Source organism: Halanaerobacter jeridensis, assembly GCF_016908315.1.
Lineage (GTDB): Bacteria > Bacillota > Halanaerobiia > Halobacteroidales > Halobacteroidaceae > Halanaerobacter > Halanaerobacter jeridensis.
Genome location: NZ_JAFBDQ010000007.1, coordinates 57,672 through 115,342 on the forward strand (window position 1 = coordinate 57,672; position 57,671 = coordinate 115,342).

The following is a 57,671-nucleotide window of genomic DNA, read 5'->3' on the forward strand; positions in this document are numbered from 1 at the left end:
CAAAGAAATTTAAAGAATTAGTTGCTGACGTTGATGATGTAGAAGCAGGAATTTGTGCTCCAGCAGTTGATTTATATCCATTAAATGAAGTTTTAGCTGATACTGATATTAAATTAGGGTCAGAAAATATGTATCATAAAGAAAGTGGAGCTTATACTGGTGAACTATCTCCACAAATGATTAAATCTGTTGGTTGTGAGTATGCAATTATCGGTCACTCTGAAAGAAGAGAAATTTTTGGAGAAGATGATGCACTACTTAATTTAAAGTTAAAAGCTGCTTTTGAGAATGATATTAAGCCGATCTTATGTATTGGTGAAAAGTTAGAAGAAAGAGAAGCAGATGAGCACTTTGCTAGAGTTAAGTTTCAATTAGAAGCTGACCTATCTGGAATTGAAGCAGAAGATGCTAAAGATATGGTACTTGCTTATGAACCATTATGGGCAATTGGAACTGGCGAAAGTGCTACTCCAGAACAAGCTGAAGAAATGGTAAAATATATTCGAGATACAGTTGCTGAAATGTATGACCAAGATACTGCTGATGCTATTCGTATTCAGTATGGCGGTAGCGTTAAGCCTTGGAATGTAGAAGAAATTATGGAGCAGCCAAATATTGATGGTGCTCTAGTAGGTAGCGCTAGTTTAGAAGCTGAATCTTTCTCTAAAATAGTTAAGTTTAAATAGGACAGTAAATATTCCAGTAAAAAGAGAGGTGTTAGAGATGAATGTACCTAAGCCCTTAGCTTTAATCATACTAGACGGATTTGGATGTAATTCTCGTGAAGAAATGAATGGTGTTAAAGCAGCTGATACTCCTAATTTTGATAAATTATGGGCTGAATATCCTCATACAGAAGTTAGAGCCGCAGGTGAAGCAGTAGGTTTACCTGAAGGCCAAATGGGTAATTCAGAAGTAGGTCATATGAATTTAGGCTCAGGAAGAATTGTTTATCAAGACTTTACTCGCATTAATTTAGCTGTAGAAAATGATGAATTAATTGAAAGAGATGCTATAGCTGAAGCAGTAGAGAATGTGAAAGAAAATGATTCTGCTTTACACCTATTAGGGTTAGTTTCTGATGGAGGAGTACACAGTCATATTAAGCACTTGTTTGGATTTTTAGAAATGGCAGAACGAAAGAACCTTGATGAGGTTTATGTTCATGCTATTTTAGATGGTCGAGATACGCCACCACAAAGTGCTGAAAAATATATTAAAGAATTAGAAGAAAAGATGGATGAATTAGGTGTAGGAGAAATAGCTACTATTGGCGGTCGTTACTATTATATGGACCGTGATAATAATTGGGAGCGAACTGAAAAAGCATATAATACTATGTGCTTTGGTGAAGGAAATGAATCTGAAGCTGCATTAGATGCAATTACAAATTCTTATGATGATGATGCTACTGATGAATTTGTAGAACCAACTGTTATTACTAAAGATGGTAATCCGGTTGCAAATGTAGCTACTGATGATTCAGTAATCTTCTTTAACTTCAGATCTGATAGAGCTCGTCAATTAACTAGAGCTTTAAATGATATTGAATTCAATGGTTTCGATAGACAGGAAGGATACCCAGAACCTGAAGTTGTCTGTATGACAGAATATGATGAGACTATTGATGCTCCTGTGGCTTTTCCACCGACTGACTTAGAAAATGTTCTAAGTAAGGTTTTAGCTGATAATACTAAGACTCAGCTTAGAATTGCAGAAACAGAAAAATACGCTCATGTAACTTTCTTCTTTAATGGTGGAAAAGAAAAGGCCTATTCAGGTGAGGATCGAGAAATTATTCCTTCCCCTGATGTAGCAACTTATGATATGAAACCAGAAATGAGCGCTTATGAAGTGAAGGATGAAGTAGTTAATAGAATTGAAAGTGATAAGTATGATGTTATAGTCTTAAACTATGCTAATCCAGATATGGTAGGACATACTGGAGACTTTGATGCTGTAGTAGAAGCTTTAGAAGCAGTGGATGAGTGCTTAGGAGAGACTATTGAAGCTATTCAAGAACAAGGTGGAGCAGCGTTAGTAACTGCTGACCACGGTAATAGTGAGCAGATGAAAGATTATGAGACAGGTGAACCATTTACTGCTCATACATCTAATTTAGTACCGTTGATTTATGTGAATGACGAAGATAAAGATGCGGAATTAATTGAAAATGGTAAGTTAGCTGATTTTGCGCCAACTATTTTAGACTTGTTGGGCATTGAAGCTCCAGAAGAGATGACTGGAGATAACTTGATTAAATAAAACAAAAATAATTTAGGAGGGGTTTATAAAAATGGAAGCTATTATTGAAGATGTAATTGCGAGAGAGATTCTTGATTCAAGAGGTAATCCAACTGTTGAGGTAGACGTTTATGCTGGAGGTTATAGAGGAAGAGCAGCAGTACCATCTGGTGCATCTACTGGTGAATATGAAGCAATTGAACTAAGAGATGGAGATGAAGATCGTTATCGAGGTAAAGGTGTATTAGATGCTGTAGACCACATTAACGAAGACATTGCTCCAGAACTTATTGGTATGGATGCTAGTCGTCAGGTAGCTATTGATAGAATTATGATCGAATTAGACGGTAGCGAAGATAAAGGTAACTTTGGAGCTAATGCTCTATTAGGTGTTTCTATGGCAGTAGCTAAAGCAGCTGCTAAAACTTGCGGTCTGCCATTATATCAATACTTAGGTGGAACAAATGCTAAAGAACTTCCTACTCCAATGATGAATATCTTAAATGGTGGAGAGCACGCTGATTCTGCTGTAGATATCCAAGAATTCATGGTAATGCCAGTTGGATTCGACAATTATAGTCGAGCACTACAAGCTGGTTCTGAGATTTTCCATGCTCTACAAGATATTCTTGCAGAAAGAGGAGATGTAACTGCAGTAGGTAATGAAGGTGGATTTGCTCCTCGAGATATCGACGGAACAGAAGAAGCTTTAGAATTAATTGTAGATGCAATTGAAGATGCTGGTTATACTCCAGGTAAAGATATTAAGCTAGCTCTTGATGCTGCTGCAACTGAATTCTATGAAGATGGAAAGTATAACTTCAAGCGTGAAGGTGCAGTAAGAACTAGTGAAGAAATGGTTGACTTCTATGCTGACTTAGTAGAAGAATATCCAATTATCTCTATTGAAGATGGATTAGACGAAGATGATTGGGAAGGTTGGGTTAAGTTAACTGAAGAATTAGGAGATGAAGTTCAAATCGTTGGTGACGATTTATATGTAACTAATACTAAGCGTCTAGCTAAAGGTATTGAAATGGGAGCAAGTAACTCTATCCTAATTAAGTTAAATCAGATTGGTACAGTAACAGAAACTATGGATGCAATTGAATTAGCTAAAAGAAATAATATGACTGCAGTTGTATCTCATAGATCTGGTGAAACTTCTGATGATACTATTTCTGACTTAGTTGTTGCTACAAATGCTGGCCAGATCAAGACAGGATCTGCTTCTAGATCTGATCGTATGGCTAAGTATAATCAATTAATCAGAATTGAAGAAGACTTAGCTATGGACGGACAGTATAACGGATTAGACAATTTCTATAACTTATAATTTAAATTCTTGAATATATTTATTTAGTCGGGTGCAGAGTAATCTGTATCCGGCTTTTTTTAATTAAAATTGATATATCTTGTGATATAATGTAAAATAAATTTAAAAGTGATTATAAAATCTGATATAATTAGATTAGAATAAGTAAATATAATTAAAAAATTAATTAGAGGAGAGGTTAGAATGAATTATAATAGTCGATGGCTGATTAAATTGGTAGTATTATTAAGTTTAAGTTTGCTTACTCAAGTTTTAGGTCTTTCTTATATTGCTTCTATTTTATTAAATATGTTCTTATTTGCTTCTGCTTTATTAGTAGGGACAGTTGGAGGAGTTTTGATTGGAGGTTTAACTCCTGTGATTGCTATTAGTATAGGATTGTTACCTAGTGGATTATTACCTTTACTTCCATTTGTTATTGGAGGTAATATAGCGTTAGTAGTAATTTATAATTATTTAGGTCAAAAAGGGAAGTTATTAGCGATGGGGATAGCGTCATTTATTAGATTTACTATTTTATCTTCTGGAGTTAGATATTTATCAAACTTGCCTAAAGAAATTTCTAATATGATGCAGGTATCACAATTAGCTACTGCTTTAGCTGGTGGATTGTTATCTTTACTATTAATAGTTTTAATTGTTAAAATAGATAATGACTACTTAAGATTAATTCCTAATCAACAAACTTAACCTACCTGAATTAAAGATTAAGCAGAACTTGTTAAAGAATATATTTTAACCTTGATTAATAGCTGTAATATTAATTATACTTTTATTAGAAAGTTGAAGTGGGGGGTGAGCAAATGCAATTACAACAGAATTTAGCTCCACAGCAGAAACAAGAACAAGTTCAAAAACAGAAATTAGTTATGACCCCGAAATTGAGACAATCGATTGGGTTATTACAATTATCTACTTTAGATTTACAAGATTATATAAATGATAAGCTAATGGATAACCCATTATTAGAATTAGAAGAAGAATATAGTTCTACAGATAATGAGAGCTATAATTCTCAGAATGATGATTATAATTATGAAAATTTTGTAGCTGAAAAATTGAGTTTAAATGATTTTTTACTGCAGCAGTTACATTTAATAACTGCTAATAAGCGAGAAGAAAAAATTGGAGAACAGATCATTGGTAGTTTGGATGAGTATGGTTTTTTTAATGATCTAGAGGTAGTAAGCCAAGACTTAGGTGTAGAAAAAGAGGAAGTAAAAAAAGTTTTGGAAAAAATAAAAGAGATAGCTCCAACTGGAATTGCTACTTCAGGATTTAAAGAAGCATTGATAGCTGAACTAAAGAAATATAGTGATAATTATAGTGCAGAAAAGATCGAGTTAGCTGAAAAAATAATTCAAGATCATTTAGAAGATTTGAAAAATAATAAAATTAAAAAAATAGCTAAGTCACTTAAAGTTAAGCCATTAGTAATTCAAGAATTAGGAGATTTAATTAATGTTTTAAATCCTATTCCAAGATCAAAATATAATGATGAAGCTGCTAGTAATTATTTACAGCCTGATATTATCGTAGAAGAACATGCTAATAACTACGATATAGTTATGACTGAAGAAAGTTTCCCTACTCTTAGGATTAATGCTAAATATAAAAGATTATTAAAAGAGCGCGAAACTAAAGAAATACAAGATTACTTAGCAGAAAAATTAGATTCTGCTTTATGGTTGATTAAAAGTATTGAACAGCGAAGAAGAACAATTTATAGTATAGTAGAAGAAATTATAGAACAGCAGGCTGAATTTTTTCAGTCAGGGATTAAAAAAATACAGCCTTTATCAATGGCGGAAGTTGCAGAGGAAATAGACAAGCATGAATCAACAGTCAGTCGAGCCACTGATAATAAAAATATACAAACTGATTATGGGATATTCCCTTTGAAATTCTTCTTTAGTGAAGGAATTAAATGTGGAAATCGGGAAGTTTCAGTCACTAGTATTAAGGAGTATTTAAAAGATATCATTAAAAATGAAGATAAAAAGCAACCTTTAAGTGATAGTAAATTAGCTAAGAAATTAAAAGAATGTGGTATATCAATATCTCGTCGTACAGTTGCTAAATACAGAAAAGAATTAAAAATCCCTTCTTCTAGAAAGAGAAAGAGATATAATTAACCCTTTGTAGTATTCTATCTACACTTCGGTGTTAAAAATGTATATTTTAGACTACATTTAAATTATAAGTGGATATAACTTAAATTATTATTTTAAAAGTAGAAAAAAATCAAAAAAGATTTCAATCATTAAATTCAATTTTAAGATCCCTTAATTATAAGGGATAAAGAGGATGATTGAGTCAAATAAGTAGTTATAATGGCCCCTTAAAAGTAGGGGTTATAATTATTTTTTGGGGATATAAAGTACTTTGGTATGATACTTGCATTATTATATAAGTGAAAATAATAACAAATTATTTTAGTAATACACATTTTGCTATGATACATGATGAATGAGTTTTTATCAAGGGGAGGAGATGGAAAATGGAAAGAGCAGTCTATCCTGGGACTTTTGATCCAATCACTAATGGTCATTTAGATATAATAGAGAGGGCAGGGAAATTTGTAGATGAGTTGATAATTGCTGTCTGTGTAAATACCAATAAAAAGCCTTTATTTAAAATTCAAAAACGGGCTGCAATGGTTAAAGAAAATGTAGATTTAGATAATGTAAAGGTAAAAATCTGTCGCGGTCTATTAACTGATTTTTTAAAAGAAGAAAATGCCAAATTGATTATTAGGGGTTTACGTGCTATATCTGATTTTGAAGATGAGTTTCAAATGGCCTTAATGAATAAAAAGTTAGACCCTGAGATAGAAACTCTTATGCTAGTTTCTAAACCAAAATATAATTATTTAAGCTCTAGTTTGATGAAAGAAATATCAGAGTTTGATGGTTGTGTCAAAGGTTTAGTTCCTGAAAATGTGAGACAAGAATTACAAGATAAACAAATTAATCCAAGGGGGAATTCAAATGGAGAGAGGAAGTACAATTAAAGAATTAGAGGTAGGTCAGCAGGCTAGTTTTTCTAAAACTATCACTGAAGCTGATGTGGTGAATTATGCTGGTACGACAGGAGATTTTAACCCGGCTCATGTAAACGAAGAGTTTGCTAAAGACACAATGTTTAAAGGTAGAATTGCTCATGGGATGTTGGGAGCAGGTTTGATTTCTGCTGTCTTAGGTACTAAATTACCAGGACCAGGAGCAATCTATATTTCTCAAGATTTAAGTTTTAGGGCTCCAGTTAATTTTGGAGATACAGTTACAGCTACAGTAGAAGTTGTAGATAAAAATGAAGAGAAGAATCGGGTAGTAATGAAAACAGTTTGTACTAATCAAGATGATAAAGAGATTATTGTTGGAGAAGCTGTTTTGATGCCACCTAAAGAATAAATAGATTATTACTAAAAAGGAGGATTAGAAATGGATTTTGAATTAACAGATCAACAAAAGATGATTAAGAAAGTGGTTAGTGATTTTGCAGAGAAAGAAGTAGAACCAATTGCTGCTGAGATTGATGAGACTTGTGAATTTCCTTACGAGAATGTAGAGAAGATGGGTGAAGCTCATATGTTAGGGATTCCAGTACCTCAAGAATATGGTGGCGCTGGAGCTGATACATTAAGTTATGCGATTACAGTTGAAGAACTATCAAAAGCATGTGGAACTCATGGTATCATTTGTTCCGCTCATACGTCCTTAGCTTGTGATCCATTAGTGAAATATGGCACAAAAGAACAGAAAGAAAAGTATTTAAAGCCATTAGCTAAAGGAGAATTACTGGGGGCTTATGCTTTAACTGAACCTAATGCTGGTACAGATGCTGCTAGTCAAAAGACAACTGCTAAATTAGATGGTGATGAATATGTGTTAAATGGGAACAAAATATTTATTACTAATGCAGGTGCAGCTGATGTATTTATTGTATTTGCAATGACTGATAAAAGTAAAGGAACAAGAGGAATTAGTGGTTTCATAGTGGAAGCTGATACACCTGGATTTACTCTAGGTAAAAAAGAGGATAAGATGGGAATTAATGCTTCAGATACGAGAGAACTTATTTTTGATGACTGCCGGGTACCGAAAGAAAATTTACTAGGTGAAGAAGGTAAAGGCTTTAAGATTGCAATGGGTACTTTAGATGGTGGAAGAATTGGAGTTGCTGCCCAAGCTTTAGGAATTGCCCAAAGAGCTTTAGATGAAACTGTACAATATGTTAAAGAAAGAGAACAGTTTAATCGAGCAATTAGTAAGTTCCAAAATACTCAATTTAAAATAGCTGAAATGGAAACCAAAATTCAAGCGGCTAGAAGTTTGGTTTATCAAGCAGCTTTTGCTAAAGACCAAGGTGGAAGCTTTTCTAAAGAGGCAGCAATGGCTAAGTATTATGCTTCTGATGTAGCAATGGAAGTAACTAGAGAAGCTATTCAACTGCATGGTGGATATGGATATATGAAAGAATATCCAATCGAGAGATTATTTAGAGATGCTAAGATTACAGAGATTTATGAAGGAACTACTGAAGTACAAAAGATGGTTATTGGTGGGTCATTATTAAGATAAAAGATCTAAAGGGGGTAAATGAAATGGATATTGTAGTATGTGTTAAACAAGTTCCGGATACAAATGAAGTTAAGATAGATCCAGAAGAAGGTACATTAATTCGAGAAGGTGTACCAAGTATTATAAATCCAGAAGATAAGAATGGTATTGAAGAGGCTTTAAAATTAAAAGAAGAATTTGGAGGAACAGTTACAGTACTTAGTATGGGTCCTCCGCAAGCAGAAAAGGCTCTTAAGGAAGCATTAGCTATGGGAGCAGATGAGGCTATTTTGTTAAGTGATAAGGCTTTTGCAGGGTCTGATACTTTGGCAACTTCTTATATTTTAAGTTGTGCGATTGAACAATTAGATGATTTTGATATGATCTTTTGCGGTCGACAAGCGATTGATGGTGATACGGCGCAGGTTGGATCACAGATTGCAGAAAATTTAGGGATTCCCCAAGTTACTTATGTAGAAGATGTTAAAGTGGAAGACAATACAGTAGAGGTTAAACGGCGTTTAGAAGATGGATATAGTGTTCTTGAAACTTCTTTGCCAGTATTATTAACAGTGCTTGGAGAAGTTAATGAACCACGCTATCCTTCAATTAAAGGTATTGTAGATGCTCATAGTGGGGAAACAGAAGTTAAGAAATGGGGAGCTAATAAATTAGGTGATGTAGACCAGAGTAAATTTGGTTTAAGTGGCTCACCAACTCAAGTTCATGATACTTTTGTACCAACACATGAGAAAAAAGCTGAAATTTTATCTGGAACTCCAGAAGAAAAAGCGCATAAATTAATCGATAAATTAAAAGAAGAGAAAGTAGTTAGTAAATAACAAGTCTGAACATTTGAAATAACTGGAGGAGGTAGGCAAATGTTAAAAATTGATAAGGAAACATGTACGGGTTGTGGGATTTGTGTTGATGAATGTCCTTATGACGCGCTAAGATTAAAAGATAATGTGGCTGTAGTTGATATGGATAAATGTACTTTATGTGGAGTTTGTGTAGATGTCTGTCCAGTGGATGCAATTGAAATTGAGGCGGCTTCTTCACACGGGAAGATGAATTTAGATGAATATGAAGGAGTTTGGGTTTTAGCAGAACAACGAGAAAATAAATTATTAGATGTATCAGCAGAATTAGTCAGTGAGGCTAGAAAATTAGCTGATAAATTGGATGAAGATGTTTCAGCAGTGTTAGTAGGAGAAGATGTTAAGGATGAAGCTGAAGAATTGATTGCTTATGGTGCAGATCATGTTTATGTTATTGAAGATGAAGAGTTAAAAGATTATCGGACTGAGTCTTATGCTCATGTCATTTCTGAATTGATTGAGCATTATAAACCAGAAATTGTATTATTAGGTGCTACTCATAATGGTCGTGATTTAGGACCTAGATTATCTACTAGATTACAAACTGGTTTAACAGCTGACTGTACTCAGTTAGATATAGATGATGAAGAAGGTATTTTGCTGCAGACAAGACCGGCTTTTGGTGGTAATTTAATGGCGACTATTATTTGTTCTAATCATCGACCACAGATGTCTACAGTGCGACCAGGAGTAATGGAAAAAGCAGAACCTGATTATGATAGAGTGGGAGATGTAACTGAAGTTCAAGCTGATTTAGGAGAAGAAACAGAATCAGAAGTAAAAAGAAAAATAGTAGAAATTAGTTCTCATTTGCATGATGCTGATATTTTTACTAAAATTAAAGACATTGTAAAAGAGGCTAGTGCTAGTGTTAACTTAGAAGATGCTGATATAATTGTTTCTGGTGGTCGTGGAGTAGGTAGCCCTGAAGGCTTTGCAGTGATTGAAGAATTAGCAGAGGTTTTAGGAGGCGAAGTTGGTGCTTCAAGAGCAGTAGTAGATGAAGGCTGGATTGACCAAGAACACCAAGTAGGTCAGACTGGTAAGAATGTGCAACCGCGATTGTATATAGCTTGTGGAATTTCTGGAGCTATTCAGCACCGGGCAGGAATGGAAACTTCTGATTATATTATAGCGATCAATACAGATGAAGAAGCAGATATATTCAATATTTGTGACTATGGTATTGTAGGAGACCTACATGAAATAGTTCCATTATTGACTGAAGGATTTTCTCAAGAATAGTAAATGATTATAAGCTTGGCTGGAGTTATTTCAGCCAAGCTTGATCTACACTATGTAGTTTTAACACTACACGATGTAGATGATAATATACAAAAGTGTAAAAAATCTAATTTAAAGTAGTATTAAGTTGAATTAAAAAATTGGGAAAATAGTTTTTTAAATCGAATAATCCCTGCTATAATAGGGAATAAGAAAAAAATATTAATTATTTTGTCAGAATATTTGTCTTTTGGCATGAAAGTTGCATTATTATTTTAGTGGAAGATAGCTATCCTATAATAACTTTTCTATAATCTAGCTATCCACACTTATATAACCTACATAATTTTATAACCTTCATAAAGTTTCATAATTCTTTCTTTTACATTCATGCATTATATTATAATTTCCAATAATTTGTGATAAGCCTATAATAAAACTAATTTTCCCAACACAATTAAACTATATCAACATAAGAACATAAGTTTCTGGAATTTGTTGGATGAGGAGGGGTAAGTAAATCGAGAAAAAATTTCAGAATATTTTTAATATTAAAAAAACAATACTCTAACAGGGGGTTAGAATATGGCAAAAGATAAAGTTTTTGAACTAGAAGAAGCACTAGAACTGATTGAAGATGAGATGACTATTGCTACGGGAGGTTTCGTTGGTTTTGGCCATCCTGAGCAGTTGACTGCAGGATTAGAAGATAAATTTTTAGAAACAGGTGCACCGCAAGATCTAACTTTAGTTTATGCAGCAGGACAAGGTGATGGGCAGGATCGGGGTTTGAATCATTTGGCTCATGAAGATCTACTTAAACGTGTTGTTGGTGGACATTGGGGTTTAGCTCCTAAATTAGGTAAGTTAGCAAATGAAAATAAGATTGAAGCTTATAATCTGCCGCAGGGTGTTATTAGTCATATGTTTAGAGATACTGCAGCAGATAGACCAGGAACTATTACTAATGTTGGATTGAAAACTCTAGCTGACCCAAGAGTGCAGGGTGGAAAATTAAATGATGTTACGGATGAAGATATAGTTGATTTAATGGAAATTGACGGAGAAGAATACTTAAAGTATAATACTTTCCCAATTGATATTGCTTTAATTAGAGGTACTACTGCTGATGAAAAAGGAAATATTTCTATGGAAAAGGAAGCTATGCCGTTAGAAACTCTTCCTTTAGCTCAAGCAGTTAAGAACTCAGGTGGAAAAGTAATTGTGCAAGTAGAAAGAGTAGCTGAAGCGGGAAGTCTGGACCCTAAATCAGTTACAGTACCAGGAATTTTAGTTGATGCAGTAGTCGTTAATGATGACCCAGAACAACATATGCAGTCCTTTGCTGAACAATATAATCCAGCTTATACTGGAGAAACTAGAGTACCATTAGGTTCTTTAGAACCGTTAGAATTAAATGAACGGAAAGTAATTGCTCGACGAGCAGCAATGGAATTAGTACCGGATGCTATTGTTAATCTAGGAATCGGAATGCCCGAAGGAGTTGCTTCTGTAGCTTCAGAAGAAGATGCTAGTGATGAAATGAATTTAACTGTAGAGGCTGGTCCAATCGGCGGAATTCCAGCTGGCGGTTTGAGTTTTGGAGCATCTACTAATCCGGAAGCAATAGTTGACCAACCTTATCAGTTTGACTTTTATGATGGCGGCGGTTTAGATGTAGCGTTTTTAGGATTAGCTCAAGCAGATAAAATTGGTAATGTGAATGTCAGTAAGTTTGGCCCTAAGATTGCTGGTGTAGGTGGATTTGTTAATATTACTCAAAATGCTAAAAAGGTAGTTTATTGTGGTACCTTTACAGCTAGCGGTTTAGAGGTTGAAGTTGAAGGTGGAGAATTAAATATTGCTAATGAAGGCGATATAAATAAATTCTTAGATGAGGTTGAACAGATATCATTTAGTGGTGAATATGCTGTAGAAAAAGGTCAAGAAGTACTTTATATTACTGAAAGAGCTGTATTTGAATTAGCTGATGAAGGTCTTGTTCTGAAAGAAATTGCACCAGGGGTTGACCTAGAAGAAGATATTATTGATCAGATGGGATTTGAACCAACTATCGCAGATGATCTACAAGAGATGGACCAAAGAATATTTACTAAAGGATTAATGGATCTAGAATCAGATATTGAATTAAATAGACAATAAATATAAAAAAACTTAGGAGGGGAAAATATGTTAGGAGTACTTGCGATTATTGCTACTTTAATAGCGTTAATGTATTTTGCATATAAAGGAGTCAGTGTGCTTGTTTTAGCACCAATTTTAGGTATGACAGCGGCTTTGGTGGCTGGTGAAGCACCTCCTTTACATGCGTTATCTACACAGTTCATGCCGGCAGCAGCGGGATATATTCAAAGTTATTTCCCAGTGTTTTTGGCTGGTGCGATTTTTGGTAAGTTGATGGGAGTTTCTGGAGCTGCTACTGCAATAGCTGACTTTGTAGCAGAAAAGTTTGGCCCAGAAAGAGCGATTGCAGCGATAGTAGTAGCGACAGCGTTATTGACTTATGGTGGTGTTTCTTTATTCGTAGTTGTATTTGCGATGTATCCAATTGGTGCATCTTTATTAAAGAAAGCAGATATTCCAAAGCGGCTATTACCGGGAGCCATTGCTTTAGGTGCCTTTACTTTTACAATGACAGCTTTACCTGGTTCTCCGCAGTATATTAATACGATGCCAACGGTTTATTTTGATACCGATATATATGCAGCACCTATTTTAGGTATAATTGCTGCAGCAATTATGTTCTTTGGTGGTGTTACTTACCTTAACTATAGAGCTGATAAATTAAGAGCTGAAGGTGAAGGATATGGCGATCATGATGAAGGAGATTTACATGAAGAAGACGACAATATCCCAAGCTTCGGAATTGCTATCAGCCCAATTATTATTGTATTTATCTTGAACTTTGCTTTAGCTAATTGGTGGTTTAAGCGTCCATCTGTAATTGATAAGTATAAGTCAGTCGGTGGTTCTATTAATGGTACTTGGCCTGTAATTGTGGCGTTATCTGTAGCGGTAGTATTTGTGCTATTAGCTATGAAGAAGAATATTCCAAACAGAAATCAAGAAGTGTTTGATGGTTCAGTTGGAGCTTTACTACCGATCTTTAACACTGCTTCTGAGGTAGGTTATGGTGGAGTAATTAAGTCATTATCTGCATTCTCTACAGTAAAAAGTGGAGTAGTTAATATGGCAATTCCATCTATCTTTAAAGTTGGATTCTCAACTACTTTATTAGCAGGTATTGTTGGTTCTTCTTCTGGTGGTACAGCAATTGCATTAGAAGTTTTATCTGAAGACTTTCTAGCAATGGGAATTCCAGGGGAAGTACTACACAGAGTTATGATTGTAGCTGCGGGTGGTTTAGATAGTCTACCACACTGTGGAGCAGTAATTACACTATTATCTGTATGTCACTTAACTCATAAAGAAAGTTATAAAGATATTGCAGTTAATACAATTGGATTACCTATTATTGCAGCATTAGTAATTTCTGTATTCTACCTAACAACTGGTATTTACTAAGATTAGATTGAAAATAAATTTTAAGAGCTAAAAAACTATAGGAGGGAAAAATATGAGATTAAAAGGTAAAGTAGCAATTGTAACAGGTGCAGCACAAGGAATTGGAGCTAAAACTGCTAAGGTTTTTGCTGAAGAAGGCGCTAAAGTAGTTGTTGCAGATTATGATGCTGAAGGTGGTAAAGAAACTGCTGAAGCAATCAAAGATACTGGTGCTGAAGCTATGTTTGTACAAGTTGATGTTTCCAGTTTAGATGCTGCTCGAGATATGGTTGATGAAACTGTAAAAGAGTATGGACGTCTAGATATTTTAGTTAATAATGCTGGAGTTACTGCTGATACTCTATTAACAAAAATGACTGAAGAACAGTGGGACAAAGTAATTGACGTTAACTTAAAAGGTGTCTTTAACTGTGCTAAGCCAGCTACTGAACAGATGCTAGATCAAGATTCTGGTGGAGTAATTCTAAATGCTTCTTCTGTAGTTGGATTATATGGAAATGTAGGACAAACTAATTATGCTGCTACTAAATTTGGAGTTATTGGTTTGACAAAGACTTGGTCTAAAGAATTAGGTCCAAAAGGCATTAGAGTTAATGCTGTAGCGCCAGGATTTGTAGAAACTCCAATGACTGATGCAGTTCCAGATAAAGTATTGGACAAGATGGCAAATCAGACGCCATTAAAAAGATTAGGCGACCCAGAAGATATTGCTAAAGCATATCTATACTTAGCTTCTGATGAAGCTAAATATGTTAATGGTGAAGTTTTAAGTGTTGATGGGGGATTAGTTTTAAGCTAATTTAATATAAAAGATTATAAGTAGCAGTTCCCGAAGATTTTATGCTTCGGGACTGCTTATTTAATTTAAGAGTTCTAATAATTTAAATATCTATATATAAAACCAGGGGGTTATGAAAAATGGAAGAGATTGTTATAGCTAGTGCATTAAGAACACCGATTGGAAGTTTTGGTGGTGCTTTTAAGAAAGTTTCAGCTGTTGATTTAGGAGCTACTACAATTAAGGCAGTTTTAGAAGATGCAGGAGTCGAAGGTGCAGATATAGATGAAGTGATTTTAGGTAATGTATTACAAGCTGGTCAAGGTCAAAACCCTGCTCGTCAAGCGGCAATAGAAGCAGGTATTCCAGAGACAGTTCCAGCAATGACAATTAATAAAGTTTGTGGTTCTGGATTAAAATCTGTTAACTTAGCTGCTCAGGCAATTAAAGCTGGTGATGGAGAAGTATTTGTAGTTGGTGGTATGGAAAATATGAGTCAAGCCCCATATGTACAACAAAATGCTCGTTGGGGAGAAAAAATGGGCAACGGAGAATTAGTTGATGAGATGATTAAAGACGGTTTATGGTGTGCATTTAATGATTATCATATGGGAATTACTGCTGAAAATATTGCTGAACAGTGGGACCTTAGTCGTGAAGCCCAAGATGAATTTGCTGCTACTAGTCAACAGAGAGCAGAGCAAGCAATGAAAGAAGATAAATTTGCTGATGAGATAGTGCCTGTTGAAGTACCACAGCGTAAAGGGGATCCTGAAGTTGTAGATAAAGATGAACATCCTCGTAGTGGAGTAACTGCTGAAGGATTAAGTAATTTAAGACCTGCCTTTAAAAAAGATGGAACGGTAACAGCAGGTAATGCTTCAGGAATTAATGATGGAGCAGCAGCAGTTTTAGTAATGACTAAATCTAAAGCAGAAGAATTAGGAGTTGAACCATTAGCTACTATTATCTCTTATGCATCTGCCGGAGTAGACCCAGCAATTATGGGTACAGGTCCAATTCCAGCTACGAGAAAAGCAATGGATAAATTGGATTTAACTATTGATGATTTAGATTTGATTGAAGCAAATGAAGCTTTTGCTTCTCAATCTTTAGCTGTAGTCGAAGAATTAGGATTAGATACTGATATAGTGAATGTTAATGGTGGGGCGATTGCTCTAGGTCATCCAATTGGTGCTAGTGGAGCAAGAATTTTAATTACTTTACTACATGAAATGAAGAAACGTGATTCCAAACATGGTTTAGCTACACTATGTATTGGTGGTGGACAAGGAGCTGCAACTGTAGTCAAAAGATAGGGAGGCTAAAATATGAGCGTTAGTGTTATTGGAACTTATCATTCTAAAGTTGGTAATTTAGATAAAGATTTATATGAATTAATAGAAGAAGTCGGTCAAGGTGTCTTAGAAGATGCACCAGTAGAGGCAGCAGATATTGGTCAGGTCTTTGTTGGTAATTATAGTAGTGGCGGTTTTAATAATCAGGAACATTTAGCACCTTATACAGTCAATATTGACCCAGACTTGAGATTTACTCCTGCTACTAAATTTGAGAATGCCTGTGCTTCAGGCTCAGCAGCAATTGAAGCAGCAGTTGATGCTTTAGAAGCAGGTAAGATTGACTATGCTTTAGTATTGGGTGCTGAAAAGATGACTAGTTTAGATACTAAAGGGGTAACAAAAACTTTAGGTATGGCCTCTTATTGGCCTACAGAAGGTTCAGAAGGTATGACTTTCCCTGGTCTATTTGCTGAATTTGCTAAGGGGTATCGAGAAAGATATGATCTCTCAGATGAAGAGCTAAGTGAAATTTTAGCAAAGATCGCTGCTAAAAACTACAACAATGCTCTAGCTAATCCATTAGCTCAGATGCCGATGGACTGTACGTATCAAGATATCTTAGACTTGCCTGATGAAAAAAATCCTGTGGTTGCTCCTCCATTGAGATTAAATGACTGCTCATTAGTATCTGATGGAGCTGCAGCTTTAGTCTTGACTAGAACAGAAGAAGCTAAAGGATTAACAGATGAAGTAGTAGAAATATCTTCATTGGTTCATACTACAGATTATTTAGAAATTGCTAAACGTTCTAACTCTGAATTTGTAGCAGGTAAGAAAGCAGTTGAACAAGCCTATCAAGAAGCGGGAATTACTGTTGATGATCTTGATTTTGCTGAAGTTCATGACTGTTTTACAATTGCTGAATTGCTAGCTTATGAAACTTTAGGTTTAGCAGATGATGGTGAAGGAGCTAAGCTCTTAGATGATGGAACAGTTGACCTTGATGGTGAACTGCCGATTAATGCTTCAGGAGGATTAAAAGCCAAAGGCCATCCTGTTGGTGCTACGGGAGTTTCCATGGCAGTTTTAGCAGCTAGACAGCTACTAAATAACTCTATTGGAAATCAAATTGAAGGTGCCGAAACCGGAATGACATTTAATATCGGTGGTAGTGCCGCTAGTAATTATGCGTTGGTATTTAAAAAATTAAAATAAATATTTTCCAAACAGGCTAATTTAATTCTATTAAGTTAGCCTGTTTGATTTTATTAGATAATAATACTTGCTAAAAAGTGGTGGTCTTTTTAATTTTAGGGGGACTAAAAATGGAGAAAATAGCAGTTTTAGGGGCAGGGACAATGGGGGCTGGAATTGCACAACTAATAGCTCAGTCTGGCTATGAAGTTTATCTGCGAGATATTAAAGAAGATTATGTAGAAGAGGGATTAGAAAAGATAAAAAATAGCCTAGACTATTTAGTGGAAAAGGAAAAGTTAGAGCAGAGGAATTAGGTCGTAAAAGTGGGCAAGGATTTTTTGATTATAGTTAATTTAGATAGATGATAGTCAGACTATGATTGTTATTTTACTAAATTATGATATAATAATAACTAGACAGATTTTGTCTATTGAGGGGGCAGAATAATGAAAATACTAGGAATTTGTGGAAGTCCAGCTGAAAGAGGTTCTTATGCATTATTAGAGAAGACATTAGATGGAATAGATGAAGAAGTAGAGACTGAAATACTTCATATTGCAGATTATGATTTAGAGATGTGTATTGGCTGTAATGTGTGTGTTAAAGGTAAGGAATGTAAATTAGATGATGATTTAGAAGAGATAGTGCCTAAATTATTAGAAGCTGATGCTTATATATTTAGCGTTCCTTCTTATTATGGCTCTGTACCAGGAATTCTTAAGAATTTCATGGACCGGACGCGATATCTAAAGATGAATGACCATCAATTAAAAGATAAATTATTAGGAGCAGTTGCTACTTCAGGCTTACTGCACGGGGGTGCACAAAGCGCTATAGAAACTGTTTATCGTTTTGGTTTGACAAATGGTATGATTATGGTTGGAGCTGCAGGCTCACCAACTTCTGATGCTAATATGGCAATTGCTACAAGTCAAACACATGATTCATGGCAAAAAGTACAGGAGGATGAATTAGCAGTTGAAGTGGCTAATAACCTTGCGCAAAGAATAGTTGGATTACTGAAAAAGTTTAATTAGGATCCAACTCAAATAAAAATGGAGATGATAATTAATGGATCTAAGTCAGTTTGAAAATAAGCAAGAAATTTGGAACTGGCTGCAGGCAATTGCAGATTCAGTTTATAATTGTATTATTGCTATTGGTACTGATGCCCAAATAATATTAATTAATGAAGCAAGTGAAGATCTATTAGATACTAATAAAGAGGAAGTATTAGGAACACATATTAAAGATGTAATTCCGGAAACAGGATTAACTGAAGTATTGGACAAAAAAATTAGTGAGACCGGTCAACGGTTGCAACTAAGTCAGCAAAACAAAGAGATTTATTCTAATCGGACCCCTATTACTTTTAAAGGAAAAGTAGTAGGGGCAATTGCTGTTTTCCAAGATATAAATGATATTCAAGCAGTAAGAGATGAATTAAGAGATACTAGACATGAGCTGAATGTTTTAGATACAATGCTAAATGAGGCTTATGAGGCGATAGTGATTGTTGATGAAGACGGTTATATTACTAAATTTAATCGTGCTTATGAAGAATTTTTAGGGATTAAAGAAGAAAATGTATTAGGAGAGCATGTAACTGATATAATTGAAAATACTAGAATGCATAAAGTGATTAAGACTGGTGAAAAAGAGATTGGTCACTTGCAGAAGATTGAAGGAAATGAGATGGTCTGTAGTAGAATTCCGATTGAAGAAGGTAATGAAATCATTGGGGCCATCGGAAAAGTTCTATTTAAGGATTTGAAAGAACTGCGGGCTCTTGCTCAGCGCTTAGAAGGATTAGAAAATCAGTTGAATCATTATAAAAATGAGATTAAAAGACTTGAAGAAGCAAAATACTCTTTTGATAATATCTTAACTCAAAATAAAAAAATGAAGTATTTAAAGAAATTAGCTAAAGAAGCAGCCGAAAGTAAATCTACAGTGTTAATTCAAGGAGAGAGTGGAACAGGTAAGGAATTGTTTGCTCATGCGATACATAAGGCTAGTTATCGTAAGTATGGAGCGTTTATTCGTGTTAATTGTGCGGCCATTCCGGAAAACTTGCTTGAATCAGAGCTATTTGGCTATGAAGAAGGATCTTTTACTGGAGCAGTTGAAGGGGGAAAGCCGGGGAAGTTTGAGTTGGCCCAAGAAGGAACTATCTTTTTAGATGAAATCGGAACAATGCCTAAAAATATGCAAGTTAAATTACTGCGGGTTCTGCAGGAACGAGAAGTACAAAGGATTGGCAGTAATCAAGTGATAGACCTTGATGTACGAGTGATTGCAGCTACTAATGAAAATTTAGAAAAACAGGTGCGTGAGGGTGAATTCAGAAAAGATTTATATTATCGTTTAAATGTAATTAATTTAGCAATCCCGCCTCTGCGGGAGCGGCGTGGTGACATTCCAATGTTAGCCCGTTCTATTATTGCTGATTTAGCACACGAGTTAAATTTAGAGCCAAAGAAACTAGACCCCCAAACTATTGAACTATTAAAGAACTATGATTGGCCCGGTAATGTGAGAGAATTGCATAATTTTATGGAAAGATGTTTAAACCTAGCAGATGGTAAAGTGATTTTGCCTAGGCATTTACCAGCAGTAGTAACGCAAGAGACATTAGAAACAAGTGATGATGGTTCTGAATTAGGAATTGAAGAGCATGATTTGAATGAAATTGTGGTTCAATCAGAAATGAAAGCAATAAAAAATGCTCTTAATAAGACTGAAGGTAATAAGACCGAAGCAGCAAAATTGCTAGGGATTCATCGTACCTCCTTATATCAAAAAATAAGTCGTTATGGTATAGATGATAGTATTTTTAGCTAAAATGATATAAATCATTTGAGAATAGGATTTATGCTATTGCATTTTATATTTTATTATGTTAAAATATAACTGCTATTCTTTGTCAGGAGGTGCAGTAATAAAAAATGTTATTCACATTGAAAGTAGTGCATATTATTGTTTGTATTGCGTTAATTACAGGAGTACTATTACAGTCTGGTAAAAGTGCAGGTTTAGGTGCTATTGAAGGAGGAGCTTCTTCAGTATTTGGTGATGAAGGAAGACAATTAGATCAAATTTTAAGTAAAGTTACGACAGTGGCTGCTATTTTATTTATGATCTTATCTTTAACTATTGCTTATCTTCAATAATTAATATTGTCTGTAATCACCAAAACTCTTAGTTAGAGTGCATCTAGCTGAGAGTTTTTATTTTTACAATTTCGTATATTAATTTTAAATATGTTAAAAATAATCTATATAAAGTGTAACTTTCGGGATTAAGATAAAATGATTTCTTCGCTTATAAATCTAGTTTGATTCGTCTAAATTTGTATAATAAGCTGCAATTTAGTTTTGACGAACAGGAAGTTTTAATGTCCCGAATATCACAGGACGTGATTGTTATGAGGGACGAATTAAATTTGAAATTAAACTCCCAAAATCATTTTTTATTATACTTCATTAAGACTTATTGACAAACTAGATTTGAAGTCGCTGCGAAACAATTTTATCTTAATCCAAGGCAGTTTTACTTTAATAGTGGGGGCAGGGATATACTATTTTGAGGTTGTTTATTTTTTGATTGTGCTTTTTGGTTTTGATTTAACTGTAAATTGTTCACTGTTTTACTGTTAAACTGAAAGTGCCACTTTATATAGATAAATAAATATTTAGAGGTGATAAATTATGAGTACTAAAAGTAAAATTGTTGATTTTATGAAAGAACAAGCGTATAAACCATTAACAGCAGAAGAGTTATTAAAAGAATTTGATATTCCTAAACGTGATAGAGATAAATTTTTAGACTTGTTAGAAGAAATAGAGAACGATGGATTGATTATTAAAAACCGTAAAGAAAGATATGGTGTTCCTGAGCGAATGGATTTAGTTGTTGGAAGACTTCAGGGGCATGCAAAGGGATTTGGCTTTTTAATTCCTGATAATCCAGAACAAGAAGACGTTTATATTAGTATTGAAGATATAGATGGAGCAATGCATAATGATCGTGTAGTAGTTAGATTAATCGGAGAGAAAAAAGGTAAAAGTACAGCAGGAGAAGTAATTAAAATTTTAGAAAGAGCTAACCATCAGATTGTAGGAGAATATGAAGATAGTGGAGATTTTGGTTTTGTTGTGCCTGATGATGGCAAGATCTTTCATGATGTATTTGTACCTAAAAGCCAATCTAAGGGAGCGCAAGAAGGAGATAAAGTAGTAGTTGAGATTAATCAATGGCCTGCTAAGAGAAGAAATCCTGAAGGTGAAATAACTGAAATTTTAGGACATAAGACTGATTCTGGTGTAGATATTGAAACAATTATTAAAAAGTTAGATTTACCAGCTGATTTTCCATCTGATGTTAGGGAAGAAGTAGCAGCAATTCCGGAAAAAATTAGTGAAAAAGAAATTAATAGAAGAACAGACCTTAGGGATGTCAAGATGGTAACTATTGATGGAGAAGATGCTAAAGACTTTGATGATGCTGTTTCTATAGAAAAATTAAATGAAGAAGAAGCTAGGTTAGGGGTACATATAGCAGATGTAACCCATTATGTAAAAGAAGGAAGTCCATTAGATCAGGAAGCTTTAGAACGAGGGACAAGTATCTATTTAGTTGATCGTGTAATTCCAATGTTACCTGAAAAGTTATCTAATAACTTATGTAGTTTAAGATCTGATCAAGATCGTTTAGCTATGTCTGTCTTAATGAAATTTGATTTAAATTCCGGAGAAGTTTTAGAACATGAAATTACTGAGAGTGTAATTAATGTTAATCAACGTTTAACTTATAATCAAGTTAAGAAGATGTTAGTAGATGATGACGAAGAATTAATTGATCAATTTAGTCATTTGATTGCAGAATTAAGATTAATGGCTGATCTTTCTAAGAAAGTAAGAAAGTTGCGACAAGATAAAGGTAGTGTTGATTTTGAATTTCCTGAAGCAGAAGTTGTATTAGATGAAGAGGGAAATGCAATTGATATTGAAAAAGTGGACCGTACAATAGCAGAAAAATTAATTGAAGACTTTATGATTAGAACAAATGAGGTTGTAGCAGAAGAAATGTACTATCGTGAGGTACCATTCATTTATCGAGTCCACGAAGAACCTGCTAAAGATGAAATTGAAGAACTAAATAGTTTCTTACACAATTTAGGGTATCATGTTAAAGGATTAGAAGGAGAAGTACACCCGAAATCACTGCAAAAAGTACTGAATAAAGTAGAAGGAGAACCAGAAGAAAGAGTTGTGAATACGGTATTACTACGGACAATGCAGAAAGCTCATTATCATCCACAAAATATAGGTCACTTTGGTTTAGCCTCAAGATGTTATTCTCACTTTACATCTCCAATTAGACGTTATCCTGATTTAATGATACATCGAATTATCAAAGAAGTAATTAATAAGGGAGTTTTACCGAAAGAGCGAAGAGAAGAATTAGAAGATAATCTATTCTCTATTGCGGATCATTCTTCACTACAGGAAAGAAAAGCTATGGATGCTGAAAGAGAATCTAAAGACTTGAAGAAAGTAGAATATATGAAAGATAAATTAGGTCAAGAATTTGAAGGGGTAATCAGTGGTGTAATGTCCTTTGGATTCTTTGTAGAATTAGACAATACGATTGAAGGTTTAGTTCATGTTAGTACTTTAGTCGATGATTATTATCATTACCATGAAGATAAACAAGCTATCATTGGTGAAAGAACTGCTAAAATTTATCGTTTAGGTGATGAAGTGAAAGTAGAAGTTAGTAAAGTAAATGTAGATGCTCAACAAATTGATTTTGAGCTAATCGAATAGAAATTAGCTCTTGACAAATTAAAGATTAATAGTTATAATTAAGAGTGGACTCTAAGAGGTGAAGAATTATGTCAAAAGATGATCAAATTGAAGTGATTGCCCGTAATCGTAAGGCAAAGCATGACTATCATATTGAAGAAAGCTATGAAGCAGGGATTGTGTTGCAGGGGACAGAAGTAAAGTCTGCTCGTCAGCATAATGTCAATCTTAAAGATGGTTTTGCTTTGATTAGAGATGGAGAAATATTTCTCCATAATATTCACATCTCTCCTTATAGTCATGGGAATCGAGAGAATCATGATCCTGAACGCAAGCGCAAATTGTTGCTGCATAAGCGGCAGATTAGAAGTTTGATTGGGAAGACGCAGCGTGAAGGTTATACTTTAATTCCACTGAAAATGTATTTGAAGCATAACATTGTTAAGGTGGAGTTAGGTTTAGCTAAAGGTAAGAATAAACGCGATAAACGTGAAGATATCAAAGAGAGAACTGCTCAAAGAGAAATGGAGCGTGCTCTTAAAGATAGAACCTATGGTCGCGAAAGATAATTACAATTGAATATTGGCAGGTTTCACCTTTAGATTTTGCTTCTTACTTTCTATTACTGTTAGTAACTATGTGGGGGTGTATTGGTATCGATCTATAGGGTGTGCCGGAGCCAGCGAGCCGAGATTACTATTAAGCCTCGTAATATTAATAGTGTCTAAATTTATCTGCTAACAATAACGCAGATTATTCTTTAGCTGCTGCGTAACGCAGTCAGCTAAATGCTTATAAGTCTCTTTGTCTGTGAGGGCTTATAAGTATCATAATTAAGCAGGCTACTCATTTCCTGATGCCTGTAGGGAAATGGGGAATTTAACAGGTTAGCAGTTTTAGATCCTGCTTGGGGGAGCTAAAACTGTGAAGTTCAAATCACAAGCTACGCTCGTAGAACCTCTAGGAGCACTCTATAGACACGCCAGTTCGAATCTGGCCATCTCCACCATTTTCCATATAATTAATTATATGGAAACAAAGATTCAGATTAAAAAAGGGCATAGTTAAATGACCTTTTTTAATATAGAATATTTTATTGTTTAAAAAAGTACTTAGAATGAGTTTGAAGAAAAATCATAATTATTTATTGACAATCATCTAATCTTATTATATAATCGATAAGTGCTGTGGTGATAGGAAATACAGCAAATAAAAGTAAATAAATTAATCAACGTACGGGAATAGCTCAATTGGCAGAGCACTGGACTCCAAATCCAGGTGTTGGGGGTTCAAGTCCTCCTTCCCGTGCCATTTTATTATCACTTAACTGTCGGGGTTTACGGCAGTTTTTTTAATTTTTTGAAAGTGCTTTATTTTGAACATCGTCGCCATTATGTCGCCATACTAACATAGATTAGTTATTTGAAAATGTAAAATAAGTAACCCTCTCCAATATTCAGGAGAGGGTTTTAAGGTTAATTGATTTAATTCAAACCAAAATCAAAATTTGCATTAAACTTATCAACTGCTTCTTTCTGCATTGATGGAATTACATGAGAATAAGTATCTAAAGTTTGAGTGATCGAAGAATGTCCTAGTCGTTCTTGTACAATCTTAGGATGTACTTCTGATTTGAGCATCAATGTGGCATGGGTATGTCGTAAATCATGTAATCTAAATTCGCCTAATTCTGCTGCTTCAGCAACTTGATTAAACATTTTAGTAGCATATTGAGGTAAAAATGGTTTACCATTGTTTTTTCTAAAGACTAATTTGTGTTGATTATCGTATTTGTTTCCAAACTTCTCTTTATATTCTTCTTGCTTAGCTTTTCTTTTCTTCAGCATAGTAATAATTTCATCATCAATTTGAATTGGTCGTTGGCTAGATTTAGTCTTTGGCTTATTAAAACTTAATTCTTCGCCTGTTACTTTAGTCATACTTTGTCTTACAGTAATTTTTTTATTCTCAAAGTCTATATCTGACCATCTAAGGGCCAATAATTCTCCTCTTCTCATACCAGTCTTAACTCCAAGATAAATTAAGTCATGAGCAAAGCCTTCGGCTTGGTCTAATAATTTATTGACTTCATCTTTACTTAACGGATTAATTTCTGGTGTATTAGGAGTTGGAGCTTGAACAAGTTTAGCAGGGTTTTCTCTAATCAAGTTATATTTTTCAGCTTTTTTCAATGCTTTTGATAACACTCGATGATGATATTGAACAGTTCTTGTAGATAATCCACCTTGTTTACCGTCTTTTCTGCCTGAACTTAATTTTTGTGCTTGGTATCTTTCAATGTCTTGAGGACCTAATTCAGATAATTTTTTCTGTCCTAAAGCAGGTATTAAGTGAGAGTTAATTATTATATCGTAACTTTCGTAAGTAGAAGGGGCAAGATTGTGTTTGTAATTTCTTAACCATTCTTTTAAGTAACTGCCTACTGTTTCTTCAGTATCTTCGATAAATTGATTGCTTTTAATTTCATGTTCTAGCTCTGCTGCTCTTTTTTTAGCTTCCGTTTTAGTACCATTAAATGTTTCATACTTTCTCTTTCTTTTTCCAGTTTGAGGGTTCCGTCCACATTCAATACAAATTTGATATTTTTGACGACCTTTTTTAGTAATATTTGCCATGATTATTCCTCCTTTGAGGGTTAATTCTTTCCAAAATACTGCATTATGTAAGTTACAGTATTTTGGAAAGAAGAATGATTTATTATAGGGGGTCTTAGAATCTAATGAGTTTGGGAGCTTATGTGTTCAATTAATTTCTCTTTGTTAATTACCTTTCTTCCGCCAATTTCACAAGCAGGTATTTTACCCTGATTAATCTTATCGTAAATATTGCTTGTGCTTAAATTAAGTAGGTCTGCTGCCTCTTTGACATTTAAAAATTCTACTTCGGATTTGCTGTTGTCATTATTGTTTTGAGCTAGAGTGTTGTTCAACTTTTTGATTTCGGTTAACAATTCATTGAAAACGGTTGATTGATTTGCCAAGTGTTAACCCTCCTTTAATTTATTAATGTAGTTAAAAATAAAAAATAAAAATAAATTAAATATCTAAATGTTGTTTTACTATATTTCAATTATACATTGGAAGTTAGATTTTGTCAAGGTTAATATCACAAAAAAATATTTAATATCTATAAAGGCTACTTTACTAAAATATAATTTTGTTGTATAATTCAAATAAAGGAGGTATAGAAATGGGAAATAAAGAAGTAACCATAATAAGCGAGAGAATGAAAGAATTAAGGAATGATAAGGAGTTAACACAAAAAGATTTAAAGAACGAATTAAGAGAAAAAAAAGGATTAAAAATTACGCAACAGTCAATCAGTTTTTATGAAGCGGGTAAAAGAAAGCCCAAATATGATTTGGTTTATCATTTAGCTGACTATTATGAAGTTTCAGCTGATTATATATTAGGTAGAACTGAATATAAACATCAGCCTCACATTGGATTAATTAAAAAGTTTTGGGATGATCTAGTTAAACCTGCTTTAGTTGACACAATATTACCTGAAAAGTTTAAGGTAGAATATAATAGCAGATTAAAGCAGGTAAAAGAACTATTAGAACAATTGTCTATTGAATATAAAAATGCAGATACTTTAACAGGAGTATTTAATAGATTAGATAAGTCAGATCAGCAGAAAATTGCTCGCTACTATATATATAATGTTAACATAGCAGACAAGGAGTTAGAGATATTTTATCGAATAACATCAACTGAAGGAAAAGAAGAAACTAAAAGAATTGATATATCTAATGAGGGTACTAATTATAGTCTGCCTAAAAAACCTATTGATATTTATCCTAATGCTAAAGTGCCTATAGTAAAAAAATTAAAACAAGATGAAAAACTTTGGGTTAAATCCAATATTAAAGGACATAGAGTAACCGATCCTAAAGGTATTGAGAAGTTTAATGAGTGTTTCTACTTAGAAGTAAAAACAGATACTTTGACTGGCAATCGAATCAAAATTGGAGATAGGCTGTTGATTGAAAAAGTGAGTACAATTAATAGTGATGATAAGTGCATCATTAACTATAATGATCAATATTTCTTAGCTAATGTAGTTGAAGCAGGAGAAGAATTGTTTTTACAGCCAGTTAAAGGGCAGTCTAGTAAGTTGATTAGTCAGGAGAATGCTATTATAATAGGTAAAGTTGTTAGAGCAGAGTTCGATTTATAAAGGAAACCTTTTTAAATATGATAACGAAACTAATCTTTTAGGAGGGATAGTGTTAAGCTGTCAAGATTCTTCTATCTACTGTCAAAGATAGTTAAAGGACCTGTTAAGTTTTTAAAATACATAGCTAGGAGTAGAATTTGGAAAGGTGTTTTTAAATTGTTCAAATGACCAACTCAAATGAGGAGGTACATATATGGAATTACTAAAAGTAGCATCAAAATCTGATCCTAAAGCTGTAGCAGGAGCCTTAGCTGGAGTAATAAGAGAAGAAGATAGAGTAGAGCTACAAGCAGTAGGTGCTGGTGCTTTAAATCAAGCTGTAAAAGCAGTAGCTATTGCAAGAGGTTATGTTGCTTCTAATGGAATAGATTTGTATTGTATACCTGGTTTTAAAGATATTGAAATTGAACAGGAAGAACGAACAGCTATTAAATTAATTATCAAATCAAGAAATTAAAATTGGAGGGATTACTTTGTCAGAAGATATTTTAACATTAGATAAACTAGAATCTTACTTGTGGGAGTCTGCTGATATACTAAGAGGCAGTATTGATTCAGCAGACTATAAGAACTATATCTTTGGGATGTTATTTTTAAAACGAATTAATGATGTCTTTGCAGAAGAACAAGCAGAAATGAAAGAAGGCGAAGGAGAATTTATAGATAAACCTCTTTTTTATGAGTTTTATGTGCCTGAACGAGCTAGATGGGAACATCTTGCTAGTATTAAACAAGATATAGGAGCAGCCTTAAATAAAGCCTTTGAAGAATTAGAAGAAGAGAATGAGATGTTAGAAGGAGTATTAGTCAATATTGACTTTAATGATAAAGAACGATTGCCTGATCATGTATTAGACCAGTTGATCCAGCATTTTTCAAAATATACACTGAGTAATGAAAAATTAGAAGATCCAGATATATTAGGAACAGCTTATGAGTATTTGATTAAGCAGTTTGCAGATGATGCAGGCAAGAAAGGTGGAGAGTTCTATACTCCGCAGGAAGTAGTAAAGTTATTAGTAGAGATATTAGACCCTCAGCCAGGGATGAGAGTTCATGACCCCTGTTGTGGTTCTGGGGGGATGTTAGTTTATTCAGCCGATCACTTAAAAGAGAATGGTTTTGATACTTCAAGGATTACTCTCTATGGACAAGAACGGAATCTTAATACTTGGGCTATCTGTAAGATGAACATGCTCTTACATGGTCACTATGATGCAGAAATAGCTAAAGGAGATACAATGCGAGATCCTGAGTTTACTACAGGTGGAGATTTAGATCAATTTGATATTGTACTAGCTAATCCAATGTGGAATCAGAAGCGATGGAGTAAAGAGTATATTCAAGATTCAGAACCTTATGGACGAATGAGATATGGATATCCACCAAAGAACAAAGGAGATTGGGCTTGGATACAGCATATGATTGCTAGTACTAACAAAGAAGGGCGATTAGGTGTTGTGTTAGACAATGGAGCTTTATTCCGCAGTCGTTCTGAAGGTAAGATTAGAAAGAAAGTGCTGCAGGATGATTTAATTGAAGCAGTAATTGCTTTACCAGGTAATCTGTTTGCTAATACCTCATCACCAGGTTGTATTTTGGTCTTTAATAAAGACAAACCGAAAGAACGAAAAGATAAAGTACTATTTATTTATGCTGAAGAAGATTATGAAGAGTTAAGTAATCAGAATAGATTGCGAGAAGAAGACCTTGAGAAGATATTAGATGCTTATCATAACTTTGAAGATGTAGAAAAGTACTGTCGAGTAGCTGATATGGAAGAAATTGAACGTAATGACTTTAATCTTAATGTGCCGAGATATGTGGATACTACTGAACCTGAAGAACCAGTTGATATTGAAGAGGTATTAGATGATCTTGAGCAGCTTGAAGAGGAGTATGAAGAAGTTGAGAGTGAATTAGAAGGTTATTTAAGTGAGTTGGGGTATGATGGGTAGAGATATGAAAGAGGTTAGAATTGGTCCTAAAAAAGAAATGATTCCTAAAAATTGGAATGTAAAAGAATTAAGTCAGGTTAGCAAAAATAATGGACAATATGGAGCTAATGAGTCTGCTGAAGAATTTGATGCTGAACAATTTAGATATATAAGAATAACAGATATTTCAGAAGACGGCAGACTAAAAAATAATGATAAGAAAAGTATCGAAAAAAAAGAAGAAAATGAAAAGTATATATTAAATGAGGGAGATATTGTTTTTGCTCGAACTGGTTCCGTAGGAAGAACTTATTTATATAAAGATAGAGATACTGAAATCACCTGTGTTTTTGCAGGATATTTAATTAAGTTTGAGCTGAATAGTAAAGAAATAGATTACGATTATTTGTCTCATTATACTCATTCTTATCTTTACAATAGTTGGATTAATAGTTTTTCTAGAAGCACTACTCTGGCAAATATAAATGCTACTGAATATTCTACTTTACCTATTATTTATCCCCCACTTCCAGAACAGAAGAAAATAGCAGATGTTTTATCTTCAGTCGATCAGGCGATAGAGAAGACAGATCAAATTATTGCTAAGACTCAAGAGTTGAAGAAGGGATTGATGCAGGAGTTATTGACGAAAGGGATTGGGCATGACGAATTTAAGGAAGTTAGAATTGGCAGTAAAAAATATGAGATACCAAGAAATTGGAATTTAGTGAGACTTGAAAAAATGTTTGATCTCATAAATGGGCGATCTTTTAAGAAAAATGAATGGTCTAATGAAGGGTTGCAAATTATTAGAATTCAGGATTTAAGAGAAAATGAAAATTCCGAAACAAATTATTGTAATTTTGAAGTCAAAGATAAGTATTATGTTAATAAAGGGGATTTGTTATTTTGTTGGGCAGGCAATATAAATACTTCGTTAGGTGCGTATATTTGGAATAAAGAAAAGGCTGTATTAAATCAGCATATATATAATTTGAAATCTAAAGAAAAAAATTATAATGAATATTATAAAAATTATCTTAATTATATGTTACCGTTATTAAAAACTTTAGTAGGGGGATCGGCGGGACAAATTCATATAACAAAAGGAGATTTAAATTCTTTTAAATTATTAGTTCCTCCACTAGAAGAACAAAAGAAAATAGCTAATATTCTATCTTCAGTAGATAATAAAATTCAGAAAAAACAGGAGCAGAAGGAAAAACTAGAAGAACTAAAAAAAGGTTTAATGCAGAAACTGTTAACTGGTGAAGTTAGAGTTGATGTAGAGGAATAATTACTATTTAACCACAATTAGTGATTCTAAACTAGTTGTGGTTAAATTTTAATCTTCATAATGGCAAATTTTATATTAAGTAGTTAAATTTATAATTGCTGAGAACAAGGAGGGTATTATATGAGTCGAGATTGGGATGAATATCATTTAGTAGAAAAGAGAGCTTTAGATCTATTCCAAGAATTAGATTATCAAGTTTATGACGTAGAACAAGGCGATAGTATACCTCATAGAGAATCAAAGCATCAAGTATTACTCTTAGATAAATTAAGAGAGTCGTTACGACGGATTAATCCTTGGTTAAATGAAAATAACTTAAATAAAGCAGTTAATCAGATTCGACCTGCTAAGATACAGGCTACTAATTTAATGGATGCAAATGAGAAAGTTTATGAGAAATTAGTGCAGCATATTTCACTACAGCAGGATTTAGGTAAAGGAAAGAAAAACCAAACCGTTAAATATATTGATTACAATAATCCTGAGAATAATGAGTTTATAGCTCTTAATCAGTATACTGTGCAAGGCAAAGAAAAAATAAGAACTGATATTACAGTCTTTATTAATGGTCTTCCGATAGCAGTTATTGAATGTAAGAACGAATCCACCTGTAATCAACCTGAAGAAGAAGCAATTAATCAATTGCAGAGATACCAAGATTTAAGAGATTATGAAGCAGATGAAGGAGCAGAGAAACTCTTTTATACCAATCAATTTTTAGTAGCAGCTTGGGGTCCCTCAGCTTCAGCAGCTCCTGTAGGTACTCCTGCTCGTCATTTTAGAGAATGGAAAGATCCTTATCCACATACAAGGGATGAAATTGAAGAACTAACTGATAAAGAACCTAATTTGCAGGATATACTCTTGTTTTCTATCTTCAAGAAAGAAAATCTGCTTGATTTAATGCAAAACTTTACTGTCTTTGAACAAGAGGGTAATACTTTAGTTAAAAAAACAGCCCGCTATCAACAGTTCAGAGCAGTAAATAAAGCTTTAGATAGAATTCAAACAGCTGATAGTTTAGCTGATAGGAATGGTACAGTCTGGCATACTCAGGGTTCAGGTAAGTCTTTGTCGATGCTCTTTTTAGCTTTGAAGTTACGGCGAATGAAGGAGTTAAATAATCCTACTCTGTTAATAGTAACAGATAGAGTAGATTTAGATCGTCAGATAACTGCTACTTTTGAAAGATGTGGTTTTCCTAATCCTAAGTCTGCTGGAGGAGTAGAAGATTTAAGAGAGAAGATTAAATATGGTTCAGGTAAAACAATTATGACGACAATACATAAATTCCAGTTGACTGCTGAAGAACAGAATGAAAATAAAAAACGTGCGAGAAGTGAAGAAAAAATTAAGTATCCTGTTTTGAATGAAAGTGAAAATATTTTTGTGATGGTTGACGAAGCCCATCGAACCCAGTACAAAGATTTAGCTTTTAACATGAGAAGAGCAATGCCTAATGCTTGTTATTTGGGGTTTACGGGAACTCCGATTGAAAAAGAAGAGAGAAGTACTACTCGTACTTTTGGTGGTTATATTGATACTTATACTATCGAAGAATCAGTAGAGGATGGAGCGACTTTGCCTATTAAATATGAAGGACGATTGCCTGAACTGAAAGTAGAAGGTAATGATTTAGATGAGATATTTGAAAGAGCCTTTGCTGATTATAGTGATGAAGAAAAGGCTGAAATTAAGAAGAAATATGCTACTACTCAAGCTATAGCAGAAGCTCCCAGAAGAATTGAAAAAATCTGTTTAGATATAATCAATCATTGGGAAGAAAAGATTGCTCCTTTGAAGGCTCAAATAGTAACTACTAGTAGACGAGCAGTTGCTATTTATAAGGAAAAATTAGATGAGCTAAATGCTCCTCAATCTATTGCTATTTTCAGTAGTGGGAGCAAGAATGATCCTCCATTAATAAAAAAACACCATACGCCTAAAGATAAGCAGAAGCAGTTGATTGAAAGATTTAAAAAGCCTGATGATCCAATTAAGTTTTTAATAGTTTGTGATAAGCTCTTAACAGGCTTTGATGCTCCTGTAGAGCAAGTTATGTACTTAGACAAGCCTTTAAAAGAGCATAACCTCTTACAGGCTATAGCAAGGGTTAACAGGCGTTTTGAGAATAAGAACTTTGGTTTAATTGTAGACTATTACGGTGGGTTTGACAATCTGCAAGAAGCATTAGCTATTTTTAATGAAGAAGATGTTGAGAATGCTGCTACTCCTGTTAAAGATGAAGAACCAAGATTGCAGAGAAGATATCGTAGAGTAATGAGATTATTTGATGGTCTTAATTTAGATGATTTAGAAGAATGTGTGTTAGCCTTTGAAGATGAAGATAAACGAATGGAGTTTAAAGAAGCCTTTAAAGTATTTTCTGAGAGTATGGATATTGTGATGCCTGATCCAATTGCAGATCCTTATCGTGACGATTTGAAGACATTAGCTAAGGTTTATAGGGCAGTTAGAAATCGTTATCGAGACAAGAGTATTAACGTCAAAGGATTAGGGGCTAAGATTAGAAAGATAATTGATGACCATATTCAAGTGAGTGATATTAGTTTGCTTCATGAGCCAGTATCAATTCTAGATGAAGATAAATTCGACCAAGTAATTAAAGAAAAAGATAAAGAAGAAGCCAAAGCAAGTGAAATGGAACATGCTATCAGACATACTGTCAATGTTAAGATGGAAGAGAATCCTGTTTTCTATCAGTCGCTTAAAGAACGTTTAGAAGAAATAATTGAAAAACAAAAACAAGGACGATTTGATTTTACAGAAAAAATTGAAGCAATGCGTGGTATAATTAATAAAATGAGAAATGTTAGAACTAAAGCTGAAAAATTAGGCTTGAATGAAAAAGAATTTGCTCTCTATGAGTTATTGGAAGAAGAGTCTAAAACTGATAATGACTCCAGTGAAGCAGTAGCAGAAGATAGAGGTGAATATGAAGTAAATGATGATGCGGAATTTAAAGGAAATAAAGAGTTAAAGGAATTAGCTCAAGAATTAATGGAGAATCTAAAAGAAATGGCAGTAGTAGATTGGAAGAAGAAACAGAATAAAGTATTGAAGCCGATGAAAAGAATGATTATGAGAAAGTTGTATCAGTACGAAAAATTTAGAGATGATTTAGACAGTTTAACTACACAAATAATGAAATTAGCTAAGAATATCCTATAATGGAGATGTTATTATGCCAGCAATTGAATATGGTACTACAATTATTAAATATAAAGTGGTAAGAAGTGATCGTAAGACAGTAGGATTAGAGGTTAGTATAGAAGGTGGAGTTAAAATTAGAGCACCTGAAGAATTGTCTGAGAATGAAATTGAGGAAGTAGTAGAAAAGAAAGCAGAGTGGATTCTTAAAAAACAAGATAAATTAAGTGATGTGAAGCCTGCTCCTATCCCAAAAGAGTTTTTAAGTGGTGAGAAACTACCTTATCTTGGCAGAAGATATAGAATTAAAGTCAAAGAATCTGATAATGTTGATCAAGTAAAAGTTAAACTCTATCAAGGTAAGTTTTGGATTATGGTTAGCAAGGATGTGTCTGACTCTGATAGTAGGCGAGAGTTGATTAGAGATGAAGTTATCCAATGGTATCGTAGTCATGCTGATCAAAAGATTAGAGAACGAGTAAAGAAGTATCAAGAGCAGATAGGAGAAGCCCCTAATTTAATTAAAGTTAAAAAACAGAAGAAAAGGTGGGGTAGTTGTAGTAGCAAACGGAATCTTAATTTTAATTGGAAGTTGATTATGGCTCCTATGAGTGTTGTTGATTATCTAGTAGTTCATGAATTAGCTCATCTTAAATATCCTAATCATTCTAAAGAATTTTGGCAGTTGGTTGAAGCAGTAATACCTAATTATGAAGAAAAGCAGGAGTGGTTGAGAGTTAATGGTCGTCAATTATCAATTTGAATAAGAATTGTTACTATTGTTTATAGGGGTGATATTATTGATAAAGAAATATGTGAAATTAATATTATTTTTTAGTTCATATGCCCCATTATTTTTAATTTTCTCTATCAAAAATTCTTTTGATAGTAATGCAATCAATCTTATTTTGATTGTTGTAAGTATTTTTTCTATAATTGTCTTGTGGGTGTTCATATATAGTTATACTAAAATTGAAAGTGACTATATAAATATAGAAGAAGTAAATCCTAGGGATGGAGAAGCAACTAGTTATATAGTCACATATATAATTCCATTTTTAAGTATGGATTTAACTACTTTTGAAGATAAATCATCTTTATTAATTTTATTTTTAGTATTAGGGATCATATACATTAATTCTAATATGATTTATATTAACCCCTTATTAAATTTAGCTGGGTATCATATTTTTGAAACTAAAGATAAGTCAGGAAACACATTAATTTTAATTTCAAGAAGTAAATTTATATCTGCTGGAAATAGAATTAAAGCAATTAAAATTTCAAGTAATGTATATTTGGAGGAGGATTAAAGTGGAATCTAAATTACAGAAAGTCAAAGAAATGTTAAATAAAGACTTTGCGGCGTCTCTAATTTTAGTTTCAGAATATGAAAAAGAATTCAAATTTAGAAAAGTTTCATTAGAAGGAGATTTAGCAGATGAATTTAAAAGTAAGTTATCTAATAAAATTTTATCAGTAGTCGATGATATTCATAAAGGAAAAAAGGAATTGGTTAAATATAACCCTGCTAGAAAAAAGGGAAAGCATGAAATAGAATGTTTAGATGTAAAGAACAGAAGAATAAAATCAGTTATAGATAACATACCTGAAACTACAGGTATTAAGTCATTTACCGAGGGAGAAGAAGAATTTATAAACAGCCTGCATTTCTATATTTTAGTATTTGAAATAAAGGGAGAAAAAATCACTATATTTAGAAAATGCAATAAAAAATTAAAAGTAAATAACTGTGGGATTATATCTTGGTTTAGTAAGGGAGTGTATAATAAATTCGAAGAAAGCCTGTTTCTATTTGATAATAAATTTGATTGCTTTTTATTTGAAGGTAAAATATTTATTCGAAGTACGTATTATTTTCATCTGATCTTTAGATATTATGAAGAACTAAAAAGTAATGCCGATAATATATTGGATACTTTAGACCAAAAAGTTCCTGTAAGTAATATGGATGAACTTAGAGAGGCATGCAAAGGGCATTTAACTATGCTTGCTAAGGTTAATAATATAGCTTCTAGTGATTATTTTAATGATATTGATATGGAAAATATCAAATTTGCGATAAAAGAATGTAATGTTGATGTTGATGTAGTTGAAGAAAATGGGAGAGAAAAGCTTGTATTTGATTCAGCTAATAGATGGGAAATTTTAAAATTATTAGCTGATGACTATTTAGGCTCTGTAATGACGGATTTGAAGTATGAGGTTAATTCTAAAAAGGCTGTTAATAATTAAAGTTCAATGTCCGTAATTGTAGATTTACGGACATTGAAATAAATTATAAATAAAAATTGAGTTTATTTTAAGTCCATTAATAAATAATGGGCCTTTTATTTTACCTTCTGATGTAATTTTTTATTTTTGTCTATATTATTTACTTTTTGGAAAAAAAGAATATAATATTAATTAACAATAATTACTATTTAATAAAGAAGGGATATTATGAAATTAAAAGTTATTGAACTTGAAAGAGATGACTTAGAAGAAATTTATAAAAAGGAAGACAAAAATCTAAAAAGTTCAAAATTGTTAGACCAAAGTCAAAAGTTAGACAAACTGATTGTGAAGTCATTAAGAGAGCAATTAAAACACAAATTGGATAAATAATTAACTATGATATTTTTTAGATTAATTTGTAAAAAAACAAAGGATTTTCAGTTCATTTGAAGAAATTGTTGTTAGTAATAAAAATCAGAGGTGATAATATTGGATAATGAATATTTGAGTACTTTATTTGAAGAAATATTTAATAAATTAACTATTCCTATTTTAGCTGTAGATGAAAACTTTATCATTACAACTTTTAATAATGATTTTATCCAGAAATATGGTTCTAGTGATGAAGAGAAAAGTTTTATTTTGAATTTAATATCTACTAAAGACCAAAAAAAGGTAAAAAATGAATTAGTTCTTTTATTTAATAGTCGCAAAGAGCAATCTTTTTTGCATAATATCACCATTAATGATTTTAATAATAATAGTGTTGAAGTTGATATAGAAATGAACTTTTTGGATAAGACAGGAGAATTATTAATTAATTTTTATGAAGTAGTTTCGGAAGATTTAGATGAAGTATATCAAAAGTATAAAACTATATTCAATAATACTAATGATGCATTATTTTTAATTGATGTTACTGAAGACAATGATTTAGTTTACGATTTATTAAATCCTATTCATGAAAAATTAACTGGATTAAAAACAGAACAAGTAAAAGGTAAAACGCCTCAAGATCTATTAGGAGAAGAAGTTGGTGCTCAAGTAGAAAATAAATATAGGAAATGCCTTAATCAAAAGGGAACCATTTCTTATGAAGAAAAATTAGATTTACCTAATGGAACAAAATATTGGTTGACTAAATTATCACCAGTTATAATAGATGGAAAAGTAACTAAAATTATAGGATCAGCAAAGGATATAACTCAAATGAAAGAACAAAGAGATGAAATTGAATATATAAGTTTTCACGATCAATTAACAGGGCTTTATAATCGAAGGTTTTATGATGAAAAAGTTAAGGAGATTGAAGAAGAGCGTAAGTTTCCTGTTACTATAATTGTTGGAGATTTAAATGGATTAAAAATAACTAATGATGTTTTTGGTCATGAAGCTGGTGATGGCTTGTTAAAATTAACTGCTGAAATTTTGAAGAATTCAACTCGACGTAAGGATTATTTAGTGCGGTGGGGGGGAGATGAATTTTGTATTATTGCTCCTGAAACAAATTTTAAAGAAGGTAAAGAAATCCTAGATAGAATCAATAAGAGAACAGGCAATAGTAATTTTAGAGATATCCCTGTAAGCATAGCGTTGGGATTAGCTACTAAAAAGAGTACAGAACAAAGTTTGTCAATAATATTTAATGAAGCTGAAGAGAATATGTATAGAAATAAGGAAAGACAAAAAGAAAAGTTCAATAACAGATTGTTACAATCTCTATTAACTAAATTAGAAAAAAGTAATTACTATGTTGTAGACCATAGTCAAAGAATGGTTGATTTAGCTGCTGAATTTGCTGCAAAATTTGATTTTCCTGATAATAAAAAAGATAGATTAATGAAGGCAATTAAAGTACATGATATTGGAAAGTTAGCTCTAGATCAAGAAATGCTGAAACAAAAAACTGAATTTTCAAATGAACAGTTAAATAAATTTAAAAAGCATCCTGAATATAGCTATAAGATAATAAATAATTTTAAGAGTTTTCATAGGATTACAAGTGATATTATTCACCATCATGAACATTGGGATGGATCAGGATATCCTGATAATTTAGAAGGCAAGAACATACCTCGGTTATCTAGAATAATTGCTGTAATTGATACCTTTGATGCATTAACATTTAAAGGAGTTAATCATGAATTAGCATTAGATTATTTCAATACTAGCATGAGTGATGAAGATGCTCTCAATAAAATTAAAGAATATAAAGGTGTTTATTTTGATCCTGAAGTGGTTAATAAATTTGAAGAAATTATAACTGAGTAGATATATAATAATATACTAATTTTGAAAGGTGGATAGCGATGAAGTCTTATGTAGCAAGGCAACCTATTTTCAATCGTAATAAAGAAGTATACGGTTATGAATTATTATATAGAGATTTAAATAGTGATACTAGTAAAAATTTTGATGGAGATGATGCTACATCAGAGGTTTTAGCTAATACTTTTAGTAATATTGGGGTCAGAAATATTACTCAAGGAAAAAAGGCTTTTATAAATTTTACTTCTAATCTATTGGAAAAGGAAGTACATAGTTTGTTTGATAATAATATTTTAGTAATAGAAATATTAGAAGATGTAAAAATAACAGAAAAAATTATTAAAACTTGTTTAAATTTAAAAAATGAAAATTATATTATTGCTTTAGATGACTTTGTTTTTGATTCTAGTTATAAGCCACTATTAAAAATTGCCGATATTATTAAAGTAGATTTTTTAATTACTTCTAAAGACGAAAGAGAAAATCTTGTTGAGATTGCTAATGATTATAATATTAGATTGTTAGCAGAAAAAGTGGAAACTAAAGAAGAATTTCAAGAAGCTAAAAAAATGGGATATTCATATTTTCAGGGGTATTTTTTTAAGAAGCCAGAGATATTGAAAGGAAATGATTTGCCAGTATATCCAACTAATTATTTTCAGGGGCTTAATGAGTTAAATAAAACGAATCCTGACTTTGATAAAATAGCTGAAATTATCAAACAAGATATGTCACTTTCTTATAAATTATTAAGTATTATAAATTCAGCAGCTTTTGGTTTTAATCAAGAGATTGAGTCAATTAAACAAGCATTAGTACTTTTAGGTATTGAAGAAGTTAAGAAATGGTTTGATTTGGTAGTTATTAAAGAATTAGCTGATGATAAACCTAAAGAACTAATTAGGGAATCATTAATTAGAGCTCGAATGTGTGAACTTTTAGGGCAAGAAATTTACAATGATTTTAAATCTTCTAAATTATTTATGATTGGAATATTCTCTATGATTGATGTTTTGATGGGACGAGAGTTGCAAAATTTACTCAAAGAATTACCAATTGCTAAAGATGTAAAGGAAACTTTATTAGGTAAAGAAGGAGAATTTAATGATATTTATAAAGTTGTTTTAGCATATGAAAGTGGAGATTGGGATAAAGTGAATCATTTTACTAACAAATTAAATATAAGTAAAAATATAGTTAGAAGTTGTTTTTTAATAGCAATAGATTGGACAAAGGAAGTAATGGAAACTTAAATTTTTAGTTTTATAGATTATTTATATTGAGTGAATAAATTAAAAACTAGGAGGAGATTAAAGTGCAAATTAAATCACTTAAAGCTAAAATTTTGACTAGTTCATTACTAGTTTTAATTATAATATTTTCTATAACAATTGGTATAATAGTTTCTTCAACTAAAAATATGGCTGTTGATAAGTCAATTGATTTATCTATGTCAGAATCAAGACGATATGCTAAAATTATTGAAAATAAGTTAGAGCCAGGTTTTAATATACTTAGAGTTATAAATAGTAAAAAAGATTCTCCAAGAAATATTCCTAATGAAGATCCTAATTTAATTAAAGATATATTAGAAAGAGATCTTTTTAATAATATGTGGATAAGTTTAAGTGATGAAGATTTTAATAAAAGATATCATGTAGAAAATGGTCAATTAATAGAAAATGATATTACTTACGACTATATTAGAAAAAATAAATTTAAATCTGAGACAGTTTTAGAGCCATATACTAATATTCAAAATATGAAAGTAAGTGCTTTAGTTGTACCAATCAAGAAAGATGGAATAACAATTGGTAATTTGGGTATTACCATTAATTTTTCGGAATTACAGAATATAATTAATGGATTTGATATTTTTGAAACTGGTTTTGGTCGGCTACTTTCTAATAAAGGAGTAGTAGTAGCACATCCTGATTCAGATAGATTGTGGGATGAATCAGGGGACTTTAAAGGAGATAATGAAGATAAGTATAGAGCAGTAGTTGCTAATGGACAATTATTTCATGATGATGCTTATTCTGTTTCTTTAGGACAAAGTGTGTTTAAAAGTTTTGCTCCTGTTAAGATAGGTAATACAGAAACCCCATGGAGTTTTGGTATAGTAGTACCTCATAATGAAATGTTTGCTGAAGTTAGTAATATGACGACTAAGGTAATAATTATTAGTGTAGTTGCTTTTATAATTCTAGCAATTCTGATAGTGTTATCGGTTGATAAATTTGTTGATACTATAATTAAAATTGAGGAATATGCATTATCTATGGCAAATGGTAATTTTAACTTGGAGATTGATAATGATTTGGTTAATAAAGAAGATGAATTGGGTAAATTAGCCTTTGCTTTTAAGGAAATAAAGGATAATTTAAAAGATTTAATTGAACCTATTATGGAATTAACACAAGATTTATCAGCTTATAGTGAAGAATTATCTGCTTCAGCTGAAGAAGGTAATGCTACAATTGATACTACTCAAGATTTAATTAGAAATATTTCTGCTAGTATCCAAGAGATTTCTGCTAGTGCTCAAGAAGTAAGTAGTTTTGCTGAAGAGACCAGTCAAAAGACTGAAGTAGGAAGTAAGAATATAGATAATACTTTAAATAGTATTAATGAAATTAATAACTCCACAAATAAGGCTTTAAAAATTATTAATGATTTAGATGAAACAGCAATTGAAATTGAGAATATAATTAGTTTAATTACTAATATATCTGAACAAACTAATTTATTAGCTTTAAATGCTTCAATTGAAGCTGCTAGAGCTGGAGAAGCAGGAGAAGGATTTGCAGTAGTTGCAGATGAAATTAGAGAATTAGCAGAAGAAACTAATGAAGCTACGGATAATATAAAGAATCTCATTGATAGAACACAAAATAAAGCAGACAATGGTTTAGAAGCTATTAAAGAAGTAAGTAAAAAAGCTAAAGAAGGAAAAGAAGTAGCTCAAGAAACTGAAATAGTTTTCAATGAAATTAAAGAAGCAAGTGAACAAACAGCTGAACAGATTGATCAAACAGCGAATGCTACTCAGGAATTAACTGAGCAAAGTGAAGGAATGAATTCTAGTACTGCTGATATTAAAAATATGTCTGATGAAATAGCTAATTCTTCACAAGAATTAGCTGAAATGTCTCAAGAATTACAAAGTTTAATTGAAGAATTCAAAGTGTAAAATTAATTTTTTAAGATAAAGAGTAGCAAGTTTAATCTTGTTACTCTTTTTTTATTGATTATAAATACAGAGAGGTTGAAATATTAAAGATATAATATTATGAGTATCAGAATAAGTTTTAGATTTGCTTACTAATTGTAAGAATTGTCAAAGGGAAGAGTTGAAGAGAAGCCTTGATATGTGTTTAATAAATTAAAAGGTAAAAAATTATTATATTCTTGAAATGGTATATCGTATTTTGGATAAATCAGATATAAATAAAAAGGTTTCTCCTCATACTCTTCGCTATACTTTTGCTACTGATTTATATAGAAAGCCGAACAATATTAGGATTAACAATAAGTTTTAGATAATATTTATTTATCTACCACCAATGATTTAACAAATGGAAGATTGTAATAACTAAAGGATTAATTTTATTTTAAATTTTATAATTTATTTTTTATTATATCAATAAATATCTCAACTAACTTAGGATCAAATTGACTACCAGCACAATTTTTTAACTCTTTTAAAGCCTCTTTTTTACTTATGGCTTCTTTATAGGGTCTGCCACTGGTCATAATATCATAAGCATCAACAATGCTAATAATTCGAGCTGATAAAGGTATATTTTCACCTGCGATTTCATGAGGATAACCATTACCATCCCAGTGTTCATGATGACATAAAATTCCTTCAGCTATATTATTTAATTTAGAAGAAGAATTCGCTATTTCATAACCTTTAGTTGGGTGTTCTTTAATTTTATCCCATTCTTTATCAGTCAATGCTCCTGGTTTTTTTAGAATTTCTTTAGAAATAGTTATTTTACCTATGTCATGTAAGTCAGCTAACAAGATTAAAGTATTTAACTTGTGTGGCGATAAATCTAATTTTTTTCCTAAAGCTACAGCTAAAATTTCAAGTCGTTGCCTGTGTTCTAATGTTTCATTGCTTTTTTCTTTCAACATTTTTTTCAATGAATCAAGAATGATATTATGAACTTTTGTACTTTCATGTATTTTATTTTGATACATACTATTTTCTGCTTTTTCCGATATTTTTTCAAAATCTTCATTTGCTTCTTTTTTGGTTGCACTTCCCAAAGCAATACTAGGTTTAATTGGGTCTTTTTCAGCTTTCTGACAGGCATTTTTAATTCTTGTATAAATTTCTTGCGATTCTTCTTTAGAAGTTTGGGGTAATAGTATTACAAACTCATCTCCTCCAATACGAGCTACTAGGTCTTCTTGCCGACAAGAATTTTCTAATATTTGAGCAACGTTTTTTAAAAGTTTATCTCCCTTATTGTGTCCAAAGGTATCATTAGTTATTTTAAGACCGTTAATATCACCTATAATAATACTTAAGGGTAATTGTCTTTTATTATCATAGCGGGTAATTTCTTCTTTAAAGTAGGCTCTGTTGTATAATCCAGTCAGTTCATCATGGAATGTTTTGTATTTTAATTGCTTTTCTGCCTTTTTACGTTTGTTGATATTCAGATGAGTACCATATACCAATTCGGGTTTATTATCTTTAGTCCAGGATATTACTTTTCCTTTGTCTTCAACCCAGACCCAGTCCCCATTTTTATGTTTCATTCTAATTTCCATTCTATATTGATCTAATTCTCCTTTAAAGTGTTTATCTAACATTTTTTTGGCTTTTTCTAAATCATTAGGATGGGTGAATTTTTTCCAAGTTTCAATAGTAGTAGGTGAAATTTCTTCTAAAGTATAACCTATCATTTCAGCCCATTTTTCATTAAATATAGTTTCTCCTGTTTGCACATTCCACTCCCATGTCCCCACATTAGCTCCATCAATTATATTTTTTAATCTTTGTTTTTGAGATTCAATTTGGTTTTCTCTTTTTTTACGTTTAGTTATATCATTATAAATTACCACTATTTCTTTTGATGTTAGTTTACAAACATAGTTTTCTCTCCATCCTGTAATTCTTTCATCTTCATAATGAGAAATAGGATGATTTTCTGCTTTGCCTGTTCTCCATACACGTTGTAAAACATCAAATAAACCAAAATCAATAATTCCTGGGAATACCTGTTTCACGCTTTTTCCGATCACCTCGTCCTTATCTATTTGTTCAATTTTTTCTGAAGCTTTGTTAATATTTTTAAATATAAAATCTTCACCATTTTCAATAACTTCATAAATTACTACACCACTGTTTATATTTGAAAATAATTTTTGATATAGGTCTTTGTTTTTTCGTAATGAGTTCTGTTGTTTATATTTTTCAGTTACATCTCTAAATACTAACACAACTCCTATAATCTTTTCTTCCTCATTTATAATTGGAGCAGCAGAATCATCTATTTTATATTCACTACCGTCTTTTGCTATTAATACAGTATGATTATCTAATCTTATTACTTTTTTTTCTTCTAGAACTTTATTTACTGGATTCTCAACTTTTTTTCTTGTTTTGGCATTAATAATATTAAAGACTTTCTGTATAGGTTTACCAATAGCATCTCCACTTTTCCAGCCAGTTAATAATTCAGCAACTGGATTCATGCGAACAATATTACCTTCTATATCTGTAGAAATAACTGCATCACCTATAGAATTCAGAGTAGTTTTTAGTTCTTCTTTTTCCTTTTTTAGTTTTTGTTCGTTTAAATTAGACATATGGGTCACCTCTAATTATATAGAATATAAATTACTAAATAAATCTTTATTAGAGTTACTTAAAATTTTAAAAATATGTGTTAAGTAGTATTTAGAATAGATTATAAATACTAAAACAAAATTAATACATTACTTTAATTATTATTTAAAAGTTTAATTAATCCTGCAAAATTTGTCAAAAAAATATCAATTTGATACATGTTTAATTATTTAGTATACTTAATTTAGGTTAAAGAAATAGCATAATTAATTAGCTATTTTAGAAGTGGAATTAATGAAGGAACCAAAAAAATCTAGATAAAATTTTTTGATTTAGATATAGTAGAAGTCAATTAATAGCTATATCATTATTAAAATAAAAGTAAATTAGTGGTATAAAAAATTCTGTATCAAGATTTATATAAATTGGAAGATAAGACTCACAAATAGATTAATAGTCTAAAGTAAGAACTCAAATATAATAAAGAGAAAATTAATAATTAGATTTAGTATAAAATGAGGTGATGAAGTTGGAAACGACCTGTAAGTATAATGTTACTTTAAAAGATGAAAAAAATAAAATATACCAAGTTGAAACTGTAGGAAAAGATAAAAAAACAGCAGTTAAAAATGCAAAGATTGAAATTTATAATAATGATAATAATCAAGTTAATTTTCTATCAAATTTAAAATTAGTATTAATTAAAAAAGATTCTGATATAAAACTATAAATAAAATACATAATATTATAATAGTTAACAATAATTATAATCATAGAATAATAGTTGATCTCATAATTAAGATTTAAATTTTGTAGTTAATATAATTATTGGCGATCTAATATATTAAATATAGCTAAATAATTAATTTAAGCAGGAAAATATTAAATTATAATAAAAAATTTAAAAACGCTTAATAGAAGGTAAAAAATTGATTTTTATCTATCTGAAACTAAAGTTATTTATTGAAGAAGGTTCGAGCGTTTCGAGCCCGACCTCTTATAAAATTTTAATATATTTTAATCAAGAGCAATTGTAGTTAACAGCTATAGTTGTTCTTTTTTTATTTTTTGAGAGGAGTTTATCTAGGTGTTTATATAATATGGTTTAATATCCCTTGATATGGCTATAAAAGCTTATTATGAGGAGCATAAACGATTAGTGTTGGATTACCAACCAAGACATAAAAGAAGCTATAACTTAGGTTTAATGGTTAATTAAAAATTACAGAGAACTTTTAAAGGAGGTGTTATATAGGGTATATTCAAAAAAGAGACATCAGATTATGGAATGTAATTTAAAAGCTTTGAGATAGAAAAATCTAATATCAGATTCGAATGAGAAAAAAATCAATTATATATTTAATTACAATTTTAAAATTAAAACTAAAATTAATTTAGAATTTGAAATTAAAATCAATTTTTAATACTGAAACAATATAAAAAGCTTTAGAATTAAAACAAAAAATTTAGTTTCAACAGTTATTTAACTAAAAAACTAAGCAAAGCAGGGTATAATTTGAGTAACAAATCAAACAGGAGGGGATCAATATGTCAGATAATAATTTAAAGAAATACTTAACTGGTGATTTTTCAGTTGAAGAAATTGCAGAAAAGACAGGTTTAGAAGAAGAAGAGGTAAAATCTAAAGCAGAAGAAATGGGTTTGGATGTTGAATATGCTGATTTCAAAAAGGAACATGGTATTACTAAAGAAGATTATTCAGTTAGAAGATTTAGAACACCGCAGAAATGGGATGTTAAAAATCGATTAATGTTTGGACTTATGCTTGTAGAGGATACTAAGGTGAGTGAATTAGCTGAAATGATAGGGGTTACGAGCAGAAGTATAGAAAGGTGGGTATTTGAAGGTGCAAAGCCATCTATTAAAAACCAAGAAAAACTTGCTGAAGCTTTAAAAGTACCACAAGAACAACTTTTTACTGATTGGGCTTATGATGTAGTGAATGAGGATAGATTAAATAATAATTAATAAGGAGATGGGACAATGGAAATTTATAATTCCGCTTTAAATATACCAGATTTAGTATCTAAAATTATTTATGATGGTTCGACTTTTAACGATATTAATGAAGAGACAGCAAATGAAGTTTTAGATTTAACTAATCAAATTGTTAAGTATGACCTATCTAATAGTAGATTGGAAGAATTAAAAGAGCAGGATGACCCAGATATGTTTGGTATGTATACTAGTAACTGGTTTAGGGCAAGAAGATGTAATAATATGCTAGATATAATTGGCTATCGTCAAGTTATTGAAGAGTCAACTGATGATGAAAGTTATGACAAATGGATATTAGAAGGCTACATTACCTATAAGTATTTTGCAAACCATTTCTCATTAATCTATGAGCAGTTCAAACAAGAGTTTAACCAATATGAGACAGCTGAATGGGATTTGAGACTCAATATAATTGGTAGCCTTGTTAGGGGTAATTTATTGATTGATATTGATACAATTGATTCTTGGGCCGCTGAAGGCGTACTATTGAAACATTATGGTTTTAATCAATCTGGAGATATTATTTCTTTAGATGATCTACTGCTTATAGGTGAATTAGATATTGAAGACGCCTTCGGCTTTTCAGATGAAGAAGATTCTTCTACTGAGAACCATCGTTTCTCTAAACAAGAATTAAGCCAAAATAAGAATAAACGTTTAAATGAATTGCTTCACTTTTAAGACTAGGTTGCCCCTTTAACTAGATTGATTTTAGTTAGAGGGGATTTCTTAATTTAATATTAGCTATTTTTAGGACAAGTTAATATGTTACCATAAGTTTCTAGAATCCAATAGTATGAAACTCGCAACCAATGTTTAAAGAAATAGCTATGTAATTCAAATTGTTTTTAATTATATCCCATTAATATTTTGCTATAAATTTGGTGTTAAACCATGATGAACAGGTGATTATAGCTACTTTGGTAACTTATTACCATAAAGCCCTTATGGGTTATCGATCGCTTAATATCACTATAAAGTTATCTTCATTTAAAACACAGCTTATATTAGCTAATTTTTTTGTTTTGGAAATTATTAAATTTATTATAATCTTTCTCTCCTATTTTAATCTCATTAAGAGCTTTGGTAAGCAATTTACAGTACTTATCGTAGTATTTTTTAATCATTGAATCAGGTATTTCATCTAGGTTTTTTTGTTTAGCTTTTTGTAATAATGCTTTTCCTGATTTTTGTCTTAATTTGCTTATAATATCATATACCTTTTTCGATAATTTATAAATTCTAATATAGCAAGGTTTAGCATAGGGATTCGATTTTTCTTCTTTAGATATTGGATTTTTTATTGATTGTTTTATAAACCACTTGCTTTGTGTTAAAGCAGTTTTAGTATGAATATACTTTCCATTTTCAAATTTAAAGTCATCCCAATTTATCTCCACATTAGTATTAACTTTATAGTAACTTATAAGTTCAATATTTGATTTCTCAATTGCATTAATAAAGATTTTTTTTTCTTTTTCTTTAGTTATTTCAATTGGTCTGTTTAAGTTTTTAGAAGTGCGATATAAATTTTTGTTTTTCAAATTATTCTTTTTACATTTAGCATTATCTAAATTTTCTTTTGTAAAATATGAACCTAAAAAATCTGCTGCTTCTTGTAGGTCATTTCTTCTTTTGCTTTTAGGATTAGTTATATTTTGGATATCAATGTTACCATTATGCCATAAGTTATTTAAACGAATTTTAGTAAATCGTTTTGGTATATTGCATATCATATGAAAGTGAATCTTCCCATTTTCTTGAAATTCTATTACTCCAATGTACTTAAATTTTTCTTCCATTTCTTTAGTAATTTGTTCACTAAATTGCTTAAACATACTATTAAAGTCGTCAATAGAAGTCGGATCTTTTTTAGTTACAGTATTATCCATGCTTTGACAGAAGGTATCTCTTATTTTTCTGTTGGATTTATTTTGGTTTTGCTTTTTAATCCGCTTATAGTTTGTAGAATGGACTTCCATTAAAGTGTTTCTAACTTTCAATCTTAAAACTGAATTTTTCTTTTTTAATTTACTTGATCTAGTTATTGAATAATAATTTTCTAATTCCTTTAATTCTTTGCTAGTGAATTCATCTTCAGCTATTAATCCTGATTCAATTTTATTTTTTATTAATGAAGAATAATTTTGGTATCCCAAAGTAAGAGTGATAAGATTTGGTAATTCTTCTATATTACATTTTAATAGCCCTTTAATTTTTTTACGTCTTTTGTTGTTAGCTCTTTCAATGTTAGCTACTCTTTTCTCTTCATCACTTGAATTGTTATAGCTGTTTTCTTTACTTTTTTGATCTTCCGAAGATGTATTATTATCGCTCTTAGAATAATTTGATTTAATTCCAGTTGGGAAATGTTTTACAATAAGTTTGTTTCCAGCTTGTTTAATGTTTGTATAATAACCTTCAACTCCTAACAAGTTTCTGTACAAATCATTAGAGTTAATATTGTTATCTGTATTTTTAGATAATTCCTTTTCTAATTTATTAGTAGTGGTAGCCATTGTTTTTTCCTCCTAGTATTAATTGTTTAATGTATCAAATCCAGTTTTTAGAGTAATAGTTCTTTATTAAATATAAATAAGGAATGGTTCGTTTGATTTTATTTCCAAGAAGAATTATAGCACTGTATATATGTTGTTACATTAATTTAATTATCATTTTATATAGCAGTTCAATCTCTGTTTTTTAACTGATTATTCCTTTTGGTTTTCAAATCAGTCTTATTGTAGTCATTCACCATTACTTTTTAAAGAGTTTAGAAAATTAATATCAAGTTTATTAATAATTCTTGTTTGAGTTTGAAGCAACGATCCTATTTCAATCCTAATTGTAGCTAAATAGACCTCGTTTTTTCAATGGATTAGATTATTTATTTTATAAGTTTTCAGCTTACACTCTAACTGTAGAGAATAAGCCCTACTTTTTCAATGGATAGTGAGATAAGTTTTTAGGTTATAATGATTAGTTAAAGTAATGGTTGTGAATATATAACGAATTAATAGATAGTTGCTATTATACTTATCAGGTGATAAAATAGTATGTGAATATATATCGAATATATAATTGGAGTGGAGAAAGGAATTGTGGCTAAAACTAATTTCAATTATTTAAAGAGCGATGAGATAGAAAAGCTATTAAATCAATTTAATACAAGATATTTAAATTCAACTCGTAATAAGGTGATGATTGAATTGTTTATAGCTTCAGGATTGACTTTAAGCGAAATGATTAATTTAACTTGGTCAGATATTGATTTACAAGAAGGTATATTGAAAGTAGTAAAAGAGGATCAAGTGGAAAGGAAATTAAAAATAACTGATGAAGTTATTATTCACTTATTAGAATGGCAGCAAAGACAATTAGAGGAGATAGAAGAAGTAGGATTTGTATTTACTACAGGAACAGGTAATAAACTAAATCCTAGTCAAGTTCGAACTATGATTGATAATTATGCTAAAAAAGCGAATATTCAAGAAGAGGAGCAACGATTTTATGAAAGAGAAGAAGATCAAATTGACATGTTTGATGATACATATTTAAAGAAGCGAATCAATCCAACGGCTTTGCGTAATACTTTTGCTGTGAACAAATTGAAGGAGGGTAACAACATAAATCAAATAGCTAAATTATTGGGGCATGTTAATCCTTCTAATATTAGGCATTACAAGAATGTAATTGAGAGTGAATATTAAACATTTTAGGAACGTCTATTAGAAAGTGAAAAATTGATTATTCTCTATTCGACTTAGATTGATTCAAATAAGAAATCACTTTATGTTTCTAGCCCGACCCCTTTACTAGGATTAACAAATCAAAATTCAAATTACTTTTATAATTAAAAATGTAAGTAATAGTAATTGTACTTTCTCATTTGAATTACTTTTAAAATGAGATATAATAAATAATAGAAAAGTTAGTATAAAGAGGTGAATTAATTATGGATTTAAATATTTATGAAAATGAAATCCAGAAGATTTGTGAGGAAGAAGATATTTCGGTAATGGGAGTGTTTGGATCAGTAGCAAGAGGAGAAGAAAGAATAGATAGTGATATTAATATTATTATTGAATACAATCATAATGACAAAAGCTTATTTGACTTAATTAGATTAGAGAATAGATTATCAAAGTTATTCAATCGAGAAGTTGATTTATTAACTGAAAATTCAATTAAACCATATATAGTAGATAATGTAGAGAAAGATCTGAGGTTATTGAAAGACTAAAATTATTTTAAGTATATTGAATTGATTAATGTTAAATACTATAATATGTGATATAATATTAATAGAGGAAAAGGAGTTATTTCTTATGGAACAAGAGATGCCTGACTTATTGTGGAAGGAAATTATCGAAGATCTATTTGAAGATTTTATAAAGTTCTTTTTACCTGATTTATACTCTAGAATTGATTTTAGCCAAGGCTATGAATTTTTAGATAAAGAATTGGCTAATATAGTAGACAAGACATTAAAGGGTAAAAGAATGAGTGACAGATTAGTAAAAGTTTATTTAGAAGATGGAACAGAAAATTGGATTTTAGCCCATTTAGAAGTACAGGGTTATAAGGAAAAAGAATTTAGTGAGCGAATGTTTAGATACTTCTATCGTATCTATGACAGATACAACAAAAAGATAACAGCTTTAGCCATTTTTTCAGAAGATAATGAAGGTTATAAGCCGAATAAATTTGAGTATGAATTCTATGGTACTAAAATAGACTATCAGTATAATACCTATAAGATATTAGAACAGAATGAAGAAGAATTATTAGCTTCAGATAACCCTTTTGCTTTAGTTGTATTAGCGGGGTTGTATGCCCTTGAAGCGAAGAATGAGGAACAACGAAGGTACAAATTCAAGAAAAAGTTATTTGGATTGTTAATTAATAGAGGTTATGAGCGGGATAAAGCATATAACATTTTTCAATTTTTAGATGGGATTTTATTTCTTCCAACTGCTTTAGAAAAGGAGTTCCAAAAGAATATTGTAGAGATTATTGGAGGTGATGATATGGGAGTAAAAAAAGAAATGACTAACTTGTATCAAGCTGGTAAAGAAGAAGGAATTAAAGAGGGAGAATTGAAGCTGGTAAAAAATTTGTTGGAAACAGATGTAGAAATAGATAAGATAGCGGAAGCAAGTGGATTATCCAAAGAACAGATAGAGCGGATAAAGGAAAAATCACAGCATTAATTTTATCGCCGAATCATCGCCGAACTAGATGGAATTATTAATAATTAAAATAATTATAAAAATGAGAATACTGTTATATCAGGGCTGAACGGACTCATTGGAATTAATATAAGTTAAAAAAATGGCTTTAGGAGACTCCAAATCCAGGTGTTGAGGGTTCAAGTCCTTCTTCCCGTGCCATTTTTATTTTTTGAACTGGCGGGCTTCCCGCTGGTTTTTTTATCTAATATTAAAAGTTAGAAAAATGGTTTGGTGCCATTTTGATGCCCAAATTTTTTACTCCTAATTATTTAGGAGTTTTTTTATTTTTTGATAAAAATAAATTGTAGTAAAAAATAGTGGATTTTATTTTCTGTGTAAAAGTAAATAATTACTAATTAATAAATGAAATGGAATCAATGTGTATAATAATAAACTAAGAGAGCAGAAAATTAATTGGATGAAATTAGAGATATTGAAAGGAGAAAAAAATGAGATATAAAGTGAAATTTTTTAAGATTTTTTTAATAATAAGTTTGACCTTATTAATGATAACAGGATGTGGATTATTAGAACTAGGTTCTAAAAACAAAAGTACTAAGGAACCGTTAAAAGATTATCCCCAATTATCGAAAAAAGTAAAAGGTACTTTAGAAGAAAGATATGATCATAAATTTGAGATTGATAGAATAGCTTATCTTAATCAAATTGATGTGTATGTACTTTATTGTAATCCAGTCGATGATAAAGAGCTTGAATTTAGAGTAAAGACAGGTGGAAAATATGGAGAAAGTCTATGGGACGAATATGGTAAATTAAGAACTGACCATGAGATTGAAAAATATTATAAACCGATAATAAAGGAAAAATTACCATATAAATTAGTTTCTAATCCCAATCTTGCTACGTATACCGATTGGGGAAGGATTCCTTCTGCGAAAGAATTATTAGAGGATGATTCACAAAACACAAAAATTTATTTAAAAATATGTATATTTGAAGATATATTAGAAAAAGACAAAGAGAGAGCTCTGACGGGGATTTTAGAATTGATGGAATTATTAGAAAAACAAGATTTAAAGAGGTGGAAAATTCAAATTGAACTTTATAATGAAGATTTTTTTAAAGGGATAGACCCTAAATGGTTGATGGAAGAAACTGACTGGCTGAGTCATGATATTTTTGAAGTGCCTGATAGATACAAAGATGTTATTAAATATAAAGATCATTATATATATGGTGCAGAATTAACTTATATGATTAAAATTGATCATAAAAAGTATAAAGATATTGAAAGAACAGACTCAATTAAAACATATATATAAAAAATGGATATAAAAAAAGCTAGAGAAGAATATGGGATAAACAGCATGTAAATCAATACAATTTTAAAGGGAAGGGGAATTTTAATGACTAAAAGAGAGTGGGCAAGTGATGTAGAAACTTTGATTTTCAGTGATATGGTATATGAAGATTTTATTGATGGTGATGATGATGATACTTTAAGCCATATATTTTCAAATAGCAAAAGATTTTATAAACCAGATGAAAGTTTGAGGAATGAAAGATTTAAAGAATATTCGATGTCAATTGCTAGAATGGATAATTGGAGATTTATTAGAAAAGAAGGAACTAATGGACATAAAAATGACTTTGATAAAAAATCTTTTGGTGATGTGATAGAGAAATTTCAGAATGATGATAAATATTTAGCTCAAGATTTAGGAGCAGATGGATGTTATTGGGATGGAGAAAGCAGTGGTTTTTATGCAGCGGCATTTAAACATAATAAAAGAGATGAAATAATGATAGCTTACCGCGGAACCAATCAAAACTATGAAGATCATTTAATGACTAATGCCTTAATTGCCTCGGGAATCCCTAGCCAACAATTTGAAAAAGCAGAACAATTTTATAGACGGGTTAAAGCAAATCATGGGACTAAAGAAACTAAATTCACTTTTACTGGTCACTCTTTAGGAGGAGGATTAGCCCAGTGGGCTGCTGTAATGGCTGATGGAGAAGTTGATTATCAATGTATTACTTGGAATGGAATTGGAATAAAAGATTTTACCTATTTTACTGGGAATGAATTTTTAGGCTATAAAGAAGGACATTTAAACTTCTTAAAAGAAGTTACAGTAGGAAATACAATGATGGGCGATATTTATCAACATTTAAAAGAAGAAGAGGTAATTAGAGAATATGGAAATGATATTAGTAATATCAGTAATCAATATAGAACAGAAGATCGTTTAAAAAAAGAAGAGATAAAAGAAAAAGTTCATGAGATATTATGGAGAATAGAATATAGAAAATGGTATAATAATTTAGGTTTGGAAGGACAACAATTATATTCACATATATCTGATCCTGAAGTAGCAGAAAAAAGTGATAATGCTGTAGTAAAAAATAAGGTAAAACAATTAAAAGAAAAAATAGAGAAAGAAGATAAAGTTAATTTTGAATTACTTGCAAGAAAGATGAAGTTCATTGATCAATATAGAGAATATAAGCAAAGAGTAAATCAAGCTAGTAATTATACAACAAAAGAATATGCTCATAATATAATTACTTATGTTAATCCCTATGATGTTACAGGCAAAGTATTAAATCATGTAGGTAATTGCATAGTTGTAGTAAAAAATCAGGAATTAAAATATTCTGATCGAGGAATAGAAAAAGAATTGAATGAACTAATAGATAAGAAGTTTGGAGAAAACCTAGAAGCAGCTATTCAACATGGATTTGACGTATTTTATCCTTATATATTAGTAGAGGAAGATGGAAATGTTGGAGAACCTAAGAATAGATATGGTGATCCAGCTCGAATAGGAGATATAACAAATGAGTTGAGTTATGATTACTTACGATCAATTTTTAAAACTATAATTTTAGATATAACCAACAATGATACTGATCCTTTAAAAAAACTATATAAAAAAAATAAAGCTATGAGCAGGTCTAAAAGTGATGAAAATTTTCAGAAGAATTTATTTGAGCTATGTAAATTAGCTTTGTTTAATAGCATAAATAAACAAGGACGTAAATTAGAAGAAGAAGATGCAAAAAACGATATCAAAATTTTAGATAAAGACGAGGTAAAAATTAGAAAAATAGATAAAAAAACATTTAAAGAAAGACTCATATCTGGTGCAATGGAAGGTATGGCTTGGCTGTCTGCTCCTAATCAAACAGCTATGAATAAAGTAGAACAAGGGATGATTGAATTAGTAATAAAAACTTATGACGATCAGAAATATACTTTTTTATTAGATAAAGACAATATTAAATATAAGCTAGATGTATCAATTTTAACCCAACTTCAAAATATGGAACAGAAAGAAATAGAAAAGTTATGGGACTGGGAATCAAACTTAGAAAAGAAAAAACTATTATTAGGAACAGAAGAGATAACTAGCCAAGAGAAAGAGACTATTTATCACTCAATTAAAGATAAATCCTTTCATGTGACGAATAGATATCAAGAGATAGAATTTAAAATAGAATTTGAACCTAATAAAGATCTATTATACGGTAGTATGATTGACCGAGCCAATCAAGATGTGGTTAAAACAGATGAAGAATTATTTGCTTATCAATCTGGTTATGGTGCTAAAGAAGAATATGGGGGTAATAAACATCCTGCAGGAGCAGAAATAAACTTAGAAGAAGAAAAGATAGGAACCAAGATAGAAATTAAAGATTTATCTCCGAATAATCACTCTTCTTTACAATATCAAGAGAAAGTTTATGGGGAATATTCAATTGAAAACGGTAAAAGAGAAGAAAAATTGAGATTGACTTATAATTATTACAAAGAGAAAGATTTATTAAAGATTATTTATGGAAAGCAAGATGAATTATCAATTATTGATTTTAAAAATGGAGATTACGATATTCAACTACCTATTCCTTTATTAGGAGTAGATTATGAAGGACAAACTACTAATCCAAGATTAATTGCAGTGGATAATAAATTATCAACTGCACTGAATTTAAAAGAAGTAAGATTTAAAGGACGGGGAAAGATTAAAATTAACGGAGAGTATTTAAAAGCCCTGAATATTAAATCGATAGGGAAGAAAGATAATAGTAAAGCTTATCAAGATCAAGCTGGATATCAGTATTATAAAAGAGATAATAATTTATATATTAGCTATAAGAACAAAGAGGGGAATCAGGAAACATTATGTATTATTAATTTTGCCGAAGGGGATTACGGGTTATGGATTGAAGAAGAAGCACCTTATTATGTAGAAGGCAGCAATCTAGTTGCTTATTATGATAGTTGGAATGATAGTCAATCTGAAGTAATACAGTTAGAAGAAAATAAATTTTTAGAAGAGGAAGACCGGATTAAAGATCAGTTTCTGTGGATCTATCCCGAAGATGAAATAAAAAAACCAGAAAAAGAAACATTTGATTCAACTAATAGAGTTGTTCTTGATAATGCTTTCTTCAATGATTCTGAAAAAGAAGAAGAGCCAGAAAAGGGAAAAGAAGGGTCAACTCAAGTTACGCATTCTTCTGGTAATTCAGATTTTGCTGATAAAAAGAGATTAATAACTGAATTAACTAAAACTAGTTCAGTTGATAAGATAGAACAGGCAGCCAACATAGTAATTAGCGAAGCAAGGAGAAAAAGGAAACCTATAATAGCAGAAAGTATAGAAGATTATTTAGCGGGCATGCAGCTTAAGAAAAAAATTGCTGCTGATAAATTAAAAACGCTTGATGCAATTAAAATAGCTGAAACCGAACTCCAATTAAAAATAGATGAAAAATTAATTTGGGATTTAAATGATATAGTTCGTTATAAAAATCTATTTAAGTCTCATGAAGAAGTTACTTTTGAAATAAAGTATTCGCGGTTGGTTAACCCAATATGTAGAGGTATAGAGGAGTTTGTAAATGCGTCTGAAGATTCTATTTTAAAAGCGAAAGGGAAGTTTGTTTTAGAAAAAGTGCTTAATCGCAATAAATTATCTCTTAAAGGAAAACTTACTTATAAATGGGAGAATGATTATATCTGGCGGGTAGGACGAAAGAAATTACTGCATAGTTATGGTTTTATTGACGATTATCTATTTAAGAAGTTAGCAACTCAAGGAGCAGCAAGACCTTATAAGATGTATTCTAAGTGGAGTTATTATCTGAGTGATAGTTTAAGTTTAGTGAAAAAAGATGTAGATACTATGAGAAACTGGCATTGGCATGATTTTGCTATGTTTGAACATATTTAATCGTTAAAAATAGAAGAATCTTTTTTTATTGTTTTATTAATAAATATTGTAAATTATATCAAAATGTAGTTAAATCTAATGGGGATAATCAGTTCAGGAGGGATAAAGTTGAAAGAAGAAAAAATATTAAATCAAGGTGGAGTTATAGTAGAAGAGATTGAATATGAACAGTTGTATAATTTAAGAATTAAAAAAGGAATAAATAAGCATGACCGACTTTATATTAGTGGCTTGATTTCAGATAAACAGCGTGATAAATATATTAAATCTACTACTGTAGGAAATACAATTACAGTTAAAATTAAAGGAACAGGTGCTGTTGTTTTTAAGGGATTAGTAGAGGAAATTGATTTAACAACAAGGAAGAATAATTATTTTATAAAGATATATGGTTTGGCAGAAACTTATAATTTAGATATTAAGAAGAAAAGTTTTTCTTTTCAAGAAACGGGCATATCATATAAAAAATTGATTAATAAAGTTCTAAAATCTTATTCTGAAGTTGATTTCAAAGATAAAGCTAGTGAAGGAGAAAACAAGGAAAACTTGCTAGTCCAGTATCAGGAGACAGATTGGGAATTTTTAAAGCGAATAGCATCTCGATTTAATACGGGACTTGTTCCTGATAGTTCAGGTGAAGGAATTAGGTTTCATTTTGGTGTGCCTAAGGGTAGGAAAACAATCAAGATAGAAGATACAGATTATGATGTCAGCAAGAAATTAAGAACTTCACAAGAAATTAAAGAAAATTATCAAGAAGGAGTTAAAGATAAAGACTTTGTTGATTATACACTTCAAATTAGAGATGTGAAAAAAATTAATGCTTTAGCTTTAGGTACGAAAGTGCAATTTAGCAATCAAAATTTGTTCGTAAAAGATATTGCTTTAGAAGTTAAAAACGGCAATTTAGTTGGAGAATATATAATGACAAAAAAGAAAGGCTTAGCTCAAGAAGAAATTATTAACCCTAATCTAATTGGGTTAAGTATTTTAGGTCAAGTGTTAGAAGTAAAGCAAGACCAGATTAAGGTGCATTTAGAAATAGACGAAGAGCAGTCTAAATCTAAAGCGATTTTATTTAAATATTGCACCGATTATACTTCGGAAGGGGATACAGGATTTTATACAATGCCTGAAAAGGGGGATCATGTACTGCTATATGTGCCTGATGAATATGAAAAGAATGCAGTAATTACTGCGGCTGTAAGGAAAGAAATTAAAGGTAGTGATAAAGTAAGTGATCCTAAAATTAAATATTTTAGAACTAAATATGGAAAAGAGATAGCCTTCAAGGAAAAAGAAATAATGATTACAGGTGAAGATGAACACGTATTAATTAAAATTAATGAAGAAGATGGGATTGAATTATTGAGTAAGCATGATGTAAAAATAAACAGTAAGAAAAAAAT

Annotated in this window: 46 protein-coding genes, 1 tRNA gene and 1 other RNA gene (2 of these 48 cut by a window edge); 44 read left to right on the forward strand and 4 right to left on the reverse strand. The window is 31.2% G+C overall.

Annotation, left to right across the window (positions count from 1 at the left end):
- The 23 genes from tpiA to JOC47_RS08295 form a co-directional block, all read left to right on the forward strand.
- Nucleotides 1–686, forward strand: the 3' portion of a protein-coding gene (gene tpiA / locus JOC47_RS08185) for a triose-phosphate isomerase (RefSeq protein WP_204701585.1). The gene continues 67 nt to the left of window position 1, outside the view; only the last 686 of its 753 coding nucleotides appear in the window; the start codon falls outside the window, past its left edge; its stop codon occupies nucleotides 684–686.
- Nucleotides 687–723: 37 nt separating this feature from the next.
- Nucleotides 724–2,265, forward strand: coding sequence for a 2,3-bisphosphoglycerate-independent phosphoglycerate mutase (gene gpmI, locus JOC47_RS08190; RefSeq protein WP_204701586.1), 1,542 nt, complete (start codon nucleotides 724–726; stop codon nucleotides 2,263–2,265).
- A 31-nt stretch (nucleotides 2,266–2,296) separates the two neighbouring features.
- Complete coding sequence (gene eno / locus JOC47_RS08195; RefSeq protein ID WP_204701587.1) at nucleotides 2,297–3,580, forward strand: phosphopyruvate hydratase; 1,284 nt, start codon at nucleotides 2,297–2,299, stop codon at nucleotides 3,578–3,580.
- Nucleotides 3,581–3,763: 183 nt separating this feature from the next.
- Nucleotides 3,764–4,270 carry an ECF transporter S component gene (locus tag JOC47_RS08200; protein ID WP_204701588.1) on the forward strand — a complete coding sequence of 169 codons (507 nt, stop codon included), beginning with the start codon at nucleotides 3,764–3,766 and terminating at the stop codon, nucleotides 4,268–4,270.
- A 113-nt stretch (nucleotides 4,271–4,383) separates the two neighbouring features.
- Entirely contained in the window at nucleotides 4,384–5,715 is a 1,332-nt protein-coding gene (gene rpoN, locus JOC47_RS08205; protein ID WP_204701589.1) for an RNA polymerase factor sigma-54, read from the forward strand.
- 365 nt (nucleotides 5,716–6,080) lie between these two features.
- Nucleotides 6,081–6,593: a pantetheine-phosphate adenylyltransferase gene (gene coaD, locus JOC47_RS08210; RefSeq protein WP_204701590.1), complete on the forward strand. Its 513-nt coding sequence runs from the start codon at nucleotides 6,081–6,083 to the stop codon at nucleotides 6,591–6,593.
- Complete coding sequence (locus JOC47_RS08215) at nucleotides 6,571–6,993, forward strand: MaoC family dehydratase (protein ID WP_204701591.1); 423 nt, start codon at nucleotides 6,571–6,573, stop codon at nucleotides 6,991–6,993. The genes coaD and JOC47_RS08215 overlap by 23 nt, the downstream gene beginning before the upstream one ends.
- Before the next feature lie 30 nt (nucleotides 6,994–7,023).
- The gene (locus tag JOC47_RS08220) at nucleotides 7,024–8,163 is read left to right on the forward strand and encodes an acyl-CoA dehydrogenase (protein WP_204701592.1); all 1,140 of its coding nucleotides are present in this window, start codon (nucleotides 7,024–7,026) and stop codon (nucleotides 8,161–8,163) included.
- A gap of 23 nt (nucleotides 8,164–8,186) precedes the next feature.
- Nucleotides 8,187–8,984: an electron transfer flavoprotein subunit beta/FixA family protein gene (locus JOC47_RS08225; protein WP_204701593.1), complete on the forward strand. Its 798-nt coding sequence runs from the start codon at nucleotides 8,187–8,189 to the stop codon at nucleotides 8,982–8,984.
- A gap of 39 nt (nucleotides 8,985–9,023) precedes the next feature.
- Nucleotides 9,024–10,268: an FAD-binding protein gene (locus JOC47_RS08230; RefSeq protein WP_204701594.1), complete on the forward strand. Its 1,245-nt coding sequence runs from the start codon at nucleotides 9,024–9,026 to the stop codon at nucleotides 10,266–10,268.
- Nucleotides 10,269–10,832: 564 nt separating this feature from the next.
- Nucleotides 10,833–12,410 carry an acyl CoA:acetate/3-ketoacid CoA transferase gene (locus JOC47_RS08235; RefSeq protein WP_204701595.1) on the forward strand — a complete coding sequence of 526 codons (1,578 nt, stop codon included), beginning with the start codon at nucleotides 10,833–10,835 and terminating at the stop codon, nucleotides 12,408–12,410.
- A gap of 27 nt (nucleotides 12,411–12,437) precedes the next feature.
- The gene (locus JOC47_RS08240) at nucleotides 12,438–13,793 is read left to right on the forward strand and encodes a GntP family permease (protein ID WP_204701596.1); all 1,356 of its coding nucleotides are present in this window, start codon (nucleotides 12,438–12,440) and stop codon (nucleotides 13,791–13,793) included.
- Between the two features lie 52 nt (nucleotides 13,794–13,845).
- Nucleotides 13,846–14,592: a 3-oxoacyl-ACP reductase FabG gene (gene fabG / locus JOC47_RS08245; RefSeq protein WP_204701597.1), complete on the forward strand. Its 747-nt coding sequence runs from the start codon at nucleotides 13,846–13,848 to the stop codon at nucleotides 14,590–14,592.
- A 119-nt stretch (nucleotides 14,593–14,711) separates the two neighbouring features.
- The gene (locus tag JOC47_RS08250; protein ID WP_204701598.1) at nucleotides 14,712–15,890 is read left to right on the forward strand and encodes an acetyl-CoA C-acetyltransferase; all 1,179 of its coding nucleotides are present in this window, start codon (nucleotides 14,712–14,714) and stop codon (nucleotides 15,888–15,890) included.
- Nucleotides 15,891–15,902: 12 nt separating this feature from the next.
- Nucleotides 15,903–17,087: a thiolase domain-containing protein gene (locus JOC47_RS08255; RefSeq protein WP_204701599.1), complete on the forward strand. Its 1,185-nt coding sequence runs from the start codon at nucleotides 15,903–15,905 to the stop codon at nucleotides 17,085–17,087.
- A 110-nt stretch (nucleotides 17,088–17,197) separates the two neighbouring features.
- Nucleotides 17,198–17,383 (forward strand): 3-hydroxyacyl-CoA dehydrogenase NAD-binding domain-containing protein, encoded by a 186-nt coding sequence (locus tag JOC47_RS08260; protein WP_204701600.1) that lies wholly within the window; start codon nucleotides 17,198–17,200, stop codon nucleotides 17,381–17,383.
- Nucleotides 17,384–17,515: 132 nt separating this feature from the next.
- Nucleotides 17,516–18,106, forward strand: coding sequence for a flavodoxin family protein (locus JOC47_RS08265; protein WP_204701601.1), 591 nt, complete (start codon nucleotides 17,516–17,518; stop codon nucleotides 18,104–18,106).
- Between the two features lie 34 nt (nucleotides 18,107–18,140).
- On the forward strand, nucleotides 18,141–19,913 hold the full coding sequence (locus JOC47_RS08270) for a sigma-54 interaction domain-containing protein (protein WP_204701602.1): 1,773 nt from the start codon (nucleotides 18,141–18,143) through the stop codon (nucleotides 19,911–19,913).
- Nucleotides 19,914–20,017: 104 nt separating this feature from the next.
- Entirely contained in the window at nucleotides 20,018–20,242 is a 225-nt protein-coding gene (gene secG, locus JOC47_RS08275; RefSeq protein ID WP_204701603.1) for a preprotein translocase subunit SecG, read from the forward strand.
- Between the two features lie 537 nt (nucleotides 20,243–20,779).
- The gene (rnr, locus tag JOC47_RS08280; protein WP_204701604.1) at nucleotides 20,780–22,900 is read left to right on the forward strand and encodes a ribonuclease R; all 2,121 of its coding nucleotides are present in this window, start codon (nucleotides 20,780–20,782) and stop codon (nucleotides 22,898–22,900) included.
- Between the two features lie 68 nt (nucleotides 22,901–22,968).
- Nucleotides 22,969–23,448 carry an SsrA-binding protein SmpB gene (gene smpB / locus JOC47_RS08285; RefSeq protein WP_204701605.1) on the forward strand — a complete coding sequence of 160 codons (480 nt, stop codon included), beginning with the start codon at nucleotides 22,969–22,971 and terminating at the stop codon, nucleotides 23,446–23,448.
- Nucleotides 23,449–23,520: 72 nt separating this feature from the next.
- Nucleotides 23,521–23,888, forward strand: a transfer-messenger RNA (tmRNA) gene (ssrA, locus tag JOC47_RS08290).
- Nucleotides 23,889–24,114: 226 nt separating this feature from the next.
- Nucleotides 24,115–24,190 (forward strand) — tRNA-Trp (locus JOC47_RS08295).
- A gap of 173 nt (nucleotides 24,191–24,363) precedes the next feature.
- Here JOC47_RS08295 and JOC47_RS08300 read toward each other — a convergent pair.
- Together JOC47_RS08300 and JOC47_RS08305 are read right to left on the reverse strand one after the other, a co-directional pair.
- Nucleotides 24,364–25,515, reverse strand: coding sequence for a tyrosine-type recombinase/integrase (locus tag JOC47_RS08300; RefSeq protein ID WP_204701606.1), 1,152 nt, complete (start codon nucleotides 25,513–25,515; stop codon nucleotides 24,364–24,366).
- Nucleotides 25,516–25,616: 101 nt separating this feature from the next.
- Entirely contained in the window at nucleotides 25,617–25,880 is a 264-nt protein-coding gene (locus tag JOC47_RS08305) for a helix-turn-helix domain-containing protein (RefSeq protein ID WP_204701607.1), read from the reverse strand.
- A 209-nt stretch (nucleotides 25,881–26,089) separates the two neighbouring features.
- Here JOC47_RS08305 and JOC47_RS08310 point away from each other — a divergent pair, with 209 nt between their 5' ends.
- The 12 genes from JOC47_RS08310 to JOC47_RS08365 all read left to right on the forward strand — a co-directional run bounded on the left by JOC47_RS08310 (nucleotide 26,090) and on the right by JOC47_RS08365 (nucleotide 41,186).
- Nucleotides 26,090–27,082 carry a helix-turn-helix domain-containing protein gene (locus tag JOC47_RS08310; RefSeq protein ID WP_204701608.1) on the forward strand — a complete coding sequence of 331 codons (993 nt, stop codon included), beginning with the start codon at nucleotides 26,090–26,092 and terminating at the stop codon, nucleotides 27,080–27,082.
- A gap of 193 nt (nucleotides 27,083–27,275) precedes the next feature.
- On the forward strand, nucleotides 27,276–27,539 hold the full coding sequence (locus JOC47_RS08315; RefSeq protein WP_204701609.1) for a stage V sporulation protein S: 264 nt from the start codon (nucleotides 27,276–27,278) through the stop codon (nucleotides 27,537–27,539).
- 16 nt (nucleotides 27,540–27,555) lie between these two features.
- A complete protein-coding gene (locus tag JOC47_RS08320; RefSeq protein WP_204701610.1) occupies nucleotides 27,556–29,040 on the forward strand; it encodes a class I SAM-dependent DNA methyltransferase in 1,485 nt (494 codons plus the stop codon).
- The gene (locus tag JOC47_RS08325) at nucleotides 29,018–30,316 is read left to right on the forward strand and encodes a restriction endonuclease subunit S (protein ID WP_204701611.1); all 1,299 of its coding nucleotides are present in this window, start codon (nucleotides 29,018–29,020) and stop codon (nucleotides 30,314–30,316) included. The genes JOC47_RS08320 and JOC47_RS08325 overlap by 23 nt, the downstream gene beginning before the upstream one ends.
- Nucleotides 30,317–30,436: 120 nt before the next feature.
- Entirely contained in the window at nucleotides 30,437–33,508 is a 3,072-nt protein-coding gene (locus tag JOC47_RS08330; RefSeq protein ID WP_204701612.1) for a type I restriction endonuclease subunit R, read from the forward strand.
- 13 nt (nucleotides 33,509–33,521) lie between these two features.
- Nucleotides 33,522–34,250 carry a M48 family metallopeptidase gene (locus tag JOC47_RS08335; protein ID WP_204701613.1) on the forward strand — a complete coding sequence of 243 codons (729 nt, stop codon included), beginning with the start codon at nucleotides 33,522–33,524 and terminating at the stop codon, nucleotides 34,248–34,250.
- A gap of 37 nt (nucleotides 34,251–34,287) precedes the next feature.
- On the forward strand, nucleotides 34,288–34,800 hold the full coding sequence (locus JOC47_RS08340) for a KwaA family protein (RefSeq protein ID WP_204701614.1): 513 nt from the start codon (nucleotides 34,288–34,290) through the stop codon (nucleotides 34,798–34,800).
- 1 nt (nucleotide 34,801) lies between these two features.
- Complete coding sequence (locus JOC47_RS08345; RefSeq protein WP_204701615.1) at nucleotides 34,802–35,743, forward strand: Kiwa anti-phage protein KwaB-like domain-containing protein; 942 nt, start codon at nucleotides 34,802–34,804, stop codon at nucleotides 35,741–35,743.
- 207 nt (nucleotides 35,744–35,950) lie between these two features.
- Nucleotides 35,951–36,115, forward strand: coding sequence for a Spo0E family sporulation regulatory protein-aspartic acid phosphatase (locus JOC47_RS08350; protein WP_204701616.1), 165 nt, complete (start codon nucleotides 35,951–35,953; stop codon nucleotides 36,113–36,115).
- 99 nt (nucleotides 36,116–36,214) lie between these two features.
- On the forward strand, nucleotides 36,215–37,996 hold the full coding sequence (locus tag JOC47_RS08355) for a diguanylate cyclase (RefSeq protein ID WP_204701617.1): 1,782 nt from the start codon (nucleotides 36,215–36,217) through the stop codon (nucleotides 37,994–37,996).
- 38 nt (nucleotides 37,997–38,034) lie between these two features.
- Nucleotides 38,035–39,246: an EAL and HDOD domain-containing protein gene (locus JOC47_RS08360; protein ID WP_204701618.1), complete on the forward strand. Its 1,212-nt coding sequence runs from the start codon at nucleotides 38,035–38,037 to the stop codon at nucleotides 39,244–39,246.
- Between the two features lie 62 nt (nucleotides 39,247–39,308).
- Nucleotides 39,309–41,186 carry a methyl-accepting chemotaxis protein gene (locus JOC47_RS08365; protein ID WP_338035337.1) on the forward strand — a complete coding sequence of 626 codons (1,878 nt, stop codon included), beginning with the start codon at nucleotides 39,309–39,311 and terminating at the stop codon, nucleotides 41,184–41,186.
- 428 nt (nucleotides 41,187–41,614) lie between these two features.
- Here the strand turns inward: JOC47_RS08365 and JOC47_RS08370 are convergent, their stop codons facing one another.
- Nucleotides 41,615–43,825 (reverse strand): diguanylate cyclase domain-containing protein, encoded by a 2,211-nt coding sequence (locus tag JOC47_RS08370; protein ID WP_204701619.1) that lies wholly within the window; start codon nucleotides 43,823–43,825, stop codon nucleotides 41,615–41,617.
- Nucleotides 43,826–44,328: 503 nt separating this feature from the next.
- Between JOC47_RS08370 and JOC47_RS08375 the strand changes: the two genes are divergently transcribed.
- From JOC47_RS08375 to JOC47_RS08385, 3 genes are all read left to right on the forward strand, one after another.
- Nucleotides 44,329–44,535 carry a hypothetical protein gene (locus JOC47_RS08375; protein ID WP_204701620.1) on the forward strand — a complete coding sequence of 69 codons (207 nt, stop codon included), beginning with the start codon at nucleotides 44,329–44,331 and terminating at the stop codon, nucleotides 44,533–44,535.
- Between the two features lie 818 nt (nucleotides 44,536–45,353).
- The gene (locus JOC47_RS08380) at nucleotides 45,354–45,794 is read left to right on the forward strand and encodes a helix-turn-helix domain-containing protein (RefSeq protein ID WP_204701621.1); all 441 of its coding nucleotides are present in this window, start codon (nucleotides 45,354–45,356) and stop codon (nucleotides 45,792–45,794) included.
- A gap of 15 nt (nucleotides 45,795–45,809) precedes the next feature.
- Nucleotides 45,810–46,505: a hypothetical protein gene (locus tag JOC47_RS08385; RefSeq protein ID WP_204701622.1), complete on the forward strand. Its 696-nt coding sequence runs from the start codon at nucleotides 45,810–45,812 to the stop codon at nucleotides 46,503–46,505.
- A 326-nt stretch (nucleotides 46,506–46,831) separates the two neighbouring features.
- On the opposite strand, the gene JOC47_RS08390 is transcribed toward JOC47_RS08385, so the two are convergent.
- Nucleotides 46,832–48,343 carry a rolling circle replication-associated protein gene (locus tag JOC47_RS08390; RefSeq protein ID WP_204701623.1) on the reverse strand — a complete coding sequence of 504 codons (1,512 nt, stop codon included), beginning with the start codon at nucleotides 48,341–48,343 and terminating at the stop codon, nucleotides 46,832–46,834.
- Between the two features lie 582 nt (nucleotides 48,344–48,925).
- Here JOC47_RS08390 and JOC47_RS08395 point away from each other — a divergent pair.
- The 6 genes from JOC47_RS08395 to JOC47_RS08420 form a co-directional block, all read left to right on the forward strand.
- Nucleotides 48,926–49,534: a tyrosine-type recombinase/integrase gene (locus tag JOC47_RS08395; RefSeq protein ID WP_204701624.1), complete on the forward strand. Its 609-nt coding sequence runs from the start codon at nucleotides 48,926–48,928 to the stop codon at nucleotides 49,532–49,534.
- Nucleotides 49,535–49,779: 245 nt separating this feature from the next.
- On the forward strand, nucleotides 49,780–50,067 hold the full coding sequence (locus tag JOC47_RS08400) for a nucleotidyltransferase family protein (RefSeq protein WP_204701625.1): 288 nt from the start codon (nucleotides 49,780–49,782) through the stop codon (nucleotides 50,065–50,067).
- 85 nt (nucleotides 50,068–50,152) lie between these two features.
- Complete coding sequence (locus tag JOC47_RS08405; RefSeq protein ID WP_204701626.1) at nucleotides 50,153–51,037, forward strand: Rpn family recombination-promoting nuclease/putative transposase; 885 nt, start codon at nucleotides 50,153–50,155, stop codon at nucleotides 51,035–51,037.
- A 470-nt stretch (nucleotides 51,038–51,507) separates the two neighbouring features.
- Nucleotides 51,508–52,341, forward strand: a complete 834-nt coding sequence (locus JOC47_RS08410; RefSeq protein WP_204701627.1) for a hypothetical protein — start codon at nucleotides 51,508–51,510, stop codon at nucleotides 52,339–52,341.
- A gap of 84 nt (nucleotides 52,342–52,425) precedes the next feature.
- Nucleotides 52,426–56,262, forward strand: coding sequence for a Tle-like phospholipase domain-containing protein (locus JOC47_RS08415; protein ID WP_204701628.1), 3,837 nt, complete (start codon nucleotides 52,426–52,428; stop codon nucleotides 56,260–56,262).
- Nucleotides 56,263–56,370: 108 nt separating this feature from the next.
- Nucleotides 56,371–57,671, forward strand: the 5' portion of a protein-coding gene (locus JOC47_RS08420; protein WP_204701629.1) for a type VI secretion system Vgr family protein. It continues 103 nt past the right edge of the window; 1,301 of the gene's 1,404 nt are visible here — the first part of the coding sequence; its start codon is at nucleotides 56,371–56,373; the stop codon falls past the right edge of the window.

Excerpts from the sequence above, each read along its gene's own strand:
- gpmI (WP_204701586.1), top strand. The coding sequence starts at position 724 with ATGAATGTACCTAAGCCCTTAGCTTTAATCATACTAGACGGATTTGGA.
- eno (WP_204701587.1), top strand. The coding sequence starts at position 2,297 with ATGGAAGCTATTATTGAAGATGTAATTGCGAGAGAGATTCTTGATTCA.
- JOC47_RS08200 (WP_204701588.1), top strand. The coding sequence starts at position 3,764 with ATGAATTATAATAGTCGATGGCTGATTAAATTGGTAGTATTATTAAGT.
- rpoN (WP_204701589.1), top strand. The coding sequence starts at position 4,384 with ATGCAATTACAACAGAATTTAGCTCCACAGCAGAAACAAGAACAAGTT.
- coaD (WP_204701590.1), top strand. The coding sequence starts at position 6,081 with ATGGAAAGAGCAGTCTATCCTGGGACTTTTGATCCAATCACTAATGGT.
- JOC47_RS08215 (WP_204701591.1), top strand. The coding sequence starts at position 6,571 with ATGGAGAGAGGAAGTACAATTAAAGAATTAGAGGTAGGTCAGCAGGCT.
- JOC47_RS08220 (WP_204701592.1), top strand. The coding sequence starts at position 7,024 with ATGGATTTTGAATTAACAGATCAACAAAAGATGATTAAGAAAGTGGTT.
- JOC47_RS08225 (WP_204701593.1), top strand. The coding sequence starts at position 8,187 with ATGGATATTGTAGTATGTGTTAAACAAGTTCCGGATACAAATGAAGTT.
- JOC47_RS08230 (WP_204701594.1), top strand. The coding sequence starts at position 9,024 with ATGTTAAAAATTGATAAGGAAACATGTACGGGTTGTGGGATTTGTGTT.
- JOC47_RS08235 (WP_204701595.1), top strand. The coding sequence starts at position 10,833 with ATGGCAAAAGATAAAGTTTTTGAACTAGAAGAAGCACTAGAACTGATT.
- JOC47_RS08240 (WP_204701596.1), top strand. The coding sequence starts at position 12,438 with ATGTTAGGAGTACTTGCGATTATTGCTACTTTAATAGCGTTAATGTAT.
- fabG (WP_204701597.1), top strand. The coding sequence starts at position 13,846 with ATGAGATTAAAAGGTAAAGTAGCAATTGTAACAGGTGCAGCACAAGGA.
- JOC47_RS08250 (WP_204701598.1), top strand. The coding sequence starts at position 14,712 with ATGGAAGAGATTGTTATAGCTAGTGCATTAAGAACACCGATTGGAAGT.
- JOC47_RS08255 (WP_204701599.1), top strand. The coding sequence starts at position 15,903 with ATGAGCGTTAGTGTTATTGGAACTTATCATTCTAAAGTTGGTAATTTA.
- JOC47_RS08260 (WP_204701600.1), top strand. The coding sequence starts at position 17,198 with ATGGAGAAAATAGCAGTTTTAGGGGCAGGGACAATGGGGGCTGGAATT.
- JOC47_RS08265 (WP_204701601.1), top strand. The coding sequence starts at position 17,516 with ATGAAAATACTAGGAATTTGTGGAAGTCCAGCTGAAAGAGGTTCTTAT.
- JOC47_RS08270 (WP_204701602.1), top strand. The coding sequence starts at position 18,141 with ATGGATCTAAGTCAGTTTGAAAATAAGCAAGAAATTTGGAACTGGCTG.
- secG (WP_204701603.1), top strand. The coding sequence starts at position 20,018 with ATGTTATTCACATTGAAAGTAGTGCATATTATTGTTTGTATTGCGTTA.
- rnr (WP_204701604.1), top strand. The coding sequence starts at position 20,780 with ATGAGTACTAAAAGTAAAATTGTTGATTTTATGAAAGAACAAGCGTAT.
- smpB (WP_204701605.1), top strand. The coding sequence starts at position 22,969 with ATGTCAAAAGATGATCAAATTGAAGTGATTGCCCGTAATCGTAAGGCA.
- JOC47_RS08300 (WP_204701606.1), bottom strand. The coding sequence starts at position 25,515 with ATGGCAAATATTACTAAAAAAGGTCGTCAAAAATATCAAATTTGTATT.
- JOC47_RS08310 (WP_204701608.1), top strand. The coding sequence starts at position 26,090 with ATGGGAAATAAAGAAGTAACCATAATAAGCGAGAGAATGAAAGAATTA.
- JOC47_RS08315 (WP_204701609.1), top strand. The coding sequence starts at position 27,276 with ATGGAATTACTAAAAGTAGCATCAAAATCTGATCCTAAAGCTGTAGCA.
- JOC47_RS08330 (WP_204701612.1), top strand. The coding sequence starts at position 30,437 with ATGAGTCGAGATTGGGATGAATATCATTTAGTAGAAAAGAGAGCTTTA.
- JOC47_RS08335 (WP_204701613.1), top strand. The coding sequence starts at position 33,522 with ATGCCAGCAATTGAATATGGTACTACAATTATTAAATATAAAGTGGTA.
- JOC47_RS08350 (WP_204701616.1), top strand. The coding sequence starts at position 35,951 with ATGAAATTAAAAGTTATTGAACTTGAAAGAGATGACTTAGAAGAAATT.
- JOC47_RS08360 (WP_204701618.1), top strand. The coding sequence starts at position 38,035 with ATGAAGTCTTATGTAGCAAGGCAACCTATTTTCAATCGTAATAAAGAA.
- JOC47_RS08370 (WP_204701619.1), bottom strand. The coding sequence starts at position 43,825 with ATGTCTAATTTAAACGAACAAAAACTAAAAAAGGAAAAAGAAGAACTA.
- JOC47_RS08375 (WP_204701620.1), top strand. The coding sequence starts at position 44,329 with ATGAAGTTGGAAACGACCTGTAAGTATAATGTTACTTTAAAAGATGAA.
- JOC47_RS08380 (WP_204701621.1), top strand. The coding sequence starts at position 45,354 with ATGTCAGATAATAATTTAAAGAAATACTTAACTGGTGATTTTTCAGTT.
- JOC47_RS08385 (WP_204701622.1), top strand. The coding sequence starts at position 45,810 with ATGGAAATTTATAATTCCGCTTTAAATATACCAGATTTAGTATCTAAA.
- JOC47_RS08390 (WP_204701623.1), bottom strand. The coding sequence starts at position 48,343 with ATGGCTACCACTACTAATAAATTAGAAAAGGAATTATCTAAAAATACA.
- JOC47_RS08400 (WP_204701625.1), top strand. The coding sequence starts at position 49,780 with ATGGATTTAAATATTTATGAAAATGAAATCCAGAAGATTTGTGAGGAA.
- JOC47_RS08405 (WP_204701626.1), top strand. The coding sequence starts at position 50,153 with ATGGAACAAGAGATGCCTGACTTATTGTGGAAGGAAATTATCGAAGAT.
- JOC47_RS08410 (WP_204701627.1), top strand. The coding sequence starts at position 51,508 with ATGAGATATAAAGTGAAATTTTTTAAGATTTTTTTAATAATAAGTTTG.
- JOC47_RS08415 (WP_204701628.1), top strand. The coding sequence starts at position 52,426 with ATGACTAAAAGAGAGTGGGCAAGTGATGTAGAAACTTTGATTTTCAGT.